The organism is Roseospira goensis (genome assembly GCF_014197795.1).
In the GTDB taxonomy this organism is placed as follows: domain Bacteria; phylum Pseudomonadota; class Alphaproteobacteria; order Rhodospirillales; family Rhodospirillaceae; genus Rhodospira; species Rhodospira goensis.
On sequence record NZ_JACIGI010000003.1, the window covers coordinates 56,295 to 112,959 of the forward strand.

The 56,665-nt window shown below is 69.7% G+C and carries 53 protein-coding genes and 3 tRNA genes (2 of these 56 only partly in view); 33 read left to right on the top strand and 23 right to left on the bottom strand.

Annotated elements, in window-relative coordinates; genetic code table 11:
• Positions 1–614, top strand: partial view of a phosphonate ABC transporter, permease protein PhnE gene (gene phnE, locus GGD88_RS02285; protein WP_221236959.1) — the 3' end only. The gene continues 781 nt to the left of window position 1, outside the view; 614 of the gene's 1,395 nt are visible here — the last part of the coding sequence; its start codon lies off the left edge, out of view; its stop codon occupies positions 612–614.
• Positions 615–651: 37 nt separating this feature from the next.
• Here the strand turns inward: phnE and GGD88_RS02290 are convergent, their stop codons facing one another.
• Both GGD88_RS02290 and GGD88_RS02295 read right to left on the bottom strand, forming a co-directional pair.
• Entirely contained in the window at positions 652–3,162 is a 2,511-nt protein-coding gene (locus GGD88_RS02290; RefSeq protein WP_184431312.1) for a glycogen/starch/alpha-glucan phosphorylase, read from the bottom strand.
• A gap of 103 nt (positions 3,163–3,265) precedes the next feature.
• Complete coding sequence (locus GGD88_RS02295; RefSeq protein ID WP_184431314.1) at positions 3,266–3,790, bottom strand: acyl-CoA thioesterase; 525 nt, start codon at positions 3,788–3,790, stop codon at positions 3,266–3,268.
• 91 nt (positions 3,791–3,881) lie between these two features.
• On the opposite strand from GGD88_RS02295, the gene GGD88_RS02300 reads away from it, so the two are divergent.
• The 7 genes from GGD88_RS02300 to GGD88_RS02330 all read left to right on the top strand — a co-directional run bounded on the left by GGD88_RS02300 (position 3,882) and on the right by GGD88_RS02330 (position 9,669).
• Positions 3,882–4,628, top strand: coding sequence for a creatininase family protein (locus tag GGD88_RS02300; protein ID WP_184431316.1), 747 nt, complete (start codon positions 3,882–3,884; stop codon positions 4,626–4,628).
• A 5-nt stretch (positions 4,629–4,633) separates the two neighbouring features.
• Positions 4,634–5,407, top strand: coding sequence for an AzlC family ABC transporter permease (locus tag GGD88_RS02305; RefSeq protein WP_184431583.1), 774 nt, complete (start codon positions 4,634–4,636; stop codon positions 5,405–5,407).
• Positions 5,400–5,741 carry an AzlD domain-containing protein gene (locus GGD88_RS02310; protein ID WP_184431317.1) on the top strand — a complete coding sequence of 114 codons (342 nt, stop codon included), beginning with the start codon at positions 5,400–5,402 and terminating at the stop codon, positions 5,739–5,741. The genes GGD88_RS02305 and GGD88_RS02310 overlap by 8 nt, the downstream gene beginning before the upstream one ends.
• 84 nt (positions 5,742–5,825) lie before the next feature.
• Positions 5,826–6,257: a thiol-disulfide oxidoreductase DCC family protein gene (locus GGD88_RS02315; protein WP_184431319.1), complete on the top strand. Its 432-nt coding sequence runs from the start codon at positions 5,826–5,828 to the stop codon at positions 6,255–6,257.
• A gap of 287 nt (positions 6,258–6,544) precedes the next feature.
• A complete protein-coding gene (locus GGD88_RS02320) occupies positions 6,545–7,831 on the top strand; it encodes an O-acetylhomoserine aminocarboxypropyltransferase/cysteine synthase family protein (RefSeq protein WP_425502561.1) in 1,287 nt (428 codons plus the stop codon).
• Positions 7,832–7,836: 5 nt separating this feature from the next.
• The gene (hemB, locus tag GGD88_RS02325) at positions 7,837–8,844 is read left to right on the top strand and encodes a porphobilinogen synthase (protein ID WP_184431584.1); all 1,008 of its coding nucleotides are present in this window, start codon (positions 7,837–7,839) and stop codon (positions 8,842–8,844) included.
• A 171-nt stretch (positions 8,845–9,015) separates the two neighbouring features.
• Positions 9,016–9,669: a DsbA family oxidoreductase gene (locus tag GGD88_RS02330; protein ID WP_184431323.1), complete on the top strand. Its 654-nt coding sequence runs from the start codon at positions 9,016–9,018 to the stop codon at positions 9,667–9,669.
• Between the two features lie 18 nt (positions 9,670–9,687).
• Here GGD88_RS02330 and folK read toward each other — a convergent pair whose 3' ends face one another.
• The gene (gene folK, locus GGD88_RS02335) at positions 9,688–10,194 is read right to left on the bottom strand and encodes a 2-amino-4-hydroxy-6-hydroxymethyldihydropteridine diphosphokinase (RefSeq protein WP_184431325.1); all 507 of its coding nucleotides are present in this window, start codon (positions 10,192–10,194) and stop codon (positions 9,688–9,690) included.
• A 176-nt stretch (positions 10,195–10,370) separates the two neighbouring features.
• On the opposite strand from folK, the gene GGD88_RS02340 reads away from it, so the two are divergent.
• On the top strand, positions 10,371–11,039 hold the full coding sequence (locus GGD88_RS02340; protein WP_246423512.1) for a LabA-like NYN domain-containing protein: 669 nt from the start codon (positions 10,371–10,373) through the stop codon (positions 11,037–11,039).
• 10 nt (positions 11,040–11,049) lie between these two features.
• A complete protein-coding gene (locus GGD88_RS02345) occupies positions 11,050–11,736 on the top strand; it encodes a uracil-DNA glycosylase (protein WP_184431327.1) in 687 nt (228 codons plus the stop codon).
• Positions 11,737–11,763: 27 nt separating this feature from the next.
• On the opposite strand, the gene GGD88_RS02350 is transcribed toward GGD88_RS02345, so the two are convergent.
• From GGD88_RS02350 to dapA, 3 genes are all read right to left on the bottom strand, one after another.
• The gene (locus tag GGD88_RS02350; protein ID WP_184431329.1) at positions 11,764–12,354 is read right to left on the bottom strand and encodes a glutathione peroxidase; all 591 of its coding nucleotides are present in this window, start codon (positions 12,352–12,354) and stop codon (positions 11,764–11,766) included.
• Positions 12,355–12,473: 119 nt separating this feature from the next.
• Positions 12,474–12,971 (bottom strand): SsrA-binding protein SmpB, encoded by a 498-nt coding sequence (smpB, locus tag GGD88_RS02355; protein ID WP_184431331.1) that lies wholly within the window; start codon positions 12,969–12,971, stop codon positions 12,474–12,476.
• 99 nt (positions 12,972–13,070) lie between these two features.
• On the bottom strand, positions 13,071–13,949 hold the full coding sequence (gene dapA / locus GGD88_RS02360; RefSeq protein WP_184431333.1) for a 4-hydroxy-tetrahydrodipicolinate synthase: 879 nt from the start codon (positions 13,947–13,949) through the stop codon (positions 13,071–13,073).
• 394 nt (positions 13,950–14,343) lie between these two features.
• Here dapA and GGD88_RS02365 point away from each other — a divergent pair, with 394 nt between their 5' ends.
• Genes GGD88_RS02365 through GGD88_RS02375 form a run of 3 tightly spaced genes read left to right on the top strand, consistent with a single transcriptional unit; the run spans position 14,344 to position 17,698 of the window.
• On the top strand, positions 14,344–16,368 hold the full coding sequence (locus GGD88_RS02365; protein WP_184431335.1) for a lytic transglycosylase domain-containing protein: 2,025 nt from the start codon (positions 14,344–14,346) through the stop codon (positions 16,366–16,368).
• 29 nt (positions 16,369–16,397) lie between these two features.
• On the top strand, positions 16,398–17,096 hold the full coding sequence (locus tag GGD88_RS02370) for a haloacid dehalogenase type II (protein ID WP_184431337.1): 699 nt from the start codon (positions 16,398–16,400) through the stop codon (positions 17,094–17,096).
• Positions 17,097–17,110: 14 nt separating this feature from the next.
• A complete protein-coding gene (locus tag GGD88_RS02375) occupies positions 17,111–17,698 on the top strand; it encodes a lipocalin family protein (RefSeq protein WP_221236961.1) in 588 nt (195 codons plus the stop codon).
• 18 nt (positions 17,699–17,716) lie between these two features.
• Here GGD88_RS02375 and GGD88_RS02380 read toward each other — a convergent pair whose 3' ends face one another.
• Positions 17,717–18,997 carry a YeeE/YedE family protein gene (locus tag GGD88_RS02380; protein WP_184431339.1) on the bottom strand — a complete coding sequence of 427 codons (1,281 nt, stop codon included), beginning with the start codon at positions 18,995–18,997 and terminating at the stop codon, positions 17,717–17,719.
• Positions 18,998–19,424: 427 nt separating this feature from the next.
• Between GGD88_RS02380 and GGD88_RS02385 the strand changes: the two genes are divergently transcribed.
• From GGD88_RS02385 to GGD88_RS02395, 3 genes are read left to right on the top strand one after another with little or no spacing between them, the layout of a single operon-like run.
• Entirely contained in the window at positions 19,425–20,819 is a 1,395-nt protein-coding gene (locus tag GGD88_RS02385) for a cytochrome ubiquinol oxidase subunit I (RefSeq protein ID WP_184431341.1), read from the top strand.
• Between the two features lie 13 nt (positions 20,820–20,832).
• Positions 20,833–21,840: a cytochrome d ubiquinol oxidase subunit II gene (gene cydB / locus GGD88_RS02390; protein ID WP_184431343.1), complete on the top strand. Its 1,008-nt coding sequence runs from the start codon at positions 20,833–20,835 to the stop codon at positions 21,838–21,840.
• Positions 21,833–21,967, top strand: coding sequence for a DUF2474 family protein (locus tag GGD88_RS02395; protein ID WP_184431345.1), 135 nt, complete (start codon positions 21,833–21,835; stop codon positions 21,965–21,967). Before cydB ends, GGD88_RS02395 begins: the two co-directional genes overlap by 8 nt.
• Before the next feature lie 33 nt (positions 21,968–22,000).
• Here the strand turns inward: GGD88_RS02395 and GGD88_RS02400 are convergent, their stop codons facing one another.
• Complete coding sequence (locus tag GGD88_RS02400; RefSeq protein ID WP_184431347.1) at positions 22,001–23,344, bottom strand: globin-coupled sensor protein; 1,344 nt, start codon at positions 23,342–23,344, stop codon at positions 22,001–22,003.
• Between the two features lie 587 nt (positions 23,345–23,931).
• Here GGD88_RS02400 and GGD88_RS02405 point away from each other — a divergent pair.
• The 7 genes from GGD88_RS02405 to GGD88_RS02435 all read left to right on the top strand — a co-directional run bounded on the left by GGD88_RS02405 (position 23,932) and on the right by GGD88_RS02435 (position 31,961).
• Positions 23,932–24,017 (top strand) — tRNA-Leu (locus tag GGD88_RS02405).
• A gap of 132 nt (positions 24,018–24,149) precedes the next feature.
• Positions 24,150–25,511 carry a trigger factor gene (tig, locus tag GGD88_RS02410; RefSeq protein WP_184431349.1) on the top strand — a complete coding sequence of 454 codons (1,362 nt, stop codon included), beginning with the start codon at positions 24,150–24,152 and terminating at the stop codon, positions 25,509–25,511.
• A gap of 304 nt (positions 25,512–25,815) precedes the next feature.
• Positions 25,816–26,469, top strand: coding sequence for an ATP-dependent Clp endopeptidase proteolytic subunit ClpP (clpP, locus tag GGD88_RS02415; RefSeq protein WP_184431350.1), 654 nt, complete (start codon positions 25,816–25,818; stop codon positions 26,467–26,469).
• A gap of 214 nt (positions 26,470–26,683) precedes the next feature.
• Positions 26,684–27,949 (top strand): ATP-dependent Clp protease ATP-binding subunit ClpX, encoded by a 1,266-nt coding sequence (clpX, locus tag GGD88_RS02420; protein WP_184431352.1) that lies wholly within the window; start codon positions 26,684–26,686, stop codon positions 27,947–27,949.
• A gap of 206 nt (positions 27,950–28,155) precedes the next feature.
• Positions 28,156–30,576 carry an endopeptidase La gene (gene lon / locus GGD88_RS02425; protein ID WP_184431354.1) on the top strand — a complete coding sequence of 807 codons (2,421 nt, stop codon included), beginning with the start codon at positions 28,156–28,158 and terminating at the stop codon, positions 30,574–30,576.
• Between the two features lie 614 nt (positions 30,577–31,190).
• A complete protein-coding gene (locus tag GGD88_RS02430; RefSeq protein WP_184431356.1) occupies positions 31,191–31,463 on the top strand; it encodes an HU family DNA-binding protein in 273 nt (90 codons plus the stop codon).
• Positions 31,464–31,885: 422 nt separating this feature from the next.
• Positions 31,886–31,961, top strand: a tRNA-Val gene (locus GGD88_RS02435).
• 322 nt (positions 31,962–32,283) lie between these two features.
• Here the strand turns inward: GGD88_RS02435 and GGD88_RS02440 are convergent.
• From GGD88_RS02440 to GGD88_RS02480, 9 genes are all read right to left on the bottom strand, one after another.
• On the bottom strand, positions 32,284–32,511 hold the full coding sequence (locus GGD88_RS02440) for a hypothetical protein (RefSeq protein ID WP_184431358.1): 228 nt from the start codon (positions 32,509–32,511) through the stop codon (positions 32,284–32,286).
• Positions 32,512–32,524: 13 nt separating this feature from the next.
• On the bottom strand, positions 32,525–34,063 hold the full coding sequence (locus GGD88_RS02445; protein ID WP_184431360.1) for a radical SAM protein: 1,539 nt from the start codon (positions 34,061–34,063) through the stop codon (positions 32,525–32,527).
• Between the two features lie 260 nt (positions 34,064–34,323).
• Complete coding sequence (locus tag GGD88_RS02450) at positions 34,324–35,736, bottom strand: mannose-1-phosphate guanylyltransferase/mannose-6-phosphate isomerase (protein WP_343056212.1); 1,413 nt, start codon at positions 35,734–35,736, stop codon at positions 34,324–34,326.
• Between the two features lie 111 nt (positions 35,737–35,847).
• The gene (locus GGD88_RS02455) at positions 35,848–36,729 is read right to left on the bottom strand and encodes a nitrilase-related carbon-nitrogen hydrolase (protein ID WP_184431363.1); all 882 of its coding nucleotides are present in this window, start codon (positions 36,727–36,729) and stop codon (positions 35,848–35,850) included.
• A gap of 128 nt (positions 36,730–36,857) precedes the next feature.
• A complete protein-coding gene (locus tag GGD88_RS02460) occupies positions 36,858–37,760 on the bottom strand; it encodes a glycine betaine ABC transporter substrate-binding protein (protein ID WP_184431365.1) in 903 nt (300 codons plus the stop codon).
• Between the two features lie 58 nt (positions 37,761–37,818).
• Complete coding sequence (locus GGD88_RS02465) at positions 37,819–38,562, bottom strand: ABC transporter permease (RefSeq protein WP_221236964.1); 744 nt, start codon at positions 38,560–38,562, stop codon at positions 37,819–37,821.
• Positions 38,559–39,767: an ABC transporter ATP-binding protein gene (locus GGD88_RS02470; protein WP_184431367.1), complete on the bottom strand. Its 1,209-nt coding sequence runs from the start codon at positions 39,765–39,767 to the stop codon at positions 38,559–38,561. The genes GGD88_RS02465 and GGD88_RS02470 overlap by 4 nt, the downstream gene beginning before the upstream one ends.
• Positions 39,768–39,790: 23 nt before the next feature.
• Positions 39,791–40,441 carry an ABC transporter permease subunit gene (locus tag GGD88_RS02475; RefSeq protein ID WP_184431369.1) on the bottom strand — a complete coding sequence of 217 codons (651 nt, stop codon included), beginning with the start codon at positions 40,439–40,441 and terminating at the stop codon, positions 39,791–39,793.
• A 201-nt stretch (positions 40,442–40,642) separates the two neighbouring features.
• Positions 40,643–41,515 (bottom strand): LysR family transcriptional regulator, encoded by an 873-nt coding sequence (locus tag GGD88_RS02480; protein WP_184431371.1) that lies wholly within the window; start codon positions 41,513–41,515, stop codon positions 40,643–40,645.
• A gap of 137 nt (positions 41,516–41,652) precedes the next feature.
• Between GGD88_RS02480 and GGD88_RS02485 the strand changes: the two genes are divergently transcribed.
• Positions 41,653–42,549, top strand: coding sequence for a HalD/BesD family halogenase (locus GGD88_RS02485; RefSeq protein WP_184431373.1), 897 nt, complete (start codon positions 41,653–41,655; stop codon positions 42,547–42,549).
• Between the two features lie 71 nt (positions 42,550–42,620).
• Positions 42,621–43,907, top strand: coding sequence for a M24 family metallopeptidase (locus GGD88_RS02490; protein WP_184431374.1), 1,287 nt, complete (start codon positions 42,621–42,623; stop codon positions 43,905–43,907).
• Between the two features lie 9 nt (positions 43,908–43,916).
• Here the strand turns inward: GGD88_RS02490 and GGD88_RS02495 are convergent.
• Positions 43,917–43,993, bottom strand: a tRNA-Arg gene (locus GGD88_RS02495).
• 407 nt (positions 43,994–44,400) lie between these two features.
• Between GGD88_RS02495 and GGD88_RS02500 the strand changes: the two genes are divergently transcribed.
• From GGD88_RS02500 to guaB, 3 genes are all read left to right on the top strand, one after another.
• Positions 44,401–45,414 carry a Ppx/GppA phosphatase family protein gene (locus tag GGD88_RS02500; RefSeq protein WP_343056213.1) on the top strand — a complete coding sequence of 338 codons (1,014 nt, stop codon included), beginning with the start codon at positions 44,401–44,403 and terminating at the stop codon, positions 45,412–45,414.
• Positions 45,411–46,214, top strand: a complete 804-nt coding sequence (locus GGD88_RS02505; protein ID WP_184431376.1) for an RlmE family RNA methyltransferase — start codon at positions 45,411–45,413, stop codon at positions 46,212–46,214. The genes GGD88_RS02500 and GGD88_RS02505 overlap by 4 nt, the downstream gene beginning before the upstream one ends.
• A gap of 158 nt (positions 46,215–46,372) precedes the next feature.
• A complete protein-coding gene (gene guaB / locus GGD88_RS02510; protein ID WP_184431378.1) occupies positions 46,373–47,836 on the top strand; it encodes an IMP dehydrogenase in 1,464 nt (487 codons plus the stop codon).
• A 37-nt stretch (positions 47,837–47,873) separates the two neighbouring features.
• On the opposite strand, the gene GGD88_RS02515 is transcribed toward guaB, so the two are convergent.
• The 3 genes from GGD88_RS02515 to GGD88_RS02525 form a co-directional block, all read right to left on the bottom strand.
• A complete protein-coding gene (locus tag GGD88_RS02515) occupies positions 47,874–49,481 on the bottom strand; it encodes a YifB family Mg chelatase-like AAA ATPase (protein WP_184431380.1) in 1,608 nt (535 codons plus the stop codon).
• 86 nt (positions 49,482–49,567) lie between these two features.
• Positions 49,568–50,383: a TerC family protein gene (locus GGD88_RS02520; protein ID WP_246423513.1), complete on the bottom strand. Its 816-nt coding sequence runs from the start codon at positions 50,381–50,383 to the stop codon at positions 49,568–49,570.
• A 32-nt stretch (positions 50,384–50,415) separates the two neighbouring features.
• Positions 50,416–51,027, bottom strand: a complete 612-nt coding sequence (locus GGD88_RS02525) for a tRNA-specific adenosine deaminase (protein WP_184431382.1) — start codon at positions 51,025–51,027, stop codon at positions 50,416–50,418.
• A gap of 207 nt (positions 51,028–51,234) precedes the next feature.
• Between GGD88_RS02525 and argC the strand changes: the two genes are divergently transcribed.
• From argC to GGD88_RS02540, 3 genes are read left to right on the top strand one after another with little or no spacing between them, the layout of a single operon-like run.
• Positions 51,235–52,281: an N-acetyl-gamma-glutamyl-phosphate reductase gene (gene argC / locus GGD88_RS02530; RefSeq protein ID WP_184431384.1), complete on the top strand. Its 1,047-nt coding sequence runs from the start codon at positions 51,235–51,237 to the stop codon at positions 52,279–52,281.
• 34 nt (positions 52,282–52,315) lie between these two features.
• A complete protein-coding gene (locus GGD88_RS02535) occupies positions 52,316–52,855 on the top strand; it encodes a gamma carbonic anhydrase family protein (protein WP_184431594.1) in 540 nt (179 codons plus the stop codon).
• A gap of 3 nt (positions 52,856–52,858) precedes the next feature.
• On the top strand, positions 52,859–53,611 hold the full coding sequence (locus tag GGD88_RS02540) for a hypothetical protein (RefSeq protein ID WP_184431386.1): 753 nt from the start codon (positions 52,859–52,861) through the stop codon (positions 53,609–53,611).
• A gap of 19 nt (positions 53,612–53,630) precedes the next feature.
• Here GGD88_RS02540 and GGD88_RS02545 read toward each other — a convergent pair whose 3' ends face one another.
• Positions 53,631–54,182, bottom strand: a complete 552-nt coding sequence (locus tag GGD88_RS02545; protein ID WP_184431388.1) for a GNAT family N-acetyltransferase — start codon at positions 54,180–54,182, stop codon at positions 53,631–53,633.
• Between the two features lie 133 nt (positions 54,183–54,315).
• Positions 54,316–54,606 (bottom strand): hypothetical protein, encoded by a 291-nt coding sequence (locus GGD88_RS02550; protein ID WP_184431390.1) that lies wholly within the window; start codon positions 54,604–54,606, stop codon positions 54,316–54,318.
• A 360-nt stretch (positions 54,607–54,966) separates the two neighbouring features.
• Between GGD88_RS02550 and GGD88_RS02555 the strand changes: the two genes are divergently transcribed.
• The gene (locus tag GGD88_RS02555) at positions 54,967–56,025 is read left to right on the top strand and encodes a transporter substrate-binding domain-containing protein (protein ID WP_184431392.1); all 1,059 of its coding nucleotides are present in this window, start codon (positions 54,967–54,969) and stop codon (positions 56,023–56,025) included.
• 214 nt (positions 56,026–56,239) lie between these two features.
• A protein-coding gene (cysG, locus tag GGD88_RS02560; RefSeq protein ID WP_184431394.1) for a siroheme synthase CysG crosses the window boundary here: on the top strand, positions 56,240–56,665 show its start. It continues 1,017 nt past the right edge of the window; the window shows 426 of its 1,443 coding nt (coding positions 1–426); the start codon lies at positions 56,240–56,242; its stop codon lies off the right edge, out of view.

Here is a 56,665-nt window from a genome sequence, read left to right on the forward strand (position 1 = left end):
GGCAGCACCGCACGGTCTTCATCGCTTTGCTGGAAACCGTGCTGATGGCGGTGCTGGGCACCCTGACCGCGGCCTTCGTGGGCCTGCCGCTGGCCTTCGCCGCCGCCCACACGTTCAACCGGATCGCGGTGATCCGGTTCGCGCTGCGCCGGCTGTTCGATTTCCTGCGCGGCATCGACATGCTGATCTGGTCGCTGATCTTCATCCGCGCCTTCGGCCTGGGGCCGCTCACGGGGGCGCTGGCGATCGCCTTCACCGACACCGGCACGCTGGGCAAGCTGTTCTCCGAGACCCTGGAGAACATCGACAGGAAGCAGGTGGAGGGCGTCCAGGCCACCGGCGCCAACCGCTGGCAGCGCTACCGGTTCGGCGTGATCCCCCAGATCCTGCCGGTGTTCGTCTCCCAGGGCCTGTACTACCTGGAATCCAACATGCGCTCGGCCACCGTGATCGGCGCCCTTGGCGCCGGCGGCATCGGGCTCGTGCTGGTGGAGACCATGCGCACCTCCCGCGACTGGGAGAACACGCTCTACATCATCATCCTGACCATCCTCCTGGTGGTGGCCATGGATGCGCTGTCCGGCTGGCTGCGCCGCCGCCTGATCCAGGGCTGACGCCCCGGTGGCGGCCCCGCTCCCCTGGGTGGGGTCGTCAGCCGGGCTCGGTGCGGACCGGCACGCCCCAGATGTCGGCGGCGTAGTCGGCCACGGTCACGTCACTGGAGAAGCGCCCCATGCGGGCCACGTTGATGATGGCCTTGCGGGTCCAGTCGTCGCTGTCCCGATAGGCCAGCCCCACGCGGTCCTGGCAGGCGATGTAGTCGGCGTAGTCGGCCAGCAGCAGGTAGTAGTCGCCGTGCCGGGTGAGGCTGTCCACGATCAGGCGGTAGCGGTCCGGCTCGCCCTGGCTGAACCCGCCCTGCCCGATCATGTCGAGCACCGCCCGCAGCTCCGGGTCGCCGGTGTAGTACCGCCACGGGTCGTGGCCGCCGCGGTGCCGCAGCGCCTCCGCCTCGGCGGCCGGCAGACCGAAGAAGAAGATGTTCTCCTCCCCCACCTCCTGGCCGATCTCCACGTTGGCGCCGTCGCGCGTGCCGATGGTCAGCGCACCGTTCAAGGCCAGCTTCATGTTGCCGGTGCCGGACGCCTCGGTGCCGGCGGTGCTGATCTGCTGCGACAGCTCGGCCGCCGGAATGATGTGCTCGGCCACCGAAACATTGTAGTCCGGGATGAACACCACGCGCAGACGGCCGCTCACCAGGGGATCGGCGTTGACCACCCGGGCCACGTCGTGGATCAGGCGGATGATGAGCTTGGCCATGTGATAGCCGGGCGCCGCCTTGCCGGCCAGGATCACCGTGCGGGGCGGCTGGTCGGCGGCGCGCCCCTCGCGCAGGCGCAGGTACAGGGTCACCACGTGCAGAATGTTCAGGAGCTGGCGCTTGTACTCGTGGATGCGCTTGACCTGCACGTCGAACAGGCTGGCGGGGTCGAGCTCGATACCGAGGCGGCCATCCACGTAGCGGCACAGGGCCTCCTTGTTGAGGCGCTTGACGGCGCGGACGTCGGCCTGGAACCCGGGGTCCTCGGCCAACGGCAGCAGGCCGCGCAGCTCTTCCAGGTTGGCGATCCAGGTCTCGCCGATGTGCCGGCTGATGAGTGCCGCCAGCGGTCGGTTGGCGGCCTGCACCCAGCGTCGCGGGGTGATGCCGTTGGTCTTGTTGACGATGCGGTCGGGGAACGTGCGGTGCAGGTCGGCGAAGATGCCGGCCCGCATCAGCTCGGTGTGCAGCGCGGCGACGCCGTTGACGCGATGGCTGCCGACGAACGCCAGATGGGCCATGCGCACCCGCCGCTCGCCCGCCTCGTCGATCATCGACAGGCGGCGGATGCGCGCGTCGTCCGGCTGTGCGGCGCGGCGGCGCACCCCTTCCAGGAACTGGTGGTTGATGTCGTAGATGATCTCCAGGTGGCGCGGCAGCATGTCGCCGATCAGGCCCACCGGCCAGGTCTCCAGCGCCTCCGGCAGCAGGGTGTGGTTGGTGTAGGCGAAGGTGCCGGTGCAGATGGCCCAGGCCTCGTCACAGCCCACCCCGTGCTCGTCCACCAGCAGCCGCATCAGCTCCGGCACGGCCAGGGCCGGATGGGTGTCGTTGAGCTGGATCGCCACCTTGTTCGGAAAACGCGTGAAGTCGTCGTGGGTCTGCAGGAAGCGGCGCACGATATCGCGCAGCGAGGCGGCGACGAAAAAGTACTCCTGCTTGAGGCGCAGGGCCTTGCCCATGCTGGTGGAATCGTCCGGATAGAGGACATGCGACAGGCTTTCCGAGAAGCTCTGTTCGGCCACCGCGTTGATGTAGTCGCCCTGGTTGAAGCGGCGCAGGTCGAACTCCCGGCTCGCCTGGGCGGACCATAGCCGGATGGCGTTCACGGTCCAGCAGCCGTGCCCGGCCACCATCAGGTCGTGCGCCTGCGCCAGGACCTCCTCGCCGTCCACCCAGCGCCGGCGCGGGCGGCCGCGGTCGTCCAGCCTGGCCTCGGTGCGGCCGTGGAAGCGCACCGGCTCGGTGACGTCCGGCCGGTCGAAGGCCCAGACGTTGCCATAGCGCAGCCAGCGTTCCGGCATCTCCACCTGCTGGCCGCCCTCGATGTACTGCGAGAACATGCCGTAGTCGTAGTAGATGCCGTAGCCGCGCGCGGCGATGCCGAGCGTGGTCATGCTCTCCATCAGGCAGGCCGCGAGCCGTCCCAGGCCGCCGTTGCCCAGCGCCGCCTCGGGCTCGCAGTCGCGGATCGCCTCGAAGTCGAGGCCCATGTCGTCCAGGGTCTGGCGCGCCAGATCGAGCGACCCCGTCGCCAGCAGGTTGGCGACCAGGGAGCGCCCGATCAGGAACTCCATCGACAGGTAGTACACCCGCTTGGCGTCGGTCTTGTAGGCTTGGCGCGTGCTGTCCATCCAGGTCTCGACCATCAGGTCGCGGGTGGCCAGCGCCAGCGCCAGGTACCAGTCGAGATGGGTACTGCCGACCGGCCCCTTTCCGAGCGAATGGCGCAAGTGGTCGTGCAGCCGCCGCTTGAGACCGTCGATCTCGGCGCGGGCGGCGGCGGGACCGCTGCCGTCCAGGGCCGTGCGCGCGGGGCGCTCCGCCGTCAGATCCGCCATGTCTGTCCGCTCCTCCCCAATCCCGACGGGACGCCGTCGTCGCCGGCCCTCTCACCCTACTCCCGACGGCGCCGGCGTTCAGCCAAAACGTGGCCCGGCCCCCTCAAAGCCGGGGCGCGCCCGGGACATGGTAGGCGTCCAGCGCCGCGCGCACATCCGCCGGCAGCGGCTGGGAGCGACCAGCGTTGGTGTCGGCCCAGACGCACACGCTCTCGGCGGCCCCGAAGCAGCGTTCACCGATGAACAGGCCCTGGCCGATGATGCAGGAGGTGCGCCCGATATGCACGATCCGCGAGCCGATCTCCACATCGGCCGGATAGCGCGCCTCGGCGACGAAATCGAGCACCAGCCGGGCGATCACCCAGCCGACGCCGGCGCCGGCCGTGGCGCCGGGGTTGAGGGTCTCCAGGAAGTCCACCCGTCCGGACTCGAGGTAGATCGCGAACGAGACGTTGTTGACGTGACCCAGCCGGTCGAGGTCCTGGAACCGCACGATGTCACGGGTCCAGAACCGGTAGGCCGACCGCTCGCGCGCCCCGGGACTTGCGGCGGCGGGCGTGCCGTCCCCGGTCTCCATGCCCTCGGGGGCGCACGGCAGGGGACGGCGGCAGGGGAGACGGCTCGGCATCGCAGACCCTCGGCGATTGGGGTTGTCGGGCCGGTGCTTCCGCTCTAGACCGGCGCCCGATCATTACCCCCGGATCGGGAGGCCCCGCAACGTGCTCCTGCACCTGTCCACGTGGCCCGAGGTGGACCGCTACCTCGCGCACCGTCAGTCCATCATCCTGCCCATCGGTTCCACCGAGCAGCACGGCCCCACCGGCCTGATCGGCACCGACGCCATCACCGCCGAAGCCATCGCCAAGGTCGTCGGCGAGCAGACCGGCACCCTGGTCGGCCCGACCATCCCGGTCGGGATGGCGCACCACCACATGGGCTTTCCCGGCAGCATGACGCTGCGGCCGAGCACGCTGATCCAGGTGATCCGCGACTCCGTGCTGTCCCTGGCCGCGCACGGCTTCCGGTCGGTGCTGTTCATCAACGGCCACGGCGGCAACATCAACACCGTCAACGCCGCCTTCTACGAGATCTACGAAGAGGCCCGCGCCACCCTCGGCGACGCGGCGCCGGCGCTGCGCTGCGCCCTGTGTAGCTGGTTTGCGCTGCCCGGCGTCGGTGCCCTCCAGGCCGAGCTGTTCGGCGACCGCGAGGGCCTGCATGCCACCCCCAGCGAGGTGTCCGTCACCCAGGCCGTCCATCCCGACCACATCAAGACGGCGTCGCTGGATCCGATCGCGCCCACGGCCGGTGCCTTCCACGACTCGCGCGACTTCCGGGCCCGGTTCCCCGACGGCCGGATGGGCGCGGATCCGTCGCTGGCGACTCCGGAGCACGGCCATCGCTTCATTGCGGCCGCGGCGGCCGAGATCGCCGAGCGCTATGGCGAGTTCCTGGCCGGCGCGTGACCGTCATGCGGGAGGTGACGCTCCAGGACGGCCCTGACGGCTACGGAACGCGCGGCGCCGCCCTGAGGGCCGGCGCGCGCGCGGCCGTGGGGGCGCCCGCCGTCGTGCTGGCGGCCAGCTACCTGGGGTTCGGTGCCCTGGTGCGCTCCGCGGACTGGAGCCTGCCCCTGGGCCTGATGTCGACCGCGCTCGGCTTCGCGCTGCCCGGCCAGATCGTGGTGGTCGAGATGGCGGCGGCGGGCGCCTCGCTGGCCCTGATCGCGGCGGCGGTGGCGTTGACAAACTTCCGGCTCATGCCGATGACGCTGGTGCTGATGGGCCGGCTGCGGGCGCCGGACACCCCGCGCTGGTGGCTGTACGCGCTGGCCCACGTGATCGCGGTGACGAGCTGGCTGGTGGCGTTGCAGCGGGCGCCGCGCCTGCCGCTGGCCGAGCGGCTGCCGTTCGTGGCCGGGTTCTCCGTCGTCATCTGGGCCGTCACGCTGACCGCCACGGCGGTTGGCTTCTGGCTGCACGAGCAGGTCCCGCCGCTGGTGTCGCTGGCGCTGGTGTTCCTGACGCCGCTGTACTTCCTTCTGATGATGGTGGCCGACCTGCGCCAGCGGGCGCGGGTCTACGCCATGGTCGCGGGGACGCTGGCGGGACCACCGCTCCACCTGCTGACGCCGGAGTGGGGCCTAGTGCTGACCGGGGTTCTGGCCGGCACCCTGGCCTTCGGGCTCGATCGCCGGGCGGCACGGCGCGCCGCCCCCACCGACGCGGACCCTGGCGATGTCTGAGGGTCTGGCGACCGGCGGGGCGGTGGCGGCAATCCTGGTCGGCGCGGCCGTGACCTATGGCTGGCGGGCACTCGGGACAGCCCTGGCCGGACGGCTGCGCGCCGACAGCGCGGTCATGCAGTGGGCGGGCTGCGTCGCCCATGCCCTGCTCGCCGGACTGCTGGCGCGCATGGTCGTGCTGCCGGTCGGACCGCTGGAAGAGACCGCGGTGTGGGCGCGGCTGGCCGGGGTGGCGGTCGGCGTCGCCGTGTTCTTCGCCCTGCGGCGCAACGTGCTGCTGGGCGTGGGCGCCGGCGCCGCCACTCTGATGGCGGCGACCTGGGCCACGGGCTGAGTCCGCGCCAGAGCGGGAAATCGGGCGGCCTGTGGTCTTCACCGGCCGCGCCGGCGTTCCCATATGCGCGTCATGAACAGGATCATGCCCCACACCCGCCCCGCCGGTTCCCGTGCCTCCGACGGCGGGCCGGCCCTGACGACCTACTACAACGGGGCCTGTCCGATCTGCCGGACAGAGATCGAGCACTACCAGGGCGTGGACCAGCGTCACGACGTCGGCCTGGCCTGGCAGGACGTGAGTCAGGGTGTCGGCGGCCTCGCCATTCACGGCATCGACCCCGACACCGCGACCCGGCGCCTGTACGCGATCGACGCCCACGGCCACCTCCACGCCGGCGTCGATGCCTTCATTCTGGTGTGGTCGCAGTTGCCGGGCTATCGCTGGCTGGCCCGGGTGGTGGCCCTGCCCGGGGTGCGGCAACTGGCCGGGGTCGTCTACGAGGGTGTGCTGGCGCCCTTGCTTTACCGCTGGAACCGCTGGCGGCGTCACCGGGCTGCCGGGAACGGGCGATAGCGCCGATCGCTCGAAATCGGAACCCCCGGGGTGGGGCCGATTTCGAGCGTGACTCGGCGCGATCTGTTGGTTTCAGACTGTTGGTTTCAGAGCGGAACGCCCGAATTCGAAATCACCATGCGAGTCCGTATTCGGGCGTTCCGTTCTAAGGCCACTTTACAGCCGTATAATTTGACATTTCCACCATTTTTCGCTGCATTAAGGCAACGCGAGTCGGGACGGCAACGATCCGGCGCCGCGGCCCTGTCCATCCCGCAAGGTTCCGCGAAACGGAGGCACCCGTGCCCATCCATTCCAAGCACCCCGAGACGCTGGCGGTCCACGCCGGCTTCCGCACCGCGCCCGGCACCCACAGCGTGGCGGTGCCGATCCATCAGACCACCTCGTACCAGTTCGAGAGCACCGAGCACGCCGCGAACCTGTTCGCCCTGAAGGAACTGGGCAACATCTACACCCGCATCATGAACCCGACGTGGGACGCCTTCGAGCAGCGCGTCGCCGCGATGGAGGGCGGCGTGGCCGCCCTGGCCGTGGCCTCCGGCCAGGCGGCGAGCACCTACAGTGTTCTCAACCTGTGTGAAGCAGGCGACAACTTCGTCACGTCCACGGACCTTTACGGCGGCACGTGGAACCTGTTTGCGAACACGATCCGGCAGATGGGCATCGAGGCCCGCTTCGTCGACCCCACCGACCCGGAGGCCTTCCGCCGCGCCGTGGACGATCGCACCCGCCTGTTCTATGCGGAAACGCTGCCCAACCCGAAACTCCAGGTGTTCCCCATCGCCGAGGTGGCCGCGATCGGCCGTGAGCTGGGCATCCCGCTGATCGTCGACAACACCGCCGCGCCGGTGATCTGCAAGCCGCTGGAGATGGGCGCGGCGGCCGTGATGTACTCGGCCACCAAATACATGGGCGGGCACGGCACCACCATCGGCGGCGTCGTCGTGGACGGGGGCAATTTCGACTGGGCGGCCTGGGGCGACCGGTTCCCGACCCTGAACAAGCCGGATCAGAGCTATCACGGCGCGGTCTGGACCGAGGCCGTCAAGCCGCTCGGCCCCATCGCCTTCATCATCCGCATGCGCGTCATCCTGCTGCGCGACCTGGGCGCGGCGCTCAGTCCGTTCAACGCCTTCCAGCTCATCCAGGGGGTCGAGACCCTGCCCCTGCGCATGCGCCAGCACTGCGAAAACGCCATCCTGACGGCCCGCTTCCTGCGCGATCACCCCAAGGTCACCCGGGTGATCCATCCCAGCCTGATGGAGGGCGAGATGCGCCGGCGTGCCGACACGGCCTTCCGCGGCGGTTACGGCGCCCTGTTGGGCTTCGAACTGGAGGGCGGGGCGGAGGCCGGCCGCCGCTTCATCGAGGCGCTGGAGTTGTTCTACCATGTTGCCAACATCGGCGACGCGCGCAGCCTCGCCATCCATCCTGCGACCACGACGCACTCGCAATTGTCGCCGGAGGACCAGCTTGCATCCGGCGTGTCGCCGGGCTATGTCCGACTGTCGATCGGGATCGAGCATCCCGATGACATCATTGCGGACCTGAGCCAGGCATTGGAGAAGGTGTGAGCGGACTGACCGTCGTCAACGGCCTCGGACGGTACCCGAGGACCCGGCCGCGGCGCCTGAGGGGCGCCGCCTGGTCGCGAAACCTGGTCGCGGAAACCCATCTCAGCGTGACCGATCTGGTCTGGCCGGTCTTCGTCATCGAGGGCGAAGGCCAGACCGAGGCGGTGGCCTCCATGCCCGGGGTGACCCGCCTGTCCATCGACCTGCTGGTCGAGGCCGTGGGCGAAGCCTCGGCGCTGGGCGTTAAGGCGGTGGCACTGTTCCCCAAGGTGGACCCGTCGCTGAAGACCCCGGAGGGACGCGAGGCCGCCAACCCCGACAGCCTGATGTGTCGGGCCATCCGGGCGCTGAAGGCGGCCCACCCCGAGGTCGGCCTGTTCTGCGACGTGGCCCTGGACCCGTACAACAGCGACGGCCACGACGGCATCGTCAGGGATGGCGTCATCCTCAATGACGAGACCATCGAGGTCCTGGTGCGCCAGAGCCTGGTTCAGGCCGCCGCCGGCGCCGACGTCATCGCCCCGTCCGACATGATGGACGGCCGCATCGGCACCATCCGCGACGCGCTCGATCAGGCCGGCTTCGCCCATGTCCAGATCATGAGCTACGCTGCCAAGTACGCCTCGGCCTTCTACGGCCCGTTCCGCGATGCGGTCGGCTCGGGTGGGGCCCTGAAGGGCGACAAGCAGACCTACCAGATGAACCCGGCCAACACCGACGAGGCCTTGCGCGAGGTCGCGATGGACCTGGACGAGGGGGCCGACTCGGTGATGGTCAAGCCCGGCCTGCCCTACCTGGACATCGTGCAGCGGGTGCGCGAGACGTTCGCCGTCCCGACGCTGGTCTACCAGGTCAGCGGCGAGTACGCGATGATGAAGGCGGCGGCGGCCAACGGCTGGCTCGACAACGACAAGGCCGTGCTGGAAAGCCTGCTGGCCTTCAAGCGGGCGGGCGCCAACGGGATCTTCACCTACGCCGCGGTCGAGGCGGCCCGCCTGCTCAAGAGCTGCTGAAGAGCGGCTGACCGCCCGGACCGGGCAGCCGGCGCCGTCTGGTTCCGTGCCGTCATCGAGCCCCTGGTCAAGGCGCGCCGAAGACCGTAGGGTTCTGGCGCGCCAGGGACCATGTGACGGACGGCACCGGACCGGCGCGCGGGTCAACCTGACGACGCCGGACCGGCGGCCATGCGCATCGACATCGTCTTCGATACGGTCTGCCCGTGGTGCTTCGTCGGCAAGCGCCGGCTGACCGATGCGCTCGCGCTGCGGCCCGGGGTGCCGGTGGCGGTGCACTACCATCCCTTCCTGCTCAATCCCGACATGCCGGCCGGGGGCATCGACCGGACCGTGTACCTGGAGCGCAAGTTTGGCGGCGCCCATCGGGCGCGGCGGGTGCTGGAGGCGGTCAGCATGGCGGCCCAGGGCACCGGGGTGACCTTCCGGTTCGACGCCATCCGCCGCATGCCCAGTTCGGTGGACAGCCACCGCCTGTTGCGGGTGGCCCAGGAGCAGGGCGTCATCGGACCCGCCATGGACCGGGTGTTCGCCGCCTTCTTCCAGGACGGGCGGGACATCGGGGACCGGGCCGTTCTGTATGCGGTCGCGCGCGAGGTCGGCCTGTCGGAGGCCCTGCTGGACGCCGAGTTCGCCCGCACCGCCGGCATCGCCGAGATCATGGCGGCGAACGGACGCGCCCACGCCATGGGCATCAGCGGCGTGCCCAGCTTCATCTTCAACGGCAGTTATGCCATCGCCGGCGCCCAGGAGCCGGACGTGCTGCTGCGGCTGATCGACCTGGCGCTGGAGACCGAGGTGCGCGACCCGGTCACGGTGCGCTGAGCCGGCGGCGGCGGGCGTTCAGGGGCGCGCCTCTTCCATCCGCTCCAGGCCGGCGGGCAACGGCCCGAGCGCGGCAATCAGCGCCGCCAGCGGGCGACCGTCGACCGGATGACGCCAGTCGGGCGCCACCTCCGCCAGAGGGTACAGGACGAAGGCCCGCCCGGTCATGCGGGGGTGCGGCAAGGTTGGCTCGCGCGCCCGCACCACCCCGGCCATGTCGAGCAGGTCCAGGTCAAGGGTACGGGCGGCGTTGCGCAGGCCGTCGCGGCGACGCCCGAAGGTGGCCTCGACGCTGTGCAGCCGGGCCATCAGATCGGCCGGATCGGTGCCCTCGAACGCCACCGCCGCGACCCCGTTGACGAACCACGGCTGATCCGACGGCGGCACGGGCGCGCTGCGGTACCAGGCGGAGCGCGTCAGCACCCGTACGCCGACCTCCGGCAGCGCGGCCAGAGCCCCTTCCACCGTCTCGCGCGGCGAGCCCGCCCGACCGGGCAGGTTGGATCCGAGCGCGATCAGGATCATGGGTGGGACCCGGCGGGAGAGGACCACCTTTCGCCCTTGCACCGGGGCATCGGAGTCCATAATTTGAGCCTGTCAAAGCCGGGCCATGTCGTGACCCGGCGCATTTCTGATCGATATTTCGCGAACATTGTCGGCAAGATCATTGTCGTCAGGTCGTGCATTAGGGATCCCACCGTATGATATTCTATCCTCAGGAGCGCATCGGCCTGTTCATCGACGGGTCGAACCTGTATGCCGCGGCGCGAGCCCTGGGCTTCGACATCGACTACAAACGCCTGCTCGATCTGTTCAGCGCCAAGGGCCACCTGATTCGGGCCTTCTACTACACGGCACTGCTGGAGGACCAGGAGTATTCGCCGATCCGGCCGCTCGTCGACTGGCTGGACTACAACGGCTATACGATGGTCACCAAGCCGACCAAGGAATTCACCGATGCCATGGGGCGCCGCAAGATCAAAGGCAACATGGACATCGAACTGGCCATCGACGTCATGGAGATGGCCCCGCACCTGGACCACATCGTGCTGTTCTCCGGGGACGGCGATTTCCGGCGCCTGGTGGAGGCCGTGCAGCGCAAGGGCCGGCGCGTGACCGTGGTCAGCACGGTGCGCTCCCAGCCCCCGATGGTGGCCGATGAGTTGCGCCGGCAGGCCGACAATTTCCAGGAACTCCAGGACCTGGAGCCGACGATCAGCCGCAGCCAGGTTCAGCGTGAGCCGCGCGAATCCCGCGAGTCCAGGGAACCCAGGGAACCCCGCGACGGCCGCGAGACTCGGGATACCCGGGACAGCCGGGAGGCCGGCCCGGTCATGAGCAGCCAGGACGTCGACACCACGCCGCGCTGAGGGTGTGGCGATGGTCGATGGACCGGCACCACCGGCGGCGCCGCGACAGCCGCCCCCCGACTGTGCCCTGTGTCCCCGGCTGGCGGCCTTCCGGGCCGCCAACGTGGCGGCGCATGCGGACTGGTTCAATGCCCCCGTGCCCGCCTTCGGCCCGGTCGGCGCCCGCCTATTGGTTGTCGGGTTGGCCCCGGGGCTGCGCGGCGCCAACCGGACCGGCCGACCGTTCACGGGGGACGTCGCGGGCGTACTGCTGTACGAGACGCTGATCGCGGCGGGCGTCGCCGAGGGCCCCTACGCGGAACGGGCCGACGATGGCCTGACGCTCACGGACTGCCGCATCGTCAACGCCGTACGGTGCGTGCCGCCGGAGAACAAGCCGACGCCGGCGGAGATCCGCACCTGTCGTCCGTTCCTGGAGGGGGAGCTGGAGGGCTTGGACGCGGTGCGGGCGATCCTGGCCTTGGGGAAGGTGGCCCACGATGCCGTCGTGCGCGGCCTGGGCCTGCGCCTCGCCGCCCATCCGTTCGGACATGGTGCCCGGCACCCCCTGCCCGATGGTCGGACCCTGTTCGACAGCTACCACTGCTCGCGTTACAACCAGAACACAGGCCGCCTCACACCCTCCATGTTCCGGGAGGTGGTGGCGGCCTGTGTCCGCGCCGTTGGCGACCGGCACGACGCGGCGCGCCCGGGGTGACCGGCAGCGCACGCGTCCGCCTCGCGTTCAGTTGGTCGGCGGCGGCAGCGCCTTCTCGATCGCGGCCACCAGGCGGTCCGACTGCGGGCCGGTCATCGACGAGAACCAGTCCACCAGGGCACCGTCCGGCCCGATCAGGTACTTGTGGAAGTTCCACTTGGGCGAGCCGACAAACCCGACCTGGTCCCGAGCCCATTGATAGAACGGGTGGGCGCCGCCGCCGGTGACCCTAACCTTTTCCGTCATCGGGAAGTCGATGCTGAAGTTGACGGTGCAGAATTCCTTGATCTGCTCTTCGCTGCCCGGCTCCTGACCGCCGAAGTCGTTGGAGGGCACGCCCAGAACCACCAGGCCGCGCTCCCGGTACTGCTCCCAGAGGCTTTGCAGCCCCTCGTACTGGGGCGTGAACCCGCACCGCGAGGCCGTATTGACGACCAGCACGGCCTTGCCAGCGAACTGCTCCAGCGGCAGCGGCGCACCGTCGATGCTGGTGAAGCTGAAGGCGTGTGCGCTGGCGGGCGCGGCCGAGGCCCCATCCGCGGGCGCCGGCGCCAACCCGACGGCTGTAACCGCCGCAGCGGCCAATCCCCCGAGACCTTTGAGGGCCTGTCCTGTCATCCCGTCCCACTCCTATTCGTGACGCCCGATGCCGACGGGCACCGGGCTGTGCGTGACTCCCGGAGGGCTACGGTCAGGGTCGCGCCGTGGATCGCCGGCCCCGCAGAAAGACCGGGCGGCTATCCCTTTTCGCGCAGCAGCCGCTGCTTCTGACGGTTCCAGTCGCGGGCCTTGGCCGTCTCGCGCTTGTCCACGAGCCGTTTGCCCTGGCCCAGGCCGATCTGGATCTTGGCGATGCCGCGAGCGTTGAAGTACAGGCTCAGGGGCACCAGCGCCATGCCCTTGCGGCTGACCGCGCCCAGAAGCTTGCGCACCTCGCGCTTGTGCATCAGCAGCTTGCGCGGGCGCCGGGCCTCGTGGCCGAAATGGGTGGCCTTGCCGTACTCGGGGATGTGGAGGTTGAACAGGTACAGTTCATCGTCCTTGGCGCCGGCATAGGCGTCCTGGAGGTTTGCCCGCCCCAGCCGCAGCGACTTGACCTCAGTGCCCTGCAGCACCAGGCCGGCCTCGTGCGTCTCCTGGATGGCGTATTCGTGGCGCGCGCGCCGGTTCTCCGCCACCCGTCCGGTGGAGATCAGCCCCGAGCCCTTGGTGTTCGACTTCTTCTTATCTGCCATGGTCGCGCCCATATGGGACGGCGGGCGGTGCCGGCGCAAGCCCCGGCGCGACACCGCCGCCGCCCGATCCGTCCTGCGGCCGGAGCGGAGATCCGTCGATCAGTCGAGCAGACCGACGGTCCGCATCGCCGCCTCGACCACCACCTTGGTCTGTTCCGCCACCGGCACCAACGGCAACCGCGTGGCGGGCGAACTCTTGCCCAGCAGCGCGGCCGCGTACTTGACCGGCCCCGGGCTGGTCTCGGCGAACAGAGCGGCATGCAACGGCATCAGCCGATCGCGCATCGCCGCGAACGTGGCCAGATCGCCGTCCCGCCATGCCCGGTGCAGCGCCGCGCACTGGGCCGGGGCCACGTTCGCGGTCACCGAGATGCAGCCGTGTCCACCCTGCCCCAGGAAGGCCCCGATGGTGGCATCCTCGCCCGACAGCAGGCAGAAGCCGTCACCGAGCGCCAGCCGGGTCGCGAGCGGACGGGCCAGATCGTTGGTGGCGTCCTTGACGCCAACGATGTTGGGCAGGGCGGCCAGGCGCACCATGGTCTCGATCGTCATGTCGACGATGCAGCGGCCGGGAATGTTGTAGATGACGATTGGCAGGTCGACCGCGTCGTGAATCGCCTTGTAGTGCTGGTACAGCCCCTCCTGGGTGGGCTTGTTGTAGTACGGGGTGACCACAAGCGCGGCGTCGGCGCCGGCCTCCTTGGCGTGGCGGGTGAAGTCGATGGCCTCGTGGGTCGAGTTGGACCCGGTGCCCGCGATCACCGGCACGCGTCCGGCAGCGGCCTCCACACTCAGGGCCACGACGCGTTTGTGCTCGTCGTGCGTCAGGGTCGGCGACTCGCCCGTGGTGCCGACCGGGATGACCCCCTCCGTTCCCTGTTTGATCTGCCAGTCCACGAACGCCTGAAAGGCCGCGTCGTCGATGGCGCCGGTGGCGGTGAACGGCGTGATGAGGGCGGTCAACGAGCCCTGGAACATGGGTCTCACTCTCCTGGAAACGCGCCGCCAGCGCGGCGCGGCAGACGGGGGTTGGGACAGTCATTGGGACAGTCACGGGACACAAAACACCCCACTGTCGGTCCCCGGAGCCGGGCGACCGAAGCAGGGAGGGGCGCGGTCCCGCCGCGGGGCGAGGCGGCACGAGTCGCCAAGCGTCTCGCGCCCCCGCAGCGGGACCCTCCCTTTGTATCACAGCGCCTTGCGCGAACAAGGGCCGGACCCGGCGAAAAACCATGCCCGCACGCGGGGTTCCCGGGCTTGCGCGCGGGACTTGCCCCGGCGTCGCGGCGGCCTCAGGATGGGCGCCGCGGGGGCGTCGCGGCCGGCCTGATGGCCGGCCCGCACTGCGTTTTTCAGTCGAAGGAGCCGCACCATGCGTGTGACCCTGGCCATTGCCGGCGGCGGTCGCGGTCGCCCGGTTCGATCCCCGGCGCACTGGCGGGGGCCTGTCGCCGCCGTCCTGCTGTTGATCGGGCTCCTTGCGTCGGCGGCGCCGGCCGGAGCGCAATCGGGCGCCTTCGGCGCGGCGCTGGAGGCCATCGAGGCCCGTGATTTCGACGCCGCCCTGGCGCATGTCGGGCGCATTCCCGACCCGCTGGCGCGCAAGGTGGTGCAGTGGGCCCGGCTCAAGGAGGGGCTGGGCTCGTTCGATGCCATCGCCGGCTTCCTCGACGCCAATCCCGACTGGCCCCATACGCACGCCCTGCGCCGCGCCGCCGAGCGCGCCCTCACCGGCCTGGAGGCGCCGGCCCGCGTGGCCGAGTGGTTCGCGCGCCATCCGCCGCTGACCACCGTGGGCCTGGAAGCGCACGCCCGCGTTCTGCTGGTCCTGGGCCGCGAGGCCGAGGCCGCGCGGGCCGCCCGCACGGCGTGGGTGGACGGTCGTTTCTCGGCGACCCAGGAACGGGCGTTCCTGCAAACCTTCGGGCGTTTCCTGCGCGACGAGGACCACCTGCGGCGGCTGTCGTCGCTGCTCTGGGACGACCGCGTGACCGAGGCCCGCCGCACCGTGCCGCGGGTGGACACCGGCCATCAGCGGCTGGCGGAGGCCCGCATCGCCCTCATCACCGATGCCCCAGGGGTCGACGCGGCCATCGCGCGGGTGCCCGACGCGCTGCTGAACGACCCCGGGCTGGTCTACGACCGCCTGGTCTGGCGGCGCAAACGCGACCTGCTCGACCGCGCCATGGACCTGTTGTCGCACCCGTCGGCCAATCGCGGCCGCCCGGACGCCTGGGCCCGCGAGCGCGCCTATCTGGGGCGCGAGGCGCTCCAGGCCGGCCACATCACCCGCGCCTACGGCATCTTCGCCAACCATGGCCAGGACAGCGGCCTCGGCTTCGCGACCGGGGAGTGGACGGCCGGCTGGATTGCCTTGCGGTTCCTGCGCGAGCCGGCCCGTGCCCTGCCCCATTTCGAGACCATGTACGCCGGCGTGTCCTATCCGCAGAGCCGCGCCCGCGGCGCCTACTGGGCCGGCCGGGCCGCGGCCGCGCTGGGCCGGGATGCGGACGCCGCCGCCTGGTACCGCAAGGCGGCGGCGCACGCCGAGACGTTCTACGGGCAGCTCGCGGTCGAGGCCCTGGACGAGTCCCTGGCCGACCACCTGGCCCGCGCCCCGGCCGTGACGGCGGCGGACAAGGCCCGGTTCGCGCGCGACGACCGCGTCCGCGTCATCGACCTCATGGACCGCGCCGGCCGGGCCGACCTCGCCTTGCCGTTCGTGCTGGCCCTGAACGATGACCAGGCCACGCCCGGCTACCGGGCGCTCGCGGTGGACTTCGTGGCCGGCACCGACCGCCCTGACATGGCGGTGTTCCTGGCCCGGCGCGCTGCGCTGGCGGGCACCACGCTGCTGAACGCGGGCTATCCCGTGCCGCCGGCGGTGTTGGATGGACTGCGCCGCGCGCCCGCCACCGGGCCGCGTCCGGAACCCGCCCTGATGCTGTCGCTGATCCGCCAGGAGAGCAATTTCAACGCCGAGGCCGTCAGCCGTGCCGGGGCCCGCGGCCTCATGCAGCTCATGCCGCGCACGGCCCAGAAGATGGCCCTGCGCCTGGGCGAGACCTCGTCGCGGCTGCGGCTGGTCAACGATCCCGCCCACAATGCCCGGCTCGGCACGGCATACTATGCCGGCCTGCTGGACGCCTTCCGCGGCTCCTACGTGCTGGCGACCGCGGCCTACAACGCCGGTCCCAGCAACGCCCGGCGCTGGATGGCCGAAAACGGCGATCCCCGGCGCATGGACACCGAAGGCGTCATCGACTGGATCGAACAGATCTCGTTCGCGGAAACGCGCAACTACGTGCAACGCGTGCTGGAAGGAACGCAGGTCTACCGCTACCGTCTGGGGGAGCGCCCGTCCCGCACCGCGCTGAGCGCGGATCTGCGACGCTGATCCCTGTCCGAGAGTCGGAGGCCGTGTCCGTGTCCGCCGTTCAGCACCCGGTCGTCGCCTGCCTGTTCGACGCCTATGGCACCCTGTTCGACGTCAATGCTGCGGCCCGGCGGCTGCGCGACGAGATCGGTCCCTCGTGGGAGGATCTGGCCCGCATCTGGCGCACCCGTCAGATCGAATACACGTGGCTGCGCAGCCTCATGGACCGCTACGTGGACTTCCGCACCGTCACGGCGGAGGCGCTGGATTACGCCTTCACCAGCCTGGGCCAGGCGCCGGCGCCGGGCCTGCGCGCGCGGCTCATGGACCTCTACATGACCCTGGATGCCTATCCGGAGGTCCCGGAGACGCTGGCGGCGCTGCGGGCGCACGGGATCGCCACCGCGATCCTGTCCAACGGCGCGCCCGACATGCTGCGGTCGGCCACCGACAGCGCCGGACTGACCGGGCTGCTCGACGACGTGCTGTCGGTGGACACCGTGAAGGTGTTCAAGCCCGCCGCCGCGGCCTACTCCCTCGGCTGTGTGCGGTTCGCGACCACGCCCGAGCGGCTCGCCTTCGTCTCCTCCAATGGCTGGGACGTGGCCGGGGCCGCCACCTTCGGCTTCCGGACCCTGTGGGTGAACCGCGCCAATGCCCCCTCGGAGCGTCTGCCGGGATCGCCGGCGGCCGAGCTGGACAGCCTGGCGGGCCTGCCCGACCTGCTCAGCGCATCCGCCAGTGTTTGAAAGGAGCCAGCCCCATGACCGCCGTCCGGATGCGCCCCATGCGCCCCACCCCGCCCCGCCGCTGGGCCGGCGTGGCCCTGCTTCTGGGCGCCCTCGGCGCGCTGGCCGCCTGCACCGGCGTACCGCGCGGGGTGACCCCGGTGGACGGCTTCGAGGCCGATCGCTTCACCGGCACCTGGTACGAGATCATGCGCCTCGACCACCCCTTCGAGGCCGGGTTGACCAACGTGCGGGCCACCTATCGCCTGCGCGACGACGGCACCGTGGCGGTCTTCAACCGCGGCTGGGACCCGGCGGCCTGCGCCTGGAAGACCATCGGCGGCACGGCGCGGTTCCGCGAGGGACCGCAGACCGGCAGCTTCGCGGTCACGCTGACGTCGCCGATCCCGGGCGCCCTGCATGTCGTGGCGCTGGATCGCGAGGACTATCGCTGGGCCATGACCAGCGGCCCAACGCGCGACTTCCTGTGGATCCTGGCACGCGAGCGGACGCTGCCGCGTGAGACCCGGGTGGCGCTGATGCGACAGGCCCGCGACCTCGGTTATCCGGTCGAGGACCTGCGGCTGGTGGACCAGTCCGGCCCCGTCTGCCGGGAGCGTTGAGGCGCACCGCGACCGGACTCAGGACGCCAGCACGTCGCGGGACCGGGCCGGCCGACAAGAGCCGGCGGAGACCGCCCGCCCGCCGTCCGACGGGGCCGTCGCCGGCGCCGACGCCGCTCCGTCGTCGGGGGCGTGGCGGTCCGGCCCCGGGCCACGGGGGCGCCACCACGGCGGCAGGAACGACCAGCCGCGCCGCGCCATCGCGTTGGCCAGGGCATTCTCGCCGGCGGCGGCCTCGTCGCGCAGGACCAGGCCCCAGCGGTCCACCACCAGATCGGCGAGCGCCGCCCCCACCCACATGCAGAACAGCGCCGTCCACGCCGTCAGCGCGAACACCGCGCCGCCGGTCACACCGGCGCCAACGGCGCAGCCGCCGGCCAGCATGCCGCCGAAGCCCATGAAGACCGCGCCCACGATGTACCGGCGCATGGCGTAGCCGCCCTGGAAGCCTTCCAGCTTCAGGTCGCGGCACAGCAGGGCGGCCAGGAAGGAGCCCAGGAACACGCCCGGCACCAGGCCGACGTCGAAGTCCAGCGCGGACCCGGGCGGGTTCAGAACCAACATCAAGGTATCGGCGGACGGCCCTGTAAAGCTGAGACTTTCCACCTGCACCGGATCGAACGCCTGGTACGACAGGCTATAGGTCAGGAGCCATCCCGCCGCGATCGTGCCGCCCACGCCGAGCCCGCCGATCCAGACCCAAGGCGACAGCCGGTTGCGCACGGCGACGAAGACCGCGAACCCCGTGAGCGCCAGCGCCAGCACGACGCCGCCCCGGGACTCCAGGCCGATCAGCGTGAGGGCATTGAGCACGGACGGGGCCTCGACCACCCACAGTCCGGCCAGGGCATCGCGCGCCGGCGACAGCGCCCCGTGCAACGACGCCTGGGCGGTCACCGCGAAGATCAGCCCCGACAGCAGGGCGCGCAGATTGCCATTGGCGGACAAGACCAGCAGCCGGCCCGAACACCCCCGGGTCAGGATCATGCCGACCCCGAACATCAGGCCGCCGATGATCGCGCCCGACAGGCTGCCGGCGGCGGCCAGTTGGCGGGATTCGGAGACATCCAGGAGCCCGCTCAGGATCAGCGCCTGCGTGCCCAGCACGGCCATCGAAAAGGCGATGAGCCAGAGCGACACCTTGGGCCCCAGGGACCCGCGCGCGAACTCGACCACCGCCGCGCGCAGGCAGAACCGGCTGCGCTGCGCGAAGGCCCCGAACAGCATGCCGATGACGAGGCCGCCGAGAACGATCGTCCCCGGCTCGCCAAGGGTGTCGAGGACACCGGTCAAGTCCATGATGAAGCCTTTTTCTGCCTCGGGTCCTCAGCCCGGACCCGTGGGGCGCGCCGAACCCCGGTCTGGTGGCGCGGCCGTCGGGTGGACCGGGTCCGCGGGCGGTGGACGCCGCACCCGATCCGAACCCGCAACGGTGCCGGGGGGCGCGCGTCCTGTCCTTGATGTGTATCAAGCCTGGGGCGTGGATCCGTGGGTCGCCATCCCTGCCCTGCGCGAGGAAGGGGGCGGCTGTGCCGCCCGGCGGCGTCGGCTCGCGTTCTTGGTCATGCCTGCCTTGCGTACGGCGCAGGGCGGCCGCGGCGCCGGCCGTCGGGGCACCGCGGCTGACTGGAACCGACCGCGGCGGTTCCCATATCCTGTGTGCACCCGCGAACGGCGGCGTCGGCCCCCGACGGCCGCCCCTGGACCCGAGGAGGTTCGCCACCCCATGGTCGCCGATATCGACCCCGTGCTGCTGGCCCGCGTCCAGTTCGGCTTCACGGTCGCCTTCCACATCCTGTTCCCCACCCTGACCATTGGCCTGGCTTGGTTCCTGGTCACGGTCGAGGCGCTGTGGCTGCGCACCCGCAACCCCGTCTACAAGTCCGTCTATCGCCTGTGGGCCAAGCTGTTCGCCCTGGCCTTCGGGATGGGCGTCGTATCGGGGCTGGTGTTGTCCTACCAGTTCGGCACCAACTTCAGCCGCTTTTCCGAGGCGACCGGTCCGGTGCTCGGCCCGCTGCTGTCGGTGGAAGTGCTGACCGCGTTCTTCGTCGAGGCCGGCTTTATCGGGGTCATGCTGTTCGGCTGGCAGAAGGTGGGTGACCGCCTGCACTTCCTGGCCACCGTGCTGGTCGGGCTCGGCACGCTCAACTCGGCGTTCTGGGTGCTGGCGGCCAATTCCTGGATGCATACCCCGGCCGGGGTGGAGTGGGTCGACGGCCGCGCGCTGGTCACCGACTGGTGGGCGGTGATCTTCAACCCCTCCATGCCCTACCGGGTGACCCACATGGTCATGGCCTCGTTCCTGACCGGGGCGTTCGTGGTTGCCGCCGTCTCCGCCTGGTACCTGCTGCGCGACCGCCACGTGGCGGTGGCGCGTAAGGGCCTGGCGCTCGGCGTCGTGCTGGCGGCGATCCTGGCGCCGGCCCAACTCGTCGTCGGCGACATGCACGGCCTGAACACCAAGGAGCACCAGCCGATGAAGGTGGCGGCCATGGAGGGTCTGTGGGAGACCCAGCAAGGGGCGCCGCTGCTGCTGTTCGCCGTGCCGGATCAGGAGGCGCAGGAGAACCGCTTGGCGGTCGGCATTCCCAACATGGCCAGCCTGATCCTCACCCACGAGTGGGACGGCGAGGTCAAGGGTCTGAACGAGGTCGCCCGCGAGGACCAGCCGCCCGTCGCCACCGTGTTCTACTCGTTCCGCCTCATGATCGGCCTGGGTCTGTGGATGATCGCTCTGGCAGCGGTCGGCGTGTGGCTGCTGTGGCGCGGCCGCCTGTTCACGAACCGGTCGGTACAGTGGGCGTTCGTCCTGACCGGCCCGGCCGGCTTCGTCGCCACCATCGCCGGCTGGATGGTGGCGGAGGTGGGGCGCCAGCCCTTCACCGTCTACGGCATCCTGCGCACGGCGGACAGCGTCTCGCCGGTGGTGCCGGCGGCGGTAGCCACCACGCTGACGGCGTTCGTCGTGGTCTACACCCTGCTGCTGATCGCCTTCCTGTGGTACGCGGCCCGGGTGGTCCGCCAGGGGCCGCCGCCCAGCGACATGGACGCCGACGGGCCGGTGCGGACGCCCCGCACCGCCGTGGGAGCGACCGGCACCGTGCAGCCGGCGGAATAGGGAGGATCACGGCATGGACTTGGATCTGGCGCTGATCCTGGCCGGGGTCATCGGCGTGGGGGTGATCATCTACGTCGTCCTCGACGGCTTCGACCTCGGGGTGGGCATCCTGTTCCCGCTGGCGCCCGACGAGGACGCGCAGGATACCATGATCGCCTCCATTGCCCCGGTGTGGGACGGCAACGAGACCTGGCTCATCCTGGGCGGCGCGGTGCTGTTCGCGGCCTTTCCCACCGCCTATGCGGTGGCCCTGCCGGCGTTCTACGTCCCCCTGATGGCGATGCTGTTCGCCCTCATCTTCCGCGGGGTGGCGTTCGAGTTCCGTATGAAGGCGCGCACCTCGAAACAGCTCTGGTCGTGGTCCTTCACCCTCGGCTCGGCGGTGGCGGCGTTCTGTCAGGGCGCCATGCTGGGCGGCCTGATCGAGGGGGTTCGGGTCGAGGACGGCGCCTTCGCCGGCGGACCGCTGGACTGGTTCACCGGCCTGTCGGTGGTCGCGGGCGTCGGCGTCATGGCGGGCTACGCCCTGCTGGGCGCCACCTGGCTGATCTTCAAGACCGAAGGCCCGTTGCAGGCGGCAGCGCGGCGCTGGGCGCTGGCGGCGCTGGCGGCGGTGCTGTTCGCCATGGCGGTGGTCAGCGGCATGACCCCCCTGCTCTACCCGCACATCGCCGAGCGCTGGTTCGGCGGCATGAACTTCATCTATCTGGCCCCGGTGCCGCTCATGACGGCGCTGGTGGCCGCCATGCTGTGGCGCGGGCTGTCCCAGCACTGGACATGGGAGCCGTTCGTGCTTGCCGTCGGGCTGTTCCTGCTCGGCTACTGCGGCATCGGCATCAGCCTGTGGCCGCATATCGTGCCGCCCACGCTGACCATCGCCAGCGCGGCCGCCCCGCCCAGCAGCCTGACCTTCACGTTGGTCGCCGTGGCCGCCACGCTGCCGATCGTGCTCGGGTACACGGCCTATGCCTACTGGGTGTTCCGGGGCAAGGTTACGGCCAAGGACGGTTACCATGGCTGAGCGCACGGACCCGGCACCCCCGCTTTGGCGCCGGCTGGCTTGGTTCATCGGTCTGTGGGCGGCGGGTGTCGCGACCGTCGCGGCCGTGGCCTACGGCTGGCGCCTGCTGGTGGCGGGCGTGGGGTGAGCGCGGCCGCAGGCAGGGCGGCCGCGTCGCCGGTCACTGCATGATGGCGCGGTGCAAGTTCTGAAGGAAGTCGTCCACCTTGGTGCGCAGGTCGTCGGCCTGCTTCGTCAGGTCGCGGGCCGCGCTGAGGACCTCTTCGGCCGCCCCGCCGGTCTCGGTGGCCCGGGCGGTGACCTGCGTGATCGTGTCCGACACCTCGATGGTGGCGCCGCTCGCCTCCTGGGCGTTGCGAGCGATCTCCTGGGTGGCCGCCCCCTGCTGCTCCACGGCCGCGGCGATCGCGGCGGCGATCTCATTGAGGTGCGAGATGGTGCCGCCGATGCCCTGAATGGCGTCGACGGCCTCCCGGGTGGCGGCCTGAACCGTGCCGACCTGGGCGCTGATGTCTTCGGTGGCCCGTGACGTCTGATTGGCGAGGGTCTTGACCTCGTTGGCGACCACGGCGAAGCCCTTGCCGGCGTCGCCGGCGCGCGCCGCCTCGATCGTGGCGTTCAGGGCCAGCAGGTTGGTCTGGCTGGCGATATCGTTGATGAGCTTGATCACCTCACCGATCTTGTCGGCGGCCGCCGCCAGAGAGCGGACCCGTTCGTTGGTGCGCGTCGCCTCGTCGACGGCGGTGGTGGAAATGGCCGTCGATTCGGCGACCTGGCGGGCGATCTCGGCGATCGAGGCGTGCAGCTCCTCGGTGGCCGAGGCGGCCGTCTGCACGTTCATCGACGCCGTGTCGGCCGCCGCCGCGACCACCTCGACCTGCTGGGAGGTCGCGGCGGCGTTGTTCGACATCAGGCCGGCCGCCGTCTCCAGTTGGGTTGCCGCGCTGGCGACGACCTCGGACATGGCGTGCACGTCCTCCTCGAACCGCGCGGCATGCTCCTTCAACACGGCCGCAGCACCCTTGCGCGCCAGCGTGGCCCGCAGGTAGACGGAGATCGCGATGTCCATGTCCAGGAACAGGGCCTTCGTCACCGCCGCCATGACCGCCGCCCCCTTCTTGGGGTTCCACCGGTAGGACGTGATGACGGCCGGGTACATGTGGCTGATGACGAACGAATAGCCGCCGAGATACCAGCGCGGCTCCAGTCCGACCCGCTCGTGGACTTCGCCGATGCGGTTGGCGGTCGCAAAGTAGGCTTCATCGAACCGGCCGCTCAGGACGTTTTCCATCCAGTGTTTCCGCTGCATCTCGCGCGCATGCGTCATCCGCGCCGGAGAGGCGAACATGCTCGCCATCTCCGGCGTGCGCTGGATCATGGCGTAGAAGTTGTCAAGAATGCTGTCGATATGTGGTTCGAGGATGCGGCGGCCCTCTTCAAGCAGCGGCGCAATATCGTCGTCGATCTGAAGAAACTGCAACCGTGCCTTTCGATCGAAGTCCATAGCCATTCTTGTTCGCTCCGATGCGACCGAGGAGCCGGGACTGCCCCTTTTGCCGACATTGAGGGCGGATCGCATCGCATCCGACCCATCGGGTCTCTGATGCGACGCCATCCGCCCTCACGCTTTGATTTCAGGCAGAGTGTGATCAACCGGCGGCACGGCGTGGTTCAGATACATTACACCTGCTTGAGCCGGCCCCAGTGGGTAAGGAACACTGAACATCAAACAAATCTGCAATGCCGGCGCAGCCTTTGCAATATGAATGTAGGCTTAAAGATCTGCGCGTTCATTTGCTGCGCGTAGCCCGTGACACGGGCTCGATTACCGGGAAGCTGCATGCGCGCGCGCCGTGAAGCCGGCCCGGACGGTGCGCGCACTGGTGGGACCTCGCCCCGGCATCGGGCGCCGGGGCTGATGCCGCAGGGCGAACCTGAGGGGCGCACGGCGCACGCTCGCCGTTCACAGCCCTGCCCGGCCGCCCGTTTTCGACGGGCAACAGCCGTCGCGGACCCGGCAAAACGGGTATTGCCCTGCACCGGACCGATTGTCTATGAGTTACGCCAATCGAGGGGTCCGACCGGCGCGCCGCGGGCGTGGTGGAATTGGTAGACACGCCAGATTTAGGTTCTGGTGGCTTTCAGCCGTGGGGGTTCAAGTCCCTTCGCCCGCACCACGCCGGGCCGGCCGGCCCGGTCAGGGACCGGGCGGTGCCAGTCGTTATCGACATCGACTCGGATATCGACTCGGATCCGGCTCCCCGTCCCGTGCCCCACTCTCTTGCCCCACCCCATTGCCAGGACATGCCATGCAGGTGACCGAGACCCTCAGCGAGGAGCTGAAGCGCGAATTCAAGGTTGTCGTTCCCGCCGACAGTCTCAACGAGAAGGTTGAAAGCCGCCTCACGGAAGTCGGGTCGCAAGTGCGCATTCCTGGGTTTCGTCCCGGCAAGGTGCCGATGGCGATGCTGAAGAAGCGCTTCGGCGGCCACATCATGGGCGAGGTTCTGGAGCAGGCGGCACAGGAGGCCGTCGACACGGTCGTCAAGGACCACAGTCTGCGCCCGGCGCTGCAGCCGAAGGTGGAGATTTCCGCGTACGAGCCCGAGGGCGACCTCAACCTGACCATCGGCGTCGAACTGCTGCCGGAGATCGGCACGCCGGACTTCTCCGACATCGCCGTCGAGCGCGACGTGGCCGACGTCTCGGACGAAGAGGTTGATAACGCGTTGAACCGGCTGGCCGCGTCGCGTCGCGGCTCGGAGCCCGTGACGGACGACCGGCCCGCGCAGAACGGCGACATCGTCGTCATCGACTTCGTGGGCAAGAAGGCGGGCGAGCCCTTCCCCGGCGGTGCGGCCGAGGACTATTCCCTGGAACTGGGCTCCAATACCTTCATTCCCGGCTTCGAGGACGCCATGATCGGCGTCACGGTGGGCGAGGAGAAGGAAGTGGCGCTGACCTTCCCGGAGGACTACGGCGCCGAGGACCTTGCCGGCCAGCCGGTGACCTTCGACGTCACCGTCAAGGAGCTGCGCCAGCCCAGCGACGTGGCGATCGACGATGATTTCGCCCAGTCGTTCGGCCGCGACACCCTCGACGAGCTGAAGCAGGCGATCCGCGACCAGATCGCGCAGGAGTACCAGAAGGCCAGCCGCGAGAAGACCAAGCGGCGCCTGCTGGACAAGCTGGCCGAGAAGTTCACGCATCCGGTGCCCGAAGGTCTGGTCGACGTCGAGTTCGAGGGTATCTGGAAGCAGCTCATGGAGGCCAAGGAGCGTGACCAGCTCGAAGAGGACGACAAGGCCAAGAGCGAGGACGAGCTGCGGGCCGAGTACCGCGCCATCGCCGAGCGCCGTGTCCGCCTGGGCCTGCTGCTGGCCCGGGTCGGCGAGACCAACAACGTCCAGGTCACCCAGGACGACATGAACACCGCCCTGGCCGAGCAGGTGCGGGCCTTCCCGGGCCAGGAACAGGCGGTGCTGAACTACTACCGCCAAAATCCCGACGCCATGGAGGAACTGCGCCCGCCGATCTTCGAGAACAAGGTCGTGGACTACATCCTTGAGCTGGCCCAGGTCACCGAAAAGACCGTCACCCCCGAGGCCCTGATGATGCCGGACGCCGACGGCTCCGAAGAGTCCCCCGCAACGGACGCCGCCACCGAGTGACCGGGGTCCGCCCGGGCGGTCACGTTTCGCGATCGGATCGGGGCGACGGGTGGGCTCGACAGCCGGCGGGCCGTGCACTAGGTCTAGGGCGGATCGCGCGGCATTGGACCTGCTCCCGGGCTCCAATGCCGGGCGTGAGTCCGCCCTAACTCTATGCCTCAGGGCAGAGTCACGTGACCAATCCGAACCACGGCGTGAATCAGATTGATCACGATCTGCCCGCGACGCCCCGCCCGGCCCCTCGTGCCCGACCCGCCCGCCGGGCGCCGATGCCCACCCGATCCGCAGAGCGAGAGATACCCACATGATCGACCGTGATCCGATGGAGGTGTACGCGAACACTCTGGTCCCGATGGTGGTCGAACAGACCAACCGGGGCGAGCGGTCCTACGACATCTACTCGCGCCTCCTCAAGGAGCGCATCATCTTCCTGACCGGCCCGGTCAACGACCATGTGGCCAGCCTGATCTCGGCCCAGCTTCTGTTCCTGGAGTCCGAGAACCCGACCAAGGACATCGCGTTCTACATTAACTCCCCGGGCGGCGTCGTCACCTCCGGCCTGGGTATCTACGACACCATGAACTACATCCGGTGCGACGTCTCGACCGTCTGCGTCGGCCAGGCCGCGTCCATGGGCTCCCTGTTGCTGACCGCCGGCGCCGCGGGCAAGCGGTTCGCCCTGCCCAATGCCCGGATCATGGTGCATCAGCCCTCCGGGGGCTTCCAGGGCCAGGCCACGGATATCGAAATCCACGCCAAGGAAATCCTGGCGGTGCGCGAACGGCTCAACCGGATCTTCGCCCATCATACCGGTCAGCCGATGGATGTCGTCGAGCAGGCCATGGAGCGCGACAAGTTCATGCCGCCGGAGGAGGCCCTGGCGTTCGGCCTCATCGACGAAGTGGTCGTCAGCCGCCAGGTGCCCGACGAGGGCGATGGCGGGTCGGCGGCGCCCTGACGCCGGACCCCGGGGCGCCGGCGCCCCCGGTCTTCCGGCCGTTGTTTTTGGCGTTGTGCGCCCGCCGGGTCGGCAGTTAGTATGAAGGCGTTGTAAAAAGAAGCGGATGCGGACGGGCCCCGACGACCCAGTCCGGGCCGAGACGGAGACGGTGGCACGGTGGGGAGCCGCGCCAGACGGATTCGGCCGGGTGATGCGCGGAAGTGGAGTAGTTATGAGCAAGTCTTCTGGCGGCGATTCCAAGAACACCCTGTACTGTTCTTTCTGTGGAAAGAGTCAGCACGAGGTGCGCAAGCTCATTGCCGGCCCGACCGTGTTCATCTGCGACGAATGCGTCGAACTCTGCATGGACATCATTCGCGAGGAGAACAAGACCCAGCTGGTCAAGTCTCGCGACGGCGTGCCGACCCCGCGCGACATCCTCGCGGTCCTCGATGACTATGTGATCGGCCAGCAGCATGCCAAACGCGTCCTGTCCGTGGCCGTGCACAATCATTACAAGCGCCTGGGCCAGGGCGGGAAGAACAGCGAGGTCGAGCTGGCGAAGTCCAACATCCTGCTGATGGGGCCGACGGGCTGCGGCAAGACGTTGCTCGCGCAGACCCTGGCCCGCATCCTGGATGTCCCCTTCACGATGGCGGACGCCACGACGCTGACCGAGGCCGGCTACGTCGGCGAGGATGTCGAGAACATCATCCTCAAGCTGCTGCAGGCGTCGGACTACAACGTCGAGCGGGCACAGCGCGGCATTGTCTACATCGACGAGATCGACAAGATTTCGCGCAAGTCGGACAACCCGTCGATCACCCGCGACGTCTCCGGCGAGGGCGTGCAGCAGGCCCTGCTCAAGATCATGGAAGGCACCGTAGCCTCGGTGCCGCCGCAGGGCGGGCGCAAGCACCCGCAGCAGGAGTTCCTGCAGGTCGACACCACCAATATCCTGTTCATCTGCGGGGGCGCGTTCGCCGGTCTTGACAAGATCATCGCGCAACGCGGGCGCGGCACGTCGATCGGGTTCGGCGCCGACGTGCGGGCGCCGGAGGAGAAGCGCACCGGCGAGATCCTGCGCCAGGTGGAGCCTGAAGATCTGCTCAAGTACGGGCTGATCCCGGAGTTCGTCGGTCGCTTGCCGGTGCTGGCGACGCTGGACGACCTCGACGAAGAGGCCCTGATCGAGATCCTCACCAAACCCAAGAACGCCCTGGTCAAGCAGTACCAGCGGCTGTTCGAGATGGAGAACACGCAACTCACCTTCGCCGACGATGCCCTGGAAGCCATCGCCAAGAAGGGAATTGCGCGCAAGACCGGCGCGCGTGGCCTGCGCTCCATCATGGAGGGCATCCTCCTGGAGACCATGTTTGATCTGCCGAGCATGGAGGGCGTCAGCGAGGTGGTCGTGAACCGCGAGGTCTCGGAAGGGCGGGCCAAGCCACTGTTCATCTACGCGGACCGACGCGAGGACGTCGGCAGTTCCGCCTAGGGGCAGGTCCGCCGAGGGGCCGTTCCCGCCGAACACATGCGGGCGGGGTCGCGAGGGAGTGGTGCCGGGCAGCCGGGTCTTGGATGAAGGCTTGATTGCCCCGCGCGCGTGGCCCACATCTGCCGCACCAAGGTGTCGCGTTGGCCGTCTCATGGGGCCGGCGCGGGGCCTGCGGTCCTTCGTACCCGACCACATGAGGGCAACACGTGGAAACCGGCTCGACTCACACCTACCCCGTCCTGCCCTTGCGGGACATCGTCGTCTTCCCGCACATGATCGTGCCACTGTTCGTGGGACGGGAGAAGTCCGTCCGGGCGCTCGAGAACGTCATGACGGACGACAAGGAGATCCTCCTGGTGGCGCAGCGCAACGCGTCGCAGGACGATCCGGGCCCAGAGGATATCTACGACGTCGGGACGGTCAGTACCGTGTTGCAGTTGCTGCGCCTGCCCGATGGCACCGTGAAGGTGTTGGTCGAGGGCAATCGGCGCGCCCGCATCACCCGCTACAACGAGAACGAAGCCTTCTTCGAGGCCGAGGCCACCGTCCTGGACCTGGGCGACGGCGACCCGCAGGAGGTCGAGGCGCTGCAGCGCTCGGTGGTCGGCCAGTTCGAACAGTACGTCAAGCTGAACAAGAAGATCCCGCCGGAGGTCCTGGTTTCGGTCAACCAGATCGAGGATCCGGCCAAGCTGGCCGACACGGTAGCGTCGCATCTGTCGCTGAAGATCCCCGACAAGCAGGAAGTGCTCGAGACGACGTCCGTGGCCGAGCGCCTGGAGCGCCTGTACGGCTTCATGGAGTCGGAGATCGGGGTCCTCCAGGTCGAGAAGAAGATCCGCGGCCGCGTCAAGCGTCAGATGGAGAAGACTCAGCGCGAGTACTACCTCAACGAGCAGCTCAAGGCGATCCAGAAGGAACTGGGCGAAGGCGAGGATGGCCGCGACGAGCTCCAGGAGCTTGAGGACAAGATCAAAAAGACGCGGCTGTGCAAGGAAGCCCGGGACAAGTGCCAGGCGGAGCTGAAGAAGCTGCGCAACATGAGCCCGATGTCGGCCGAGGCCACGGTCGTTCGCAACTACCTGGACTGGATGCTGTCGATCCCGTGGAAGAAGCGGTCGCGCACCAAGCGCGACCTGCGCGAGGCCGAACGCATCCTCAACGCCGATCATCACGGCCTCGAGAAGGTCAAGGAACGCATCCTGGAGTACCTGGCGGTTCAGGTGCGCACCAACAATCTCCGGGGCCCGATTCTGTGTCTGGTGGGGCCGCCGGGTGTGGGCAAGACGTCGTTGGGCAAGTCGATCGCCCGGGCCACCGGGCGGAACTTCGTGCGCATGTCGCTCGGCGGCGTGCGCGACGAGTCCGAGATTCGCGGCCATCGGCGGACCTACATCGGCTCGATGCCCGGCAAGATCATTCAGGGCATGAAGAAGGCCAAGACCTCCAATCCGCTCTTCCTGCTCGACGAGGTCGACAAGCTGGGCAGCGATTGGCGCGGCGATCCGTCGTCGGCGCTGCTGGAGGTGCTCGACCCGGAACAGAACAGCACCTTCAACGACCACTACCTTGAGGTCGATTACGACCTGTCCGATGTTCTCTTCGTGACCACGGCCAACAGCCTGCGCATGCCGCAACCGCTGCTGGACCGGCTGGAGATCATCCGGCTGTCGGGCTACACAGAGGATGAAAAGGTCGGTATCGCCACCCGGCACCTGATTCCCAAGCAGATGAAGGCCCACGGGCTGCGCAAGGGGGAGTGGTCGATTTCCGAGGACGCCTTGCGCGACCTGATCCGCTACTACACGCGCGAGGCCGGCGTGCGGAACCTGGAGCGGGAACTGGCCACCCTGACCCGCAAGGCGGCCAAGGAGCTGCTGCTGCGCAAGGCACAGAAGCGGGTGAGCGTCACCCGGCGCAATGTCGAGAAATACGCCGGCGTTCGGCGGTACCGGTACGGTGAGGCCGAGTCCGAGGATCTGGTGGGCGTGACCACCGGCCTGGCGTGGACCGAGGTGGGCGGCGAACTGCTGTCGATCGAGGCCCTGACCATGCCCGGCAAGGGCGGCATCACGCTGACGGGGCATCTGGGCGACGTGATGAAGGAGTCGGTGCAGGCCGCCCGCTCCTACATCCGGTCGCGGGCGGTGAGCTTCGGCATCCGCCCGACCCTGTTCGAGACCCGGGAGATCCATGTGCATGTGCCCGAAGGCGCGACCCCGAAGGACGGGCCGTCCGCCGGCATCGCCATGTGCACGTCCATGGTGTCGGCGCTGACCGGGATCGCGGTCCGCAAGGATATCGCCATGACCGGCGAGATCACGCTGCGCGGCCGTGTGCTGCCGATCGGCGGCCTCAAGGAGAAGCTGCTGGCGGCGCTGCGGGGCGGCCTGACCACGGTCCTGATCCCCAAGGAGAACGAGAAGGATCTTGTGGAGATTCCGGACAACGTGAAGAAGGGGCTGACGATCATCCCCGTCACCACCGCGGACGAAGTGCTGGCGAATGCCCTGGTCAAGCCGTTGACGCCGATCGAGTGGAGCGAAGCCGACCAGGCGGCCGCCGAGGCGGCGCTGCGGAAGGCCGCGGAAGGCAAGGACGCCGACGGGACGGTACTGACGCACTGAGGCGCTCACACGACTGCGCCGGCACAATCCGGCAACAGCGGGCCGGCCCCACACGGGGCCGGCCCGTTGGTGTTGGTCACCGGGGGCTGAGACCGGCCGACGGAAGGGCGGACCGCTCTGTCGGCCCCCCGGCGCGACTCTGGCATCGCTCTGCGATGCCAGCTTGACCCGATGAGCGGGCCGGCGCGGCGAAGCCGCGTATGACCTTGATCCTGACGAGTCAGGATCGAGGCCGGCCAGTATGACGGGACCTGTTGCCAATACTTCGACGCCGGACCGTTTCATTTGCGCTCCCCTTTCCCACATGACGCCCCACAAATCGCGCGCATGAGTGGAAAGGCGACCGGCGCCATCTGCATGAAGATGGAGGGGGCCGGCCGGCGCCGCGCTGCGGGCCGACCGACAGAGGCGGGGACGGCGCCTGCGCCCTTGCATTCGGGCGCCATGCCGGCAAAAGTGGGGAACCGCAGGCGCGCGGGGACCTTTCTGGGGGCGGCCGTTTCCCACATTGACGCCCGCAAAACGGACGTTCTAGAGTTTTGGCGGTTTTCTTATGCTGGCCGCCAGCGGGTCCACGCCGTGCAATGGTTTTCCCAACAAAGGGGGTTTCACCAGTGAACAAGAACGATCTCGTCGCCGCCGTTGCCGAAAGTACGGACCTGTCAAAGGCGGACGCGACCAAGGCGGTCGACAGCGTCTTCGAGACCATCACCGAGGCTCTCAAAGGCGGGGAAGAGGTGCGCCTCGTTGGGTTCGGCACGTTCGCGATTACGGAACGTGCTGAATCGGAGGGACGCAATCCCCGGACCGGCGAGAAGATCACCATCCCCGCCTCGCGTCAGCCGAAGTTCAAGCCGGGCAAGGCCCTCAAGGACTCCGTGAACTGACAAGGGGGTACTGATTCAGGGACCCGACAAAAGGACCTGACAAAAGAACCTGATAAAAGAACTTGACACGGGGCACGGTGCCCGGTTGGCCAGAGCCGCGTGGCGAATATCTTTGGTGCGACCGTCTTTGGTGCGACCGTCTTTGGTGCGACCGTCTTTGTTGAGATTGTCGTCGGGGGGCGATCAGGCGACGGGCATCGGTCGGACGGGGCGGGTGAGTCCGGGTCGGAGACGATATCAGACGAGAGGGGCGTGCGGCGAATGCGCCGCGGGTACCGCCGAAGGCCAGGCCGAACACCCCGGGGGGAGGTGTCGGCCGCGACGGTCTAACGCGCACCGCGGTGCGGGCCGCGCCCGTCTCAACAGGTCGTCTCGACACTCTGTCCCCACGCCCCGTCCCATCACACGGACGACCACATCAGGGGCGATTAGCTCAGCCGGTAGAGCATCTCGTTTACACCGAGAGGGTCGGCGGTTCGAATCCGTCATCGCCCACCAACGCGGATCCGACGGCGAACACTCGGATGTGGGAGCCGGCGGCCCCACCCCACAGCGGTCCTGACCGACAGGATCGTGGAACGGGTGTGAACGCCCCTCCCCCCCCCCCGCACACTCCCGACGCGGGACGCCCGGTGGTGGCCCTTAGCGCCGATCGCTCGAAATCGGAACCACCCGGGTGGGGCCGATGTCGAGCGTGACTCGGCGCGATCTGTTTGGTTTCAGAGCAGAGCGCCCGAATTCGAAATCACCATGCGAGTCCGTATTCGGGCGTTCCGCTCTATGGGGCGCACCCACCGGACGCCGGCGGCGCCAGATGGGATCAGCCGGCCGCCTCGGAGGTGGCCGTGGTATCACCCATCTGCTGATTGGCGGCTTGCCCGGCCTGGCAATAGCAGGTGCACCGGCAGCTCGATCCCGGGTCCTCCATCATCTCGCCCATTCCCATGCCCGTGGCCTGCGCGACGGCGTCACTGTTCCAGCAGACGCAGTTGCACCTCACGGTACCGGCCTTGTTGACCCGGGACGCCTGAAACTTTTCCTGTGCCATGTCGCCATCCCCCTCATTGCAGCTCCACATCGTCGGCCCAGCGGAAGGCCTCGTCGGTCTGCTCGCGAATGGCGCAGTACCGGGTCAGCTTGTCCACCAGACCTCTTCGCATACCGCGACAGACGTCGCCCAGCCGCGCCTCGGACAACCGATCGCCGTCGCGGATCGAGTTGAAGCACTTCTGGCATAGGCGGATCGCCCAGCAGTTCCGGCAGTGTTCACCTAGAAACGTGCTGTAGTCGCGCAAAAAGGCCGCGATTTCGTCCTCATCAAGTCCGGCGCCGATCCGCCCGATCGCGCGGTTCTGCACCTTCTCGCACATATACAATTGTCCGTCCGTATCGACGAAGCATTTGCGTTGACCCGGAATACACTGGCCGTGACTCGGCGTGCGCGCGCCCAGTTTCCGCGAGTCGCGCTTGTGAATGGCCAGCAGGCCATCGCCGATCAGGGCGTGGAGGAACGGGCCGCTACCGCCCGCACGCCGCAGGTCGGCATCGAAGTGACACATGGCGCGGCCCATCTCGGCGCGGTCGTCGGCGGTGGGGACCGATGGAATCCCCAGAGCCGCGTGGACGGCCGAGGGGTCGCCCGCCAACGGCGCGATCTGCAGCTTGCCCCGGCTGAACAACGCTGCGTTCTCCGTGATGAACGCGTGAATCTCGGCGAACCGGAACGGAGGCGCCACCACCATGTTGAACAGGACATGGTCCCGGTACCACTCCGGATAATTCTCCTGGAGCCACCTCACGCGCTGGAAGACGGTGGAGAACGTCCCGTCATTGCCGGCAGTGACCCGGTAGCGGTCATGGACCGTCTGGGGCCCGTCGAGGCTGATGGTCAGCACGACGTCGTGGGCGACGCACCAGTCGACAAAGGCGGCGTCGAGCAAGGTGCCGTTCGTCGTCATGTTGACGCTGACGGGCCGGTCAGTCTGCTGCTTGATGTATTGCAGAAGCTGGGCGATCCTGTCGCGGACCAAGAGCGGCTCGCCACCGTAAAAGGCAAAGCCGTACTTCGGCCTGTCGAATGACAGATACCAGTCGGCGGCTTTCTTGGCCATCGCCAGCGTCATCGACCGCGTGCCATGGCGACGATTGTGCGGATACGCGCCGGAGAAGGAGCAATACCGGCAGCGCAGGTTGCAGGCTTCGGTCGCGTTGAGGATCAGAAGGTCCGGGCCGGACTGCCGCAGGACATGTCGCACGCGGTCGATCTCGGCCTCCGAGAACGTGACCACGTCATAGCGCACCGGATCGAACGCCCCGAACGACCGGTAGGCGTCGTACAGCTCCGCGAGAAGACCGTCGTTCTGCCAACCGCCGGCGGGCACCAGGAGATCACCGTGCTTCGGGTCACCGGCTGGCCCGTCCGCGGACGCGGACTCGTCGAGCGGAGAGTCCAGGAGGAGAATCTTGTTGGTGCCGGTGTCGTAGATATAAGGACGACCGTTCGGCGTGCTTGGCGTCCTCAGGCGCTTCACCAGCGGCGGCGTCTGGCGCAGCTTGGCCACGTAGGCCGGGTACGAGAGGATGTGCTGTGAGGCATGCACGTCCCACCCCCCTGCCCGCGGTGCGGGCGGGCGACGCACGATGGGGCCCGGACTGGCCACCGACCGTCGCCGCGACGATCGCGCGCGTAGCGCACCGCGATCCTCTCTATCCTCGCTCGTTTATTGCCGCAGTGCAACAGTGCATCCGACTGGCTGGCACGGCGCGGCGCTGTCGGGAGCGGAACGGGCCGCTCGGTGCCGGGCCCCCTCGCCCCACGACCGCCGTCCCTGTCCGACCGAATCGCGGGCGGATCGCGATCCTACGCCTCGGAGTCCGACCGGCCGTAGCCGTCGTCGAACCGGACAATGTCGTCTTCGGCCAGATAGGCGCCGGATTGCACCTCGATCAGGTGCACGGGAACCTTGCCGGGGTTCTCCAGCCGGTGCACCTCTCCGGCGGGAATATAGGTGGACTGGTTCTCGCCGAGCAGGAAGGTTTCGCCGCCCCGGGTCACCCGGGCGGTGCCGTGCACCACCACCCAGTGTTCGGCCCGGTGGTAATGCATCTGGAGCGACAGCCGCTCGCCCGGCTGAACGACGATGCGCTTGACCTGATAGCGGTCGCCCTTGTCGATCCCGCGGTAGCTGCCCCAGGGCCGATGCACCGTGGTGTGCCGGCTGTATTCCTCGCGACCTTCGGTCTTGAAGCGTTCGACCAGCGCCTTGACGTCCTGCGCCGCGTCGCGGCCCGCGACCAGCACGGCGTCGTCGGTCGCAACGACGACCAGATCGTCGACCCCCGTCACCGCCACCAGGCCGCTGTCGGCGCGGACGTAGCTGTTGCGGGTCCGGTTCAGGACCACCTCGCCGTGGGTCACGTTGCCGGCGGCATCCTTGGCCCCCAGATCCCACAGCGACGACCACGCCCCCAGGTCGCTCCATCCCATGTCGACCGGCACCACGGCGCCGCAGCGGGTGTGCTCCATGACGGCGTAGTCGATGGACTGCGCCGGCGCGGCCGCAAACGCCGCGGCGTCCAGGCGCCGGAACGTGAGGTCGCGCGCGCTGCGGGCCACGGCCTCGCGGCACGCGGCGACCGTCTCCGGCGCCAGGCGGGTCAACTCGTCCAGGTATAGGCGCGCCGGGAACAGGAACAGGCCGCTGTTCCAGGCGTACGATCCATCGGCCACATAGGCGGCCGCGGTCTCGCGATCGGGCTTCTCGACGAACCGCGCCAGGGCCCGCACCCCCACCAGGCCATCGAGGGTCGGTCCCACCTGGAGATAGCCGTAGCCGGTCTCCGGATGGTCGGGGGTAATGCCGAAGGTCACCATGTGCCCGGCCAGGGCGGCGACACGGCCCAGGTCGACGGCGGCATGAAAGGCCGCCGTGTCGCGCACGACATGGTCGGAGGGCATCACCAGCATCAGGGCGTCGTCGCCCTGTTCCAGCAGATGCAGGGCGGCCACGGCCGCCGCCGGCGCGGTGTTGCGGCCGACGGGCTCCAGCAGGATGTCGGCCGGCCGCATGTCGGCCAGCCGCAGTTGTTCGGCCGCCAGGAAGCGGTGTTCGTCGCTGCAGATCACCAAGGGCGGCGCGAAGGCGCCGGTCGATACGCGCGTCAGCGCCTCCTGGAACAGCGAGCGGTCGCTGGCCAGCGGCAGAAACTGCTTGGGGTAGCCGGCGCGCGACAGCGGCCACAGGCGGGTGCCGGACCCGCCGGACAGGATCACCGGCGTCACCGGCGGGCCGCTGGATGGGGGCGGGAGCACAGGATGAGGCGGGGACTGGGGCAAGCCGCTGAGTTCCTCTCGTGACAGACGAAGGGGATCACCCGGCGCCGGTCAGCCGCGGCGCACCACGTCCGGCACCCCGAGGATGCCGATCAGGCGGTCAATCTCGCGTGCAACGAGTTCGAGGTCGCTGTCCCGCACCGTCGGCAACAGGTAGCGCGCCCGCCGCAGGTCGGCATAGTCCAGGTCCGCCACCAGCAGCGTCTCCTCGCTCCCCGCCTCGGCCAGCACGGCACCGAACGGGTCGAGGATGCGCGACTGACCGTAGAAGTGCAGGCCGCTCTCGACCCCGATGCGGTTGCAGATCGCGACCGGCATGCCATAGGTCATGGCATAGAAGCGCGCGTTCAGCGACCAGCCGGCCGGATTGTCGAACTCCGCCCCCACCGCCTCCACCGCCGAGCTGATCGGCCCCAGCAGCAGCGTGGCGCCGTGCAGCGCGGCCAGGTGCACCAGGGCGGGGTTCCACATGTCGGCGCAGATCTGGACGCTGGCGATCCACGGGTCGGCAACGGCGAAGGTTTCCACATAGCGTCCGTCGGCGAAGTGCTTGCCCTCTTCCAGCGCGCCGTAGCTGGGCAGGTTGATCTTGCGGTGCAGGAACACGATGTCGCCGTCGCGTACGGCGATGGCGCAGTTGTAGAACTGGGCCGCCGGTCCCTCCTCGATCAGGCCGAAGACCACTGTCATCGGGCCGGCGGCCTCGGCCAGTCGCCCGATGATCGGGTCGCGACGATGCAGGGCGAGCGCCAATGTGCGCTCGCCGATGGCGTAGCCGACCAGGGACAGCTCAGGGAACAGCAGCAGATCGACGCCACGACCGCGCGCCTCGTCGATCACGGCCAAATGGCGGGCCACGTTGGCGTCGCGGTCACCCGGGACGGTCTCGATCTGGGCGCAGGCGACGCGCAGGGGATGAAGGGCGGAGGTCATCGCGCGGGTATCCGGGTCAGGGAACGTGGATCAGGGACCGGAGACGGCAAACGGGGCGCCCGCCAGAGCGCCCCGCCTCGGCCCCGGTCCGCCTCCAGGTATGGACGGCCCGCGGCCGGCCGTCCAGGTCAGATCAGGCCCTGCTCCGTCAGGAAGCTCTCGGAGACCGCTTCGATGGTCTCCTTCTCGACGTCGACGCGGGCATTCAGCGACGCCATGGTGGAATCGTCGAGCTTGGCCGACAGCGCGTTGAGCAGGTCGCCCAGGTCCGGGTTTGCCTCCAGCACCTCGGCGCGGATGGTGGGTGCCAGGGCGTAGTTCGGGAAGTAGCCCTTGTCGTCGTCCAGCACGACGAAGTCGAAGGCCGCGATGCGGCCGTCGGTGGCGAAGCCAAGGGCCACGTCCACCTGATCCTCGTCCAGCGCCTTGTAGGTCAGGCCGGAGTCCATCTTCTTGAGGTTGGCGCGGCCGAACCGGAAGCCGTATTCCTCCTGAAGCGGGCGCAACCCGTCGGGCCGTTCCGCGAACTCGGCGTTGGAGGCGAAGGTCATCTCATCACCGCCGTTGATCTTGGCCGCCAGGTCGCTGATGGACTCGATGCCCATCGCCTCGGCGTCCTCGCGTTCCATCATCAGGGCGTAGGTGTTGTTCGCCGCCGACGGCTCCAGCCAGACGATGCCCTTCTCGGCGTCCAGGTCCTTGACACGCTGGTAGGTCTCCTCGGGGCTCAGTTGCTCGTCGACCTTGTTGTAGGTGATCAGGGAGGTGCCGGTGTACTCCCAGTAGACGTCGATCTGGTCGTTCTCCATCGCCGAGCGCAGGACCGTCGAGCCCATCCCGGCGTTCTTGTCGACGTCGTAGCCCTTGGCGGCCAGGTACTGGGCGGTCATCTCCGCCATCAACTGCTGCTCGGTGAAGTTCTTGCCGCCGACGACGATGGTCTCGGCAGCCGCACCGCCGGCCAGGCCCCCGCCGGCCAGCAGCAGGGTGGCCGCCCCGACGGCCCCCAGGAAAGTCCGTCTGACGAACATGGTCGTTCTCCCGTTCACGGTTGTTGGTGGTCGCCGCCGGCCCCGTCTCGAGCCAAACTCAGCGGGCCAGCGGGTTGACGCCCCTCGGCACGGTGAACCGCGCCACGGTCGCGACAAGGAAATCGGTCAGCACCGCCAGGATCGCGGTGGGAATCGCGCCCGCCAGCATCATCCCGGTTTCCGCCAGGGCGATGCCGGTGAAGATCAACTCGCCGAGACCGCCACCGCCGATCAGAAAGGCCAGCGGCACGGTGCCGACGTTGATGGCCAGGGCGGTGCGGATACCGGCGAAGATGACCCAGAGCGCATTGGGCAGCTCGACCCGCCACAGCATCTGGAGGTTCGTCATGCCCATGCCCTGCGCCGCCTCGCGGAGCGCGGCCGGCACCTCCAGGATGCCGATATAGGTGTTGCGCACGATCGGCAGCAGCGAGGCGATCCACAGGGCGAAGATGGCCGGAACGGTGCCGATACCCAGGAAGGTCATCGACAGTGCCAGCACCGCCAGCGTGGGGATGGTGGTGCCGACATTGAGCCCCTGCATGAGGGTCTCGGCCATCCGGCGCATGGCCGGCCGGCTCAGCAGGATCCCGAGCGGCACCCCGACCAGGATGGCCAGGCCGCCGGAGATGGCGACGAGTTGCATGTGCTGGCGCGCCAGGAAGACGATGTCCTCCCAGCGCCACAGGATATCCGCGATCAGCCCGGCGCTCTGCGCCCAGGCGCCAAGCGCGAAGGCGCCGACCACCAGGACCCACATCCAGACGCTGCGCGGAACGGCCATGCCCATGCTCATGCTCATGCCGGCGCCCCCGGGATCGGTCCGGTCTCGGGTTCCAGCACCGCCTCGCCGCGCTGGCGACGGGTGTCGGGGACCACGCCCTCGTTGGGGTGGCGGTAGGTCTCGCCCAGCAGGTGGGTGATGGCCCGTTGCGTGATGTGGCCCTTGAAGCGGCCGTCACTGTCCACGCAGGCGAGCCAGGTGGTGTCCTGGGTGAACATCTCCGAGACGGCGCGGCGCAGGTCGGCGTCCACATGCACGCGTCCGGGCAGCCGCATGGCGTGCTCGCCGCAGCTCCCACGGGCCTCTTCAACCTCCGCCAGCCGGATCAGCCCGGTCGGCGTCATGTCCTCCCGGTTCAGGACGACAATGCTGCGATGGCCGTACTCGTGCATGCGCGCCACCGCGTCACCGATGCGGTCCTCCGGGAACACGTAGGGCGCGCCCGGGTGCATGGCATCGCCGACCCGGACCAGACGCAGGCGCTTCAGCGTGCGGTCGCCACCGACGAACTCGCGCACGAAGCTGTTCGTGGGGTGGGCCAGCACGGTGTCGGGCCTGTCGTACTGCTCCAGCCGGCCCTCGCGGAAGATGGCGATGCGGTCGCCCATCTTCACCGCCTCGTCGATGTCATGGCTGACGAACATGATGGTCTTCTTGAGGTTCGCCTGCATCTTCAGGAATTCGTCCTGAATCGTCTCGCGGTTGATCGGGTCGATTGCGCCGAAGGGCTCGTCCATGATTAGCACCGGCGGGTCCGCGGCCAGGGCCCGCGCCACCCCTACCCGCTGCTGCTGCCCGCCGGACAGCTCGCGCGGGAACCGCTTCAGGAAGATTCCGGGGTCGAGGGCGACCATGCCCAGCAACTCGGCGGCGCGCTTGCGGGCCTTGGCGTCCGGGGTCCCGACCAGGCGCGGCACCACCATGATGTTCTCCTCGACCGTCATGTTCGGGAACAGGCCGATCTGTTGGATCACGTAGCCCATGGTGCGGCGCAAAGTGACCGGGTCGTAGTCGTCGATGTCCTTGCCGTCGACGAAGATTTTGCCGCCGGTCTTCTCGATCAGCCGGTTGACCATCTTCATGGTGGTGGTCTTGCCGCAGCCGGACGGCCCCAGCAGGATGCAGATCTCGCCTTCCGGAACCTCGAACGAGACGTGATCGACCGCCGTTATGGCGCCCGACGGGCTCTCGAAGATCTTGGTGACGTTCTCCAGCGTGATCATGGCACCCCCGGTCTCTCGCCGCGTCAGACCTGTAGCCCGCGCGGGGTGAGTTTCTTCTGCAGGGCCAGCAGCCCGTAGTCCGCAATGATGGCGAGCAGGCTGACCGCGAGGGCGCCGGCGATGAGCTGGCGGTCGTCGGTCTGCGAGATGCCGCGCGAGATCAACGTGCCCAGCCCGCCCGCGCCGATGTAGGCGGCGATCGCGGTCACGCCGATGTTGATGACCACCGCCACCCGCACACCGGCCATGATGACCGGCACGGCCAACGGGATCTCGACCCGCCACAACCGTTGCAGCGGGCGCATGCCCATGCCGCGGGCGGCCTCCCGCAGCGCCGGATCCACGTTGTTGATGGCTGTGTAAGTGTTGCGGATGATCGGCAGTTGCGAATAGAGCAGGACGGCAATCACCGCCGGCACGTAGCCGATACCCTGCCCGACCAGTGACAGGATGGGAATCATCAGGCCGAACAGCGCGATGGAAGGAATGGTCATCACCATCGCCGCGACATAGAGCACGGTATCCGCGACCTGGCGGTTCTGGGTGATGGCGATTCCGATCGGCACCCCCGTCAGGACCGCCAGGCCGACCGCCACGGCCACGATCGACAGGTGCTCCACCGCCAGTTCGACAATGACATCAATGTTCTGGACGATGAAACTCACGGTTTCCACGGCGGACCCTCTGGCTCGGACAGCGGACGGATGCGGCGTGCCCCATGACGCTCCCCGAAGCCGGCCGCCATGCATTCGTTGCGGGGCCGACCCCGAGAAAATGCCGATCCCACGTATAGGGTCAGGGGGCCGCGGGAACAATCCCCGACGGCCCGGAGGGCCGTGGAATTCGGTCCAAATGCTTGCATACGAAGCGGAAATTCACGGTTGCGGAGTCGGCGCGATGGCGCTGTCCCCGGTCGCCTGACCACACAGGATATCGACCATGGCTTGCATCGCGGGGTCGAACTGCGCCGGAGCGCGGTGCAGTTCGACCTGGGCCGGGGCCAGGGCGGGAAACCCTTCGGATCGCTCAAGAATCCGGCAGCCGTCGGGCACCGAGCGGCGGGCCTTCACGGTCACCCCGAGCCCGAGTCGCACCGCGACGTTGATCCCGGTCGGACTCTGGCTGGTGTAAGCGATGCGCCACCCGCGGCCGAGCCCGGACAGCACCGCCAGGGCCTGCGCGCGGTAGACGCAGCCCTCCGGGTTCAGCGCCAGCGGAACCGGGGCGCCCGGCGTCGGCCGCCAGGTCTCGCCCGCCACCCACACCAGGGCCTCGTCCGCCAGCACGGCCCCGGTCGGCGTCGGGTGATGCCGCACCGTCAGCGCCAGGTCGAGCCGTCCGCCGGCCACCATGTCGATCAACAGCGGCGACAGCCCGCAGGTCACCGCGACCGGCACGTCGGGATACGCCGCCGTGAACGCCGGGAGCGCCCGGGGCAGGAACGCCTCGGCCTGTTCGTCGGTCAGGCCGATCCGCAAGGGGCGACGCCGTCGCGTGTCGGCGGCCGCGGCCAGCGCCTGCTCCTGAAGCACCAGCATCTGGCGGGCATGCGGCAGAACCCGGCCGCCGGCTTCGGTCAGGCTCACCCGGCGCGAGGTGCGGCTGAAGACCGGAACGCCCAGGTGCTCCTCCAGCCGCCGGATCTGCAGGCTGACCGCCGACTGCGTCCGGTGCAGGGCGCGGGCGGCGGCGGAGAACCCGCCGTGTTCCGCGACAGCGACGAAGGCACGCAGCAGGTCGGTGTCCATGCCAGTTCCCCGGCCCCATCAACAACACACGCTCATTGATCCGATCAGAATAACTCGTTTCCGCGATCGTTTCCCAGTCTGTACCGTTTCGAACGTGCAGCAACCGACTTCACCCCCACCAGCCACCGGAGGACGGCATGCCGGCCGATCCCGCCGCCGACGTCTCGCCCACACCCGCGCCCACTGCCCACCTCGCCGACCCCATCGCCCTTGACCGCTACCCGATCGCCGACCTCGCCACCACCGCCGCGCAGGCCCTGGTCGCGGACTGCCGCCGCCAGCTCGCGGCCGACGGCTGTGTGGTCCTGGAGGGGTTCGTGCGGCCCGAGGCCCGCGCCGCGCTGGCGGCGGAGAGCGCGCGCCTGGCACCACGGGCGCATTTCAACAGCACCGAGACGAACCCCTACAACTCCGCCGGCGATCCGACGCTGCCCCCCACCCATCCGCGCAACATCTTCGGCCGTCGCGACAACGGCTTCGTCGCCGGTGACCGTATCCCGGCCGAGACTCTGGTCCGGCGGCTGTACCACGACACCCGGCTGCAGCGGTTCGTGGCGGCCTGCGTCGGCGTGGAGACCATCCACGAATACGCCGACCCCCTCGCCGGCCTGGTCATCAACGTGCTGCGGCCGGGCTGCCAGCATCCCTGGCACTACGATACCAACGAGTTCATCGTCTCCCTGATGACACGGCGCGCCGACGGCGGCGGCCGCTTCGAGTACTGCCCCGGGATCCGCGCGCCGGGCGACGAGAACGAGGCGGCGGTCGGGGCCGTCCTGCACGGCGACCGGACCCCGGTCCGATCCCTCGACCTGCGCGTGGGCGACCTCCAGATCTTCCATGGTCGCTATGCGCTGCACCGGGTGGCCCCGGTCGAGGGCGAGCGCGAGCGTCACACCCTGATCCTGGGCTACGCCACGGAGCCGGGCGTGGTCGGCCGGGCGGCCCGGACCCGCGCCATCTTCGGCCGCGTCACCCAGGCCCACCTGGACGCCGAGCGGTCGCGCGTGCGGGCCGACACCCTGGCCGACTGACACCAGACACCACCGGTGGCGGCCCCTGCCCTGACCAGCCCCTGCCAAGCGCCCGCGCGGAGACCTCGCCCATGTCCCCTTTGGACCCCACGTCCCGTCCCGACAGCACGGACAGCGATCGCGCGGCCGTGATCGACACCGTGGGCGCACCTGGCCTGTCGGACAGCCTGGCCGGTGCCTTCGATCCGGTCCGGCTGCGGGCCGAGCGCCTGTCCCGGGTGCGGGCCGCGATGGCGGCGGCCGGGCTGGCGGCCGTGGTGCTGTTCGACCCCAACAACCAGCGTTACGCGACCGGTTCGCGCAACATGTTCGGCTACTTCCTGCGCAACTCGACGCGCTACATCTATGTACCGCTGTCCGGCCCGGTCATCCTGTTCGAGTACCCCGGCAGCGCCCATACCTCGACCTGGCTGGAGACGATCGACGAGAACCGGGTCTCCAAGGTGGTCTGGTCGGCGGTCAACCAGCGTGACGGCGACACCGCCCGCCCCTTCGCCGTCGACATCGCCGATCTGGTGCGTGCCGCCGGTCACGGCCGGCGGGTCGGTCTCGACCGGTGCAGCCACCTGCACGCCCTGGCCCTGGAGGCGGAGGGCCTGGAGGTGGTGGACTGCCAGCAGGACCTGTTGCATGCCCGCCGCCTCAAGAGCCGCGACGAGATCGCCTGCCTGGCCCTGAGTTGCGCCGCCAGCGAGTCCGCGGTGGCGGCGGTCGAGCGCGCCATCCGGCCGGGGGTGCGCGAGACCGACCTGTTCGCGACCCTGTACCACGAGACCATCGCCCAGGGTGGGGAGTTCATCGAGACCCGGCTGCTGACCGCCGGACCGCGCACCAACCCGTGGTTCCAGGAGGCCTCGGACCGGCGGGTGCGGCCGGGCGAACTGGTCTGCCTGGACACCGACACCATCGGCTGCAACGGCTACTACTCGGACTTCTCGCGGACGTTCTTCTGCGGTCCCGGCCGGCCCAGTGGGGCGCAGCGGTCGCTCTACCGCATGGCCTGGGAGCAGGTGCAGCACAACACCGCGCTGCTGCGGCCCGGCCTGAGCTATCGGGAGCTGGCGGAGCGAGCCTGGCCGATCCCCGAGCGGGTCTACGACCGGCGCTATCCGTCCATCATCCATGGCGTCGGTCTGCACGGCGAGACGCCCCTGGTCGCGCACAAGGGCGACTTCGACGCCTATTCCAGCGACGGCGTGCTGGAGCCCGGCATGGTCGTCAGTGTGGAGAGCTATATTGGTGAGCCCGGGGCGCCGGACGGTGTCAAGCTGGAGGACGAAGTGCTCATCACCGAGACCGGTGCGGCGCTGATCTCCCGCTATCCCTATGACGACACGCTGCTGGAGCGGATGATCTAACCGCGCGGATGGTGACCCCGGCAGGGCTTGAACCTGCAACCCCCGGTTTAGGAAACCGGTGCTCTATCCAGTTGAGCTACGGGGCCATGCACGGGAGCATGCCATGCGTGGCGCGTTGTTTACCAGATCGCCGCCGGCCTGACCACCCTGACCGGCGGCGCGCGGATCAGCGGGCGCGGCTGCAACCTGGCGGCGCCAATGTCGCGTCACATTCGCGATTCCAACCGGTGCCAGAGTGCTCTAGGATGCTCCCCAGGGCGGTAGCGGATCGGTGCGAGGTCGCTGTCGACCCGACCGTTTCACCGCAGCCGTTGCATCGAGAGCGTCCGTGCCCTTCGAACCCCCGCCCAGGCCCACGGTCCAGTCCGCCGCGCACAGTCCGGTGTCCGCGCTGACGGTGGATCCGCTCCCCGACGACGCCGGCCGCGACACGGGCCGCGACACGGGCCGCGACACCGGGCCGGCGGGTCCGGGCGCCCGCCCCGGACACGGCGTGCGTGCCACCGTTCGGGTGCCGCGCACGGACCGGCCCATCTTCGTGGCGCTCGACCTGGGCACCAACAACTGCCGCATGCTGGCCGCCCGCCCGGACCCGCGGGGTGGCTTCCGGGTGGTGGACTCGTTTTCCCGCATCACCCGGCTCGGCGAGGGTCTGCACGACAGCGGGCGTCTCTCCGAAGCGGCCATGGCCCGCACCATCGACGCCCTCAGGGCCTGTGCACGCAAGATGGCCCGGCACCGCGTCGTCGGGGCCCGCATGGTGGCCACCGCGGCCTGTCGGCACGCCAGCAACAGCGATGTGTTCCTGCGCCGGGTCGAAGCGGAAACCGGCCTGCGCCTGGAGGTCATCCCGGCCGCCGAGGAGGCCCGCCTCGCGCTCGCCGGCTGTGCCCCGCTGCTGCGCCCGGACAGTCGGGGCGCGGTGGTGTTCGATATCGGCGGCGGCAGCACCGAACTGATGTGGGTCGCGTCGGACCCGGACGACGACGGCCGCCCCGGCCTGCCCCGCATCGTCGACATGGCCTCGCTCCCGCTGGGTGTGGTGACGGTCGCCGAGGCGCGCGGCGGTGACCTGTGCGACCAGGCGTACGGGTCGGTCAAGGATGCGGTGCGCGCCGCGCTCGGGGTGTTCGACCGTCGGCACGGCATCGCCGCACGCCTCGCCGCCGGCGACGCCATCCAGATGCTGGGCACATCGGGCACGGTCACCACCCTGGGCGGCGTGATGCTCGACCTGCCGCGCTACGACCGCGACAGCGTCGACGGCCTGGAGGTCGACTTCATTTCCATCGCCGCCGTCAGCCGGCGGCTACGCCACATGAGTTGTGCCCAGCGTGCCCGCCATCCCTGCATCGGCAGCGAGCGCGCCGACCTGGTGGTTTCGGGATGCGCCATCCTGGAGGCGATCTGCGACCTGTGGCCGGTCGGGCGCCTGCGCATCGCCGATCGCGGCATCCGCGAGGGGGTGTTGATGGACCTGATGCGCGCCGCCGGGGTGCTGGCATGAGTGCTGGGGGACGCGGATCCGGCGGCAAGGGCAAGGGAAAGGGCGGTCGCGGCGGCGGCGGGGGTGGTGGCGGCAAACCGGTCGGCTCGGCGCGCCAGCTTCATACGCGGGTGCGCACCGCACGCGGGCGCAAGCCGTCCTCGACACGGTGGCTGCAACGCCAGTTCAACGACCCCTACGTCCTGGAGGCCCGCCGCCAGGGCTTCCGGTCCCGGGCTGCCTTCAAGCTGATCGAACTCGACGACCGCTTCCAGATCCTGCGGCCCGGCCTGCGGGTGGTGGACCTGGGGGCTGCGCCGGGTGGCTGGACTCAGGTGGCGGTGGCGCGCGTGCGCGCCGGGCAACCACCGACGGACGGCCCCGCCGGCATGGTGGTCGGGGTGGACATCCTGGATTGGGGCGAGGTTCCCGGCGCGCTCTGCCTGACCCTGGATTTCATGGACCCAGACGCGCCGGCGATCCTTCAGCGGCATTGCGGCGGGCCGGTGGACGTGGTGCTGTCCGACATGGCGGCGCCGGCCACCGGCCACCAGCAGACCGACCACCTGCGCATCATGGCCCTGGCGGAGGCCGCCTGGGCCTTCGCCGAAGAGACCCTGGCGCCGGGCGGGGCCTTCGTCTGCAAGGTGTTCCAGGGCGGCACCGAAGGCGCGCTGCTGACGCGCATGAAGGCGCTGTGCGCCAGCGTCAAGCACGCCAAGCCGCCGGCCAGCCGCAAGGACTCGGCGGAGGTCTACGTGGTGGCCCAGGGCTTCCGCGGCCGGCCCGAAGACGCGCCGCGCGACCCGGCTGCGCCGTAGCGCCGCCATCGCGCCGTCGCGCCCGCCGACACCCGCGGCCCGGCCCGGCCCCATGCGGTGACCGGGACCGGCCCATGCGCCCGCCTCCCCTTGGCGAAGCGGGCTCGGCATGGCATATCCCCGGCACCGCCGCGAGTTCCCCGTAGGAGACGAGTCCCATGTCCTTCCCCGAGGCCCTGACCTTCGACGATGTCCTGCTGGTGCCGGGGGCATCGGAGGTCCTGCCCGCGGCCGCCCGCACGCGGACCCGCGTGACGCGCTCGATCGAGCTGGCCATTCCCCTGATCTCCTCGGCCATGGACACGGTGACCGAGAGCACGATGGCGATCGTCATGGCGCAGTCCGGCGGCATCGGGGTGGTCCACAAGAACATGGACATCGAGGCCCAGGCCGAGGAGGTGCGCAAGGTCAAGCGCTACGAATCGGGCATGGTGGTCAACCCGGTGACCATCCACCCGGACCAGCACCTGGCCGAGGCGCTGGCGATGATGGCCCGCTACAAGATCTCCGGCATCCCGGTGGTCGAGCGCGGCGACGGCCGCCTGGTCGGCATCCTGACCCATCGCGACGTCCGCTTCGCCACCGACATGGATCAGGCGGTGAGCGACCTTATGACCAAGGACCGGCTGGTGACGGTGACCGAAGACGTCACCCACGACGAGGCCAAGCGCCTGCTGCACCGCCACCGCATCGAAAAGCTGATCGTGGTCGACGAGACCTTCCGCTGCGTCGGGCTCATCACCGTCAAGGACATCGAGAAGGCCATCACCTTCCCGCACGCCGCCAAGGATGAACGCGGCCGCCTGCGCGTCGCGGCCGCCACCGGCGTGGGTCCCGATGGCGTGGCCCGCGCCGAGGCCCTGCTGGAGGCGGGCGCCGACGTCATCGTGGTCGACACCGCGCACGGCCACTCCAAGGGCGTCATGGATGCCGTGACCCGCATCAAGACGATCTCCAACTATGCCCAGGTGATCGGCGGCAACGTGGCGACGGCCGACGGCGCCCGGGCGCTGATCGACGCCGGCGCCGACGGCGTCAAGGTCGGGATCGGCCCGGGCTCGATCTGCACCACCCGGGTCGTCGCGGGCGTGGGCGTGCCCCAGTTCACCGCCATCCTGGAGACGGCGGAGGTCTGCCGCGCCACCGGGGTGCCGCTGATTGCGGACGGTGGCATCAAGTACTCCGGCGACCTCGCCAAGGCGATCGCCGCCGGGGCCAACGTGTGCATGATCGGCTCGCTGCTGGCCGGCACCGACGAGGCCCCGGGCGAGGTGTTTCTGTACCAGGGCCGGTCCTACAAGGCCTATCGTGGCATGGGCTCGGTCGGGGCGATGGCGCGCGGTTCCGCCGACCGCTACTTCCAGCAGGAGGTGACCGACACCCTGAAGCTGGTGCCGGAGGGCATCGAGGGCCGGGTGCCCTACAAGGGGCCGGCCGGGACGGTGATCCACCAGCTCGTCGGCGGCCTCAAGGCGGCCATGGGCTACACCGGCAACCCCACCATCGCCGACATGCACGCCAACGCGCAGTTCCGCCGCATCACCGCGTCCGGCTGGCGCGAGAGCCATGTGCACGACGTCGCCATCACCCGCGAGGCGCCGAACTACCGCGAGACGATGTAGCGCGTTCGCTTGAGCGGCGATCCCTCGGACGCCTGCGCTATCGCCCCCCGCCGCGGCCGCGCCGCCGTCCGCCCGACGCCGCCAAGGCCGGTGTCCCGGCCCCGGCCCCGGCGCCGGATCCGGCCGGACTGACCTGGCGGTAGCTCAGCGCCTCCGCGATGTGCACCCGTCCCACCCCGTCGTGGCCGTCCAGGTCCGCCAGGGTGCGCGCCACCCGCAGCAGCCGGTGATAGGCCCGCGCCGACAGGCGCAGACGCTCGGCGGCCTCGGCCATCAGGGCATGGCCGGCCGCGTCCGGGCTGGCGATTGTCTCCAGCGGCGCTCCGGACAGGTGCGCGTTCACGCGGGCCGCCGGCCCCTGCCCGTCCCTGGAGCACGCCGCCGCCCGCTCCGCCTGGGCCTCGCGCGCGGCCCGTACCCGCGCCGCCACAGCCGCGGATCCTTCGGCCGTCGTCGCGGGGGCCAGCGCAAAGGGATCCACCGGCGGCACCGTCACGTGCAGGTCGATGCGGTCCAGCAGGGGGCCGGACAGGCGGTTGCGGTAGTCGATGCCGCAGCCGGGCGCCTTGGTGCAGGCCAATGCCGGGTCGTCCAGATGGCCGCACTTGCACGGGTTCATGGCGGCGATCAACTGGAACCGGGCCGGATAGGTGACGTGGCCGTTGGCCCGGGCGATGCTCACATGGCCGGTCTCCAGCGGCTGGCGCAGCGCCTCCAGCGCCGGGCGCGAGAACTCGGGCAGTTCGTCCAGGAACAGCACGCCATGGTGGGCCAGGCTGATTTCGCCCGGCTTGGCGCGCAGCCCGCCCCCCACCAGGGCCGGCATGCTGGCCGAGTGGTGCGGATCGCGGAACGGCCGCCGGGTCAGCAGGCGCCCGTCCGCCAGGTGGCCGGCGACCGAATGGATCATCGACACCTCCAGCGCCTCGTCCGGCGCCAGCGGCGGCAGCAGGCCGGGCAGGCGCGCCGCCAGCATCGACTTGCCGGCGCCCGGCGGGCCGGTCATCAGCAGATTGTGACCGCCGGCGGCGGCGACCTCCAGGGCGCGGCGGGCGCTCTCCTGGCCCTTGACGTCGGCCAGGTCCAGGCGCGGCCCGCCGTCGGCGCGGGCCTCGGGGTGCGGCCGGGCGAGCGTCTGGCTGCCCTTGAAGTGGTTGATCAGCGCCAGCAGGCCGGCCGGGGCGAGCACGTCCACGTCGCCGGCCCAGGCCGCCTCGCCGCCCTGTGTCTCGGGGCAGATCAGGCCGCGCTCCGTCCGCACCGCCGCCAGCGCCGCCGGCAGCACGCCGGCCACCGCGGCCAGGGAGCCGTCCAGGCCCAGCTCGCCCAGGATCACGAAGCCGTCCATCTCCTCCGCCGGCAGCACCCCCATGGCGGCAAGCACGCCGCAGGCCACGGGCAGATCGTAATGACTGCCCTCCTTCTGAAGGTCGGCGGGGGCCAGGTTGACGATGATGCGCTTGGGCGGCAGGGCGAGGCCAATGGCGGTGAGTGCTGCGCGCACCCGCTCGCGGCTCTCGGCCACCGCCTTGTCGGGCAGCCCGACGATGGTGAAGGCCGGCAGCCCGCCGGTGAGCGAGACCTGCACCTGCACGTCCAGGACCTCGATCCCGGAGAAGGCGACGGTGTGGACGCGGGCGACCATGGGCGCGGCCGGACGGTGGAGCGGGCTGACCCTGTATCATAATGCGGGTATGCCCGCGCGCCCACACGTTTTTGCCGGGGCGGTTGTTAGCCCGCCTGGGCCGCCTGTCGCGCCCGCTTGCGCCGCGCCAGCATGTTCAGCCCCTCGACGAACGCCGCGAAGGCCATGGCGGCGTAGATGTAGCCCTTGGGCACGTGCGTCCCGAAGCCGTCGGCGATCAGCACCATGCCGATGACCAGCAGGAACGCCAGCGCCAGCATCACCACGGTGGGGTTCTCGCCGACGAACCGCGAGATCGGGCCGGCGGCCAGGAACATGACCGCGACGGCCACCACCACCGCCGCCACCATGATCGGCACGTGGTTGGTCATGCCGATGGCGGTCAGGATGCTGTCGATGGAGAAGACCACATCCAGGGCCACGATCTGGCCGATCACGGCGGCCAGGCTCACCGTGGCGCGGTCGGCGTTGAACATGCCGTGGGCCGTGCCGGGCTGCACCTTCTCGTGGATCTCGCTGGTGGCCTTCCAGACCAGGAACAGGCCGCCGCCGATCAGGATCAGGTCGCGCCAGGAGAAGGCCGTTTCCAGCACCGGTGCGCCGTGGTCGCCGCCGGCGATCTCGATCCCCAGGTCGAAGACCGGCGCGGTCAGCCCCACGATCCAGGCGATCACCGACAAGAGCGCGAGCCGCAGCACCAGCGCCAGCCCGATGCCGACTCGGCGCGCGGCCGGCTGCTGGTGGTCCGGCAGCTTGTTGGTGACGATGGAGATGAAAATCAGGTTGTCGATGCCCAGGACGATTTCCATCGTCACCAGGGCAAGGAAGGCGACCCAGGCTTCGGGCGCCAGCAGCAGGTCCAGCATGTCCCCCTCGCTCCCCTTCTGATCTCGGCGGCGCATGCCGGTGCGGCATCCGCCGGATTGGCGGCGATTCAGTACGGGATGGTCTCGGACTCCCGCCACAGCGCGAACGCGTCCCGCGCGCCGGGGGTCACGGCGCGGCGCACCACCATGCCCGGGCGGTCGCGGTAGGGCCGGGCCACGGCGTCGTGCAGCGCCGCATCCAGGAAGTCCACACCGTCCCCGGCGGCGTCGAAGCGGGTGGCGGCGAACACCAGCACCGGGATGCGTGCCCAGGCGATGGCGCCGTAGCACATCGGGCAGGGTTCGGTACTGGCGTAGAGCACACCGTGCGACGTCGGGCCAGGCTGGGGCAGCCGCGCCGCGCCCTGGTCGATCCGGCCCAGGTGGACCACGCCCAGGTTGCGGGCGGCGGCGCGGATGGCGCAGATCTCGGCGTGGGCCGTCGGATCGCTCCACTGGGTGACGTGGTTGCGCTCCACCCAGTGGCGCACGATGGCGCCGCTGGCGTCGTCGACCTGGAGCAGCACGGCCGCGAACGGGCCGCCGCCGGCGCGCACCGACTCCACCGCCTCCGCACAGGCCAGCCGGATCCACGGGTCGTCGCCGGCCTCGATGCCGGCATACGGATCGTCCGGCGCGGCCCGCGTCGGGCCGGCGTCCGGCCGGACCGGCCTGCGCACCGGCGGTGGTCCCGGGTAGATCGCAGTCGGCGCACGGCGGGGATCGGTCAACGGACGGCTCCGGATTGGCAACGGGCGCGGCACGGTCACGGTACACCGCCGCCGCGCGCACGCAAGCGCCGTCTGGCCTGGTGCCTTGAGGCCGGACGCCGCTTGGGGCATGCTCCCGGGCCTGCTTCTTCCTGCGGACACGGAGGGTCCCGTCCCATGAGCGAGACGGTCAAGGTCGCCATCCTGGGCGCCAGCGGCTACACCGGCGCGGAGTTGATCCGCCTGCTGGACACCGACCCCGGTGTCGAACTCGCGGTGCTGACCGCCGACCGCCGCGCGGGCCAGTCGCTGGGCGCGGTGTTCCCCCATCTGGCCGGGGTCAAGGCGCCGCCGCTGGTGGCGATCGACGACGTCACCGACTGGTCCGGCATCGACGTCGTCTTCTGCGCCCTGCCCCACGCCACCACCCAGCCCGTGATCGCAGGGCTGCCGGACCACCTGAAGGTCGTCGATCTGTCGGCCGACTTTCGTCTGCATGACGTGGACGTTTACGCTGACTGGTATGGCGGCCCGCACCAAGCGCCGGACCTGCAGAAGACCGCGGTCTACGGCCTCACCGAACTGGCCCGCGACGCCATCGCCCGGGCGCGCCTGGTCGCCAACCCGGGCTGTTATCCGACCGGGCCGCTGCTGGCCCTGATGCCGCTGATCGAGTCCGGGCTGATCGAGCCCGGCGATATCATCATCGACGCCAAGTCGGGCGTCAGCGGGGCCGGTCGCAGCGCCAAGGAAGGGCTGCTGCACGGCGAGGTCTCGGAGGGCATCCACGCCTACAGCGTTGCCGCGCACCGCCACAGCCCGGAGATCGAACAGGAGCTATCGCGGGCCGCCGGTCACGCCGTGCCGACCACCTTCACGCCGCACCTGGTGCCGATGAACCGCGGCATCCTGTCCACCATCTATGTCCGCACCCACGCCAACGCGGATGCCGCCACCCTGCTGTCGGCGCTGACGGTGCGCTACAAGGGCGAACCGTTCGTCCGGGTTCTGCACGGCGGCGCGCTGCCCCACACCCGGCACGTGCGCGGATCCAACCTGTGCCTGATCGGCGCCGTCGACGACCGCCGGCCCGGTCACGCCATCCTGGTGACGGCCATCGACAACCTGGTCAAGGGGGCGGCCGGGCAGGCGATCCAGAACATGAACGTCATGCTGGGACGCCCGGAGACCGCTGGCCTGGCCCTGCAACCGGTGTTCCCGTAAGGCACGATCGGAGACAGGAGGAACGGACGTGAGCATGGATCCCATCATCCTGCCCTGGCGCGGCGTCTGGCCGACACTGTCGCCCGATGCCTTCGTCGCCCCCGGCGCCACCGTCATCGGCGACGTCGTGGTCGGCGCCGGCAGCAGCATCTGGTTCGGCTGCGTGGTGCGCGGCGACGTGCACGAAATCCGCATCGGCGCCAACACCAACATCCAGGACGGCACGGTGGTGCACGTCACCAAGGGCCGGTTCGGCACCTACATCGGCGACGGCATCACCATCGGCCACAAGGCGCTGATCCACGCCTGCACGCTGCAGGACGGGTGCTTCATCGGCATGGGCGCCACCGTCATGGACGGGTGCGTGATCGAGAGTGGCGCCATGGTCGCCGCCGGTGCCCTGGTGCCGCCCGGCAAGCGGGTTCCGGCCGGCGAGCTGTGGGCCGGCAGCCCGGCCAAGCCGAAGCGCGCCCTGACCGCCGAGGACACCGCCGGCTGGCCGGCCCAGGCCGCGCACTACGCCGAGCTGGGCCGGACCTATCGCGCGGATCTGGCGCGCCGCGCCGCCGAGTAGGCCGTGCCCGGTCTCCTGGTCCTGCAATCGCACGCGCCGGCGCCGCCGGCCTGGATGGCCCGGTGCGTCGCCAGCGTCCGCGCCTGGGCCGCGGCCGGCGGGCATGCCTACCGGTGCACCGGCGATGCCCTGTTCGACCGCTTGCCGGCGCCCCTGCGGGCCAAGACCGCCGGCTGCGGCGCCATGGCCGCCGACCTGGCCCGCCTGCTGTGGATCCGCGAAGCCCTGGCCGAGGGGACCTGGGACCGGGTGGCGTGGCTGGATGCCGACGTGTTCGTGTTCGCCGGCCAGCGGCTGGACCTGCGCGTTGAGACGACGCATGCCTTCGGCCGCGAGGTCTGGGTGGAACCGGCCGGGTCGGGGCTGCGGGTACGGCGCCACGTCCACAACGCGGTGTGCGTGTTCGGCCCCGACGACCCCGTGCTGCCGTTCCTGATCCATGCGGTGACCGGCCTGCTGACCCGGGCGGAAGTGGGCTGCGTCTCGCCCCAACTCGTGGGGCCGAAGCTGCTCAGCCACCTCAACGGCGTGGCCGCGTTCGCGCTGGTGGAGTCGGTCGGCATGGCGAGCCCGCTGGTGCTGCGGGATCTGGCGGCCGGCGGCGGGCCGGCCTGGGACGCGCTGGTCGGGGCGCATGCCGCGCCGCTGGCGGCGCTGAACCTGTGCGCGTCGCTGGCCGGCCGCACGGTCGATGGCGTGGCGGTCACCGACGCGCTGCTGACCACGGCGATGGACCGCCTCGCGCGACCCGCCTGAACCGGGCGTCGTGGACCGGTCAGCCCTCGGCGCGCGGGGCCGTGGCCTGACCGTCGCCCAGCGCGCGTTGCATGTACAGCGTGCCCAGCCAGCGGCCGAACTTGCGGCCCACGCCCGGCAACACCCCGATGGTCTCGAACCCGAGCCGGCGGTGCAGGGCCTCGGACGCCTCGGAGCCGGGGGTGGTGATGACGGCGACCATCTGGCGGACGTCCGCGGCGGCGCAGCGGTCGATGACCGCGCGCAGCAGGGTAGTGCCAACCCCCCGGCCGGCCGCCGCCGGGTCGACATAGACGCTGTCCTCGACGGTATGGCGATAGGCCGGCCGCGCCCGGAACGGGCCGGCATAGGCATAGCCGAGCAGGCGCCCGTCGCCGCCGTCGCGCGCCAGCAGCCAGGGCAGCCCGGCCTCGCGCACGGCGGCAATGCGTCGCGCCATGTCGTCGCGTGACGGCGGGACAAGCTCGAAGGTCGCGGTGCCGGTCAGCACATGAGGGGCGTACAGGGCCTGGACGGCATTGGCGTCGTCGGGGTCGGCCTCGACGATGGCGACCGGGTCGGAGGGACGCATGGGGGCTCTCACCGGGAACGGACAGACGCGGCTCGGGATGCCGCCGGCTATCCCATAACCCAACGCGCCCGGCCGCGCCAAGGGCGCTGACCGATCGGCCTCACCGCCCCCCCCGGCCTGCGCGCCGGCTGCCTCAGGCCGACTCGCGCGGTGGCTCTGGCGCGCGGGAGCGCGACGGCCCTCTCGAGTCGCGCCACGGGCCGTCCTCTTCCCAGTCCGGAACCGTGGTCGACATGGCATCGCCCAGCATCTGCGCCACGCGGTCGCGAGCCTGGGCCTCGGACACGCCCGGCCACAGGCGCCGATACACCATGACGGCCGCGTCGAACGCAATGGCGTCGGACCCGACCTGCCCGCCCTGGACGGACGCGTAGGCCCGGACGACCGCCGCGCGGGTGCTCTCCGTGTTGGTCCCCCGATCCATGGTCCGTGCTCCGTTCTGCCCCTCGTGCGGACAATCTGCCCCTCGTGCGGACAATCTGTCCCTCGTGCGGACAAAGAGTGTCCGACGGCCGGTCCATTCCGAGGCAGTATGCCGCAAAACGCGGTGGTCACGAAGCATCTGTTGCAGGCGGTGGGGACCAAATCAGGCCGGATCACGCCCCCGGGAGGTCTGACGCCCGCCCAGCGGTCCGGGTCTCTCTATCAAATGGTTCCGAGTCTCAGCTTTGGCCATCGCGGTTGCGTCAGAACCGAGCGGTCGCCACGTGTGTCAGGGTCGGACCCCGACTCCGGCAGACCCCAGACAAGACACGCGGCACCAACCATGGGAGGTCCTCACGTCATGATCCGGATGTCCACCGCCTGCGCGGCCGCGCTTCTGGCCGCCCTGCCCTGGGCTGCGGCCGAGGCCCAGAGCGGGAAGCCAGAAGCGCAGGTCAAGCCCGACGCCATCACCTGCGACCAGATGTACACCAGCCAGCCCGGCGACTATCTGGCCAGCATCGCCGAGCGCGCCTACGGGCACGCCAGCGCCTATCACATTCTCTATCAGTACAACCCCGGCAAGCTCGGCAACCCGAGCGAACTCGATGTCGGGGTGGACCTCTGGGTGCCGTGCCTGGGCGGCGACGGGCCGACGGAGGCGGCCCTCCCGGCCGTGGCCGAGTCCACGTCGGCCGACATTCGCCTGGTGACGGGTGCCGACTATCCGCCCTACGTCGATGCCGGCCTGCCCGGCGGCGGCTTCAGCTTCGAACTGGTCGAACGCGCCCTGCAACGGGGCGGCGACGGCGCCGCCGATTACCGCATCGACGTCATCAAGGACTGGGGCTCCCATCTCCAGACCCTGCTCGCCAACGGCGCCTATGACCTGGGGTTCCCCTGGTTTCGGCCGGACTGCGAGCAGGCCGACCGGCTGAGCGAGGCCTCGCGCTGGCGGTGCGACAACCTGCGCTTCTCCGAACCCCTGCACGAGGTGGTCATCACGTTCTACGGCGCGGCCGGCAGCGAGGCCACGTTGACCAGCTACGACGCGCTGCAAGGCAAGACGCTGTGCCGCCCCGAAGGTTACTTCACCTTCGACCTGGAGGTGGAAGGGCTCGCCCCGCCGGCCATCGTGCGGGTCGCCGGCGACAGCCCCACGGACTGCTTCGAGCGGCTGGCGGCGGGCGAGGTGGACGTGGTGACCCTGAACGCCGACACCAGCGAATCGGTGGTGCAGAGCCTCGGCATCGGCGATCAGGTCAGTGAACTGATCGCCCTGGCCACCGTGCAGACCCTGCATGTCGTGGGCATGAAGACCGATCCGCAGACGCGCATCAACCTGCTGCGCATCAACAAGGGCCTGATCGGGATGCGACAGGACGGCACCTATCAGTCCGTAGCCGCCAAGCACCTGTAGGGCGGGTCCCTGAGGGGTCGGACGGGACCGGCCGGCCCCTCGATGCCGCGACCCGGACCAGCGCGTGCGGGATCAGGCCGGGTGATATAGTACGTATTTACTTTGTGGAACACATAAATAACACTATATTTATGTGTTATTTATGTGTTGACCACACCCCTCCAGCGTGGAAACGTTCTCGCATTCGGCCCACGGGGCACCCGCGAGGACAGCCATGCTCGTTTCCCTGGATTTCACCGCGCGTCCGGCCCTGGTGGTGGGCGGCGACGCGGCCGCCGCCGCCAAGGCCCGCCTGCTCGTCGAGGCCGGCGCCCTGGTTACGGTCGTGGCCGCCGAGCCCGCGGCCGACCTGATCGCGCTCGCCGCCGCCGGCGCCGTGCGCCTGGACCGACGGGCCGCCGCGCCCTGCGACGTCCTGGGCTGCGCGGTGGTGATCGTGGCGCTCGAGGACGAAGGCGAGGCCCGGCGTGTCGTCGGCTGGGCGCGCGCCGCCCGGGTCTGGGTCAATGCCGTCGACCGCCCCGCCCTGTCGGATTTCTCCGTCCCCGCCATGGTGCGGCGCGGCCCGCTGGAGGTCGGCATCGCCACCGGCGGCGCCGCGCCCGCCCTGGCCCGGCTGGTACGCGCGCGAATCGACGCC

Coding starts and splice junctions, on each gene's coding strand:
- GGD88_RS02310 (WP_184431317.1), top strand. CDS start 5,400: ATGTCTGAGGGTCTGGCGACCGGCGGGGCGGTGGCGGCAATCCTGGTC.
- GGD88_RS02535 (WP_184431594.1), top strand. CDS start 52,316: ATGGATCCCATCATCCTGCCCTGGCGCGGCGTCTGGCCGACACTGTCG.
- GGD88_RS02460 (WP_184431365.1), bottom strand. CDS start 37,760: ATGTTCGTCAGACGGACTTTCCTGGGGGCCGTCGGGGCGGCCACCCTG.
- GGD88_RS02350 (WP_184431329.1), bottom strand. CDS start 12,354: ATGACAGGACAGGCCCTCAAAGGTCTCGGGGGATTGGCCGCTGCGGCG.
- smpB (WP_184431331.1), bottom strand. CDS start 12,971: ATGGCAGATAAGAAGAAGTCGAACACCAAGGGCTCGGGGCTGATCTCC.
- dapA (WP_184431333.1), bottom strand. CDS start 13,949: ATGTTCCAGGGCTCGTTGACCGCCCTCATCACGCCGTTCACCGCCACC.
- GGD88_RS02365 (WP_184431335.1), top strand. CDS start 14,344: ATGCGTGTGACCCTGGCCATTGCCGGCGGCGGTCGCGGTCGCCCGGTT.
- GGD88_RS02385 (WP_184431341.1), top strand. CDS start 19,425: ATGGTCGCCGATATCGACCCCGTGCTGCTGGCCCGCGTCCAGTTCGGC.
- GGD88_RS02290 (WP_184431312.1), bottom strand. CDS start 3,162: ATGGCGGATCTGACGGCGGAGCGCCCCGCGCGCACGGCCCTGGACGGC.
- GGD88_RS02395 (WP_184431345.1), top strand. CDS start 21,833: ATGGCTGAGCGCACGGACCCGGCACCCCCGCTTTGGCGCCGGCTGGCT.
- argC (WP_184431384.1), top strand. CDS start 51,235: ATGAGCGAGACGGTCAAGGTCGCCATCCTGGGCGCCAGCGGCTACACC.
- GGD88_RS02555 (WP_184431392.1), top strand. CDS start 54,967: ATGATCCGGATGTCCACCGCCTGCGCGGCCGCGCTTCTGGCCGCCCTG.
- GGD88_RS02315 (WP_184431319.1), top strand. CDS start 5,826: ATGCCCCACACCCGCCCCGCCGGTTCCCGTGCCTCCGACGGCGGGCCG.
- GGD88_RS02400 (WP_184431347.1), bottom strand. CDS start 23,344: ATGGACTTCGATCGAAAGGCACGGTTGCAGTTTCTTCAGATCGACGAC.
- GGD88_RS02345 (WP_184431327.1), top strand. CDS start 11,050: ATGGTCGATGGACCGGCACCACCGGCGGCGCCGCGACAGCCGCCCCCC.
- guaB (WP_184431378.1), top strand. CDS start 46,373: ATGTCCTTCCCCGAGGCCCTGACCTTCGACGATGTCCTGCTGGTGCCG.
- GGD88_RS02440 (WP_184431358.1), bottom strand. CDS start 32,511: ATGGCACAGGAAAAGTTTCAGGCGTCCCGGGTCAACAAGGCCGGTACC.
- GGD88_RS02545 (WP_184431388.1), bottom strand. CDS start 54,182: ATGCGTCCCTCCGACCCGGTCGCCATCGTCGAGGCCGACCCCGACGAC.
- GGD88_RS02515 (WP_184431380.1), bottom strand. CDS start 49,481: ATGGTCGCCCGCGTCCACACCGTCGCCTTCTCCGGGATCGAGGTCCTG.
- GGD88_RS02305 (WP_184431583.1), top strand. CDS start 4,634: ATGCGGGAGGTGACGCTCCAGGACGGCCCTGACGGCTACGGAACGCGC.
- GGD88_RS02380 (WP_184431339.1), bottom strand. CDS start 18,997: ATGGACTTGACCGGTGTCCTCGACACCCTTGGCGAGCCGGGGACGATC.
- cydB (WP_184431343.1), top strand. CDS start 20,833: ATGGACTTGGATCTGGCGCTGATCCTGGCCGGGGTCATCGGCGTGGGG.
- GGD88_RS02340 (WP_246423512.1), top strand. CDS start 10,371: ATGATATTCTATCCTCAGGAGCGCATCGGCCTGTTCATCGACGGGTCG.
- GGD88_RS02485 (WP_184431373.1), top strand. CDS start 41,653: ATGCCGGCCGATCCCGCCGCCGACGTCTCGCCCACACCCGCGCCCACT.
- GGD88_RS02455 (WP_184431363.1), bottom strand. CDS start 36,729: ATGACCTCCGCCCTTCATCCCCTGCGCGTCGCCTGCGCCCAGATCGAG.
- GGD88_RS02490 (WP_184431374.1), top strand. CDS start 42,621: ATGTCCCCTTTGGACCCCACGTCCCGTCCCGACAGCACGGACAGCGAT.
- GGD88_RS02520 (WP_246423513.1), bottom strand. CDS start 50,383: ATGCGCCGCCGAGATCAGAAGGGGAGCGAGGGGGACATGCTGGACCTG.
- GGD88_RS02505 (WP_184431376.1), top strand. CDS start 45,411: ATGAGTGCTGGGGGACGCGGATCCGGCGGCAAGGGCAAGGGAAAGGGC.
- GGD88_RS02375 (WP_221236961.1), top strand. CDS start 17,111: ATGACCGCCGTCCGGATGCGCCCCATGCGCCCCACCCCGCCCCGCCGC.
- tig (WP_184431349.1), top strand. CDS start 24,150: ATGCAGGTGACCGAGACCCTCAGCGAGGAGCTGAAGCGCGAATTCAAG.
- GGD88_RS02295 (WP_184431314.1), bottom strand. CDS start 3,790: ATGCCGAGCCGTCTCCCCTGCCGCCGTCCCCTGCCGTGCGCCCCCGAG.
- clpP (WP_184431350.1), top strand. CDS start 25,816: ATGATCGACCGTGATCCGATGGAGGTGTACGCGAACACTCTGGTCCCG.
- GGD88_RS02480 (WP_184431371.1), bottom strand. CDS start 41,515: ATGGACACCGACCTGCTGCGTGCCTTCGTCGCTGTCGCGGAACACGGC.
- GGD88_RS02330 (WP_184431323.1), top strand. CDS start 9,016: ATGCGCATCGACATCGTCTTCGATACGGTCTGCCCGTGGTGCTTCGTC.
- GGD88_RS02465 (WP_221236964.1), bottom strand. CDS start 38,562: ATGAGCATGAGCATGGGCATGGCCGTTCCGCGCAGCGTCTGGATGTGG.
- clpX (WP_184431352.1), top strand. CDS start 26,684: ATGAGCAAGTCTTCTGGCGGCGATTCCAAGAACACCCTGTACTGTTCT.
- GGD88_RS02470 (WP_184431367.1), bottom strand. CDS start 39,767: ATGATCACGCTGGAGAACGTCACCAAGATCTTCGAGAGCCCGTCGGGC.
- GGD88_RS02550 (WP_184431390.1), bottom strand. CDS start 54,606: ATGGATCGGGGGACCAACACGGAGAGCACCCGCGCGGCGGTCGTCCGG.
- folK (WP_184431325.1), bottom strand. CDS start 10,194: ATGATCCTGATCGCGCTCGGATCCAACCTGCCCGGTCGGGCGGGCTCG.